The 49,795-nt window shown below is 70.0% G+C and carries 48 protein-coding genes and 1 pseudogene; 25 read left to right on the forward strand and 24 right to left on the reverse strand.

Features of this window, described 5'->3' with window-relative positions; all coding sequences use genetic code 11:
* Positions 1 to 1,074: pseudogene (locus LLS1_RS18915) on the forward strand (hypothetical protein); the annotation flags it as partial.
* A 54-nt stretch (positions 1,075 to 1,128) separates the two neighbouring features.
* Here the strand turns inward: LLS1_RS18915 and LLS1_RS18920 are convergent.
* The 3 genes from LLS1_RS18920 to eccD are packed head-to-tail and all read right to left on the reverse strand — an operon-like array spanning position 1,129 to position 5,120.
* Positions 1,129 to 2,442, reverse strand: coding sequence for a S8 family serine peptidase (locus tag LLS1_RS18920; RefSeq protein WP_226657994.1), 1,314 nt, complete (start codon positions 2,440 to 2,442; stop codon positions 1,129 to 1,131).
* A complete protein-coding gene (eccB, locus tag LLS1_RS18925; RefSeq protein WP_226657996.1) occupies positions 2,439 to 3,776 on the reverse strand; it encodes a type VII secretion protein EccB in 1,338 nt (445 codons plus the stop codon). Before eccB ends, LLS1_RS18920 begins: the two co-directional genes overlap by 4 nt.
* A 3-nt stretch (positions 3,777 to 3,779) precedes the next feature.
* Positions 3,780 to 5,120: a type VII secretion integral membrane protein EccD gene (eccD, locus tag LLS1_RS18930; RefSeq protein ID WP_226657998.1), complete on the reverse strand. Its 1,341-nt coding sequence runs from the start codon at positions 5,118 to 5,120 to the stop codon at positions 3,780 to 3,782.
* A 302-nt stretch (positions 5,121 to 5,422) separates the two neighbouring features.
* Here eccD and LLS1_RS18935 point away from each other — a divergent pair, with 302 nt between their 5' ends.
* The 3 genes from LLS1_RS18935 to LLS1_RS18945 all read left to right on the forward strand — a co-directional run bounded on the left by LLS1_RS18935 (position 5,423) and on the right by LLS1_RS18945 (position 6,614).
* Positions 5,423 to 5,737, forward strand: a complete 315-nt coding sequence (locus LLS1_RS18935) for a WXG100 family type VII secretion target (RefSeq protein ID WP_025159493.1) — start codon at positions 5,423 to 5,425, stop codon at positions 5,735 to 5,737.
* Positions 5,738 to 5,772: 35 nt separating this feature from the next.
* Positions 5,773 to 6,063 carry a WXG100 family type VII secretion target gene (locus LLS1_RS18940; RefSeq protein WP_021765178.1) on the forward strand — a complete coding sequence of 97 codons (291 nt, stop codon included), beginning with the start codon at positions 5,773 to 5,775 and terminating at the stop codon, positions 6,061 to 6,063.
* Between the two features lie 86 nt (positions 6,064 to 6,149).
* Positions 6,150 to 6,614, forward strand: coding sequence for a hypothetical protein (locus tag LLS1_RS18945; RefSeq protein ID WP_226658000.1), 465 nt, complete (start codon positions 6,150 to 6,152; stop codon positions 6,612 to 6,614).
* 78 nt (positions 6,615 to 6,692) lie between these two features.
* Here LLS1_RS18945 and LLS1_RS18950 read toward each other — a convergent pair whose 3' ends face one another.
* Positions 6,693 to 8,093 carry an MFS transporter gene (locus LLS1_RS18950; protein ID WP_226658001.1) on the reverse strand — a complete coding sequence of 467 codons (1,401 nt, stop codon included), beginning with the start codon at positions 8,091 to 8,093 and terminating at the stop codon, positions 6,693 to 6,695.
* A gap of 170 nt (positions 8,094 to 8,263) precedes the next feature.
* Between LLS1_RS18950 and LLS1_RS18955 the strand changes: the two genes are divergently transcribed.
* Positions 8,264 to 8,692: a DUF2269 family protein gene (locus LLS1_RS18955; RefSeq protein ID WP_223359965.1), complete on the forward strand. Its 429-nt coding sequence runs from the start codon at positions 8,264 to 8,266 to the stop codon at positions 8,690 to 8,692.
* Between the two features lie 23 nt (positions 8,693 to 8,715).
* Here LLS1_RS18955 and ribH read toward each other — a convergent pair whose 3' ends face one another.
* The 5 genes from ribH to LLS1_RS18980 all read right to left on the reverse strand — a co-directional run bounded on the left by ribH (position 8,716) and on the right by LLS1_RS18980 (position 13,422).
* A complete protein-coding gene (gene ribH / locus LLS1_RS18960) occupies positions 8,716 to 9,192 on the reverse strand; it encodes a 6,7-dimethyl-8-ribityllumazine synthase (protein ID WP_223359966.1) in 477 nt (158 codons plus the stop codon).
* Positions 9,189 to 10,484 carry a GTP cyclohydrolase II gene (gene ribA, locus LLS1_RS18965; RefSeq protein ID WP_223359967.1) on the reverse strand — a complete coding sequence of 432 codons (1,296 nt, stop codon included), beginning with the start codon at positions 10,482 to 10,484 and terminating at the stop codon, positions 9,189 to 9,191. Before ribA ends, ribH begins: the two co-directional genes overlap by 4 nt.
* Positions 10,481 to 11,107, reverse strand: a complete 627-nt coding sequence (locus LLS1_RS18970; protein ID WP_226658003.1) for a riboflavin synthase — start codon at positions 11,105 to 11,107, stop codon at positions 10,481 to 10,483. Before LLS1_RS18970 ends, ribA begins: the two co-directional genes overlap by 4 nt.
* Position 11,108: 1 nt before the next feature.
* Positions 11,109 to 12,152: a bifunctional diaminohydroxyphosphoribosylaminopyrimidine deaminase/5-amino-6-(5-phosphoribosylamino)uracil reductase RibD gene (gene ribD, locus LLS1_RS18975; protein ID WP_226658004.1), complete on the reverse strand. Its 1,044-nt coding sequence runs from the start codon at positions 12,150 to 12,152 to the stop codon at positions 11,109 to 11,111.
* Between the two features lie 271 nt (positions 12,153 to 12,423).
* On the reverse strand, positions 12,424 to 13,422 hold the full coding sequence (locus tag LLS1_RS18980; protein WP_223359970.1) for a sugar-binding transcriptional regulator: 999 nt from the start codon (positions 13,420 to 13,422) through the stop codon (positions 12,424 to 12,426).
* A 123-nt stretch (positions 13,423 to 13,545) separates the two neighbouring features.
* On the opposite strand from LLS1_RS18980, the gene LLS1_RS18985 reads away from it, so the two are divergent.
* From LLS1_RS18985 to LLS1_RS19000, 4 genes are all read left to right on the forward strand, one after another.
* Positions 13,546 to 15,285, forward strand: coding sequence for a glycerol-3-phosphate dehydrogenase/oxidase (locus tag LLS1_RS18985; protein WP_226658006.1), 1,740 nt, complete (start codon positions 13,546 to 13,548; stop codon positions 15,283 to 15,285).
* Between the two features lie 179 nt (positions 15,286 to 15,464).
* Positions 15,465 to 16,187, forward strand: coding sequence for an MIP/aquaporin family protein (locus LLS1_RS18990; RefSeq protein WP_374758291.1), 723 nt, complete (start codon positions 15,465 to 15,467; stop codon positions 16,185 to 16,187).
* Positions 16,188 to 16,268: 81 nt separating this feature from the next.
* On the forward strand, positions 16,269 to 17,789 hold the full coding sequence (gene glpK, locus LLS1_RS18995) for a glycerol kinase GlpK (RefSeq protein WP_223359973.1): 1,521 nt from the start codon (positions 16,269 to 16,271) through the stop codon (positions 17,787 to 17,789).
* A gap of 152 nt (positions 17,790 to 17,941) precedes the next feature.
* Positions 17,942 to 19,219, forward strand: coding sequence for an LCP family protein (locus tag LLS1_RS19000; RefSeq protein WP_226658008.1), 1,278 nt, complete (start codon positions 17,942 to 17,944; stop codon positions 19,217 to 19,219).
* A 6-nt stretch (positions 19,220 to 19,225) separates the two neighbouring features.
* On the opposite strand, the gene LLS1_RS19005 is transcribed toward LLS1_RS19000, so the two are convergent.
* Genes LLS1_RS19005 through LLS1_RS19025 form a run of 5 tightly spaced genes read right to left on the reverse strand, consistent with a single transcriptional unit; the run spans position 19,226 to position 23,665 of the window.
* A complete protein-coding gene (locus LLS1_RS19005; RefSeq protein ID WP_226658053.1) occupies positions 19,226 to 19,990 on the reverse strand; it encodes an HAD family hydrolase in 765 nt (254 codons plus the stop codon).
* Positions 19,944 to 20,537 carry a GNAT family N-acetyltransferase gene (locus LLS1_RS19010; RefSeq protein WP_226658010.1) on the reverse strand — a complete coding sequence of 198 codons (594 nt, stop codon included), beginning with the start codon at positions 20,535 to 20,537 and terminating at the stop codon, positions 19,944 to 19,946. The genes LLS1_RS19005 and LLS1_RS19010 overlap by 47 nt, the downstream gene beginning before the upstream one ends.
* Positions 20,537 to 21,547 (reverse strand): tryptophan--tRNA ligase, encoded by a 1,011-nt coding sequence (trpS, locus tag LLS1_RS19015; RefSeq protein ID WP_223359977.1) that lies wholly within the window; start codon positions 21,545 to 21,547, stop codon positions 20,537 to 20,539. Before trpS ends, LLS1_RS19010 begins: the two co-directional genes overlap by 1 nt.
* Positions 21,548 to 21,580: 33 nt before the next feature.
* The gene (locus LLS1_RS19020) at positions 21,581 to 22,417 is read right to left on the reverse strand and encodes an exodeoxyribonuclease III (RefSeq protein WP_223359978.1); all 837 of its coding nucleotides are present in this window, start codon (positions 22,415 to 22,417) and stop codon (positions 21,581 to 21,583) included.
* A 9-nt stretch (positions 22,418 to 22,426) separates the two neighbouring features.
* Entirely contained in the window at positions 22,427 to 23,665 is a 1,239-nt protein-coding gene (locus tag LLS1_RS19025; RefSeq protein WP_226658011.1) for a YihY/virulence factor BrkB family protein, read from the reverse strand.
* A 33-nt stretch (positions 23,666 to 23,698) separates the two neighbouring features.
* Here LLS1_RS19025 and LLS1_RS19030 point away from each other — a divergent pair, with 33 nt between their 5' ends.
* The gene (locus LLS1_RS19030; RefSeq protein ID WP_226658013.1) at positions 23,699 to 24,703 is read left to right on the forward strand and encodes an NAD-dependent epimerase/dehydratase family protein; all 1,005 of its coding nucleotides are present in this window, start codon (positions 23,699 to 23,701) and stop codon (positions 24,701 to 24,703) included.
* 78 nt (positions 24,704 to 24,781) lie between these two features.
* Here LLS1_RS19030 and LLS1_RS19035 read toward each other — a convergent pair whose 3' ends face one another.
* From LLS1_RS19035 to sdhC, 6 genes are all read right to left on the reverse strand, one after another.
* Positions 24,782 to 25,099 (reverse strand): DUF4190 domain-containing protein, encoded by a 318-nt coding sequence (locus tag LLS1_RS19035; protein WP_223359981.1) that lies wholly within the window; start codon positions 25,097 to 25,099, stop codon positions 24,782 to 24,784.
* Between the two features lie 68 nt (positions 25,100 to 25,167).
* Positions 25,168 to 25,551 carry a hypothetical protein gene (locus LLS1_RS19040; RefSeq protein ID WP_226658015.1) on the reverse strand — a complete coding sequence of 128 codons (384 nt, stop codon included), beginning with the start codon at positions 25,549 to 25,551 and terminating at the stop codon, positions 25,168 to 25,170.
* Positions 25,552 to 25,741: 190 nt separating this feature from the next.
* Positions 25,742 to 26,503, reverse strand: a complete 762-nt coding sequence (locus LLS1_RS19045) for a succinate dehydrogenase iron-sulfur subunit (RefSeq protein ID WP_223359983.1) — start codon at positions 26,501 to 26,503, stop codon at positions 25,742 to 25,744.
* Positions 26,503 to 28,305 carry a succinate dehydrogenase flavoprotein subunit gene (sdhA, locus tag LLS1_RS19050; RefSeq protein WP_226658017.1) on the reverse strand — a complete coding sequence of 601 codons (1,803 nt, stop codon included), beginning with the start codon at positions 28,303 to 28,305 and terminating at the stop codon, positions 26,503 to 26,505. Before sdhA ends, LLS1_RS19045 begins: the two co-directional genes overlap by 1 nt.
* Positions 28,306 to 28,320: 15 nt before the next feature.
* Positions 28,321 to 28,764, reverse strand: a complete 444-nt coding sequence (locus LLS1_RS19055) for a succinate dehydrogenase hydrophobic membrane anchor subunit (RefSeq protein WP_223359985.1) — start codon at positions 28,762 to 28,764, stop codon at positions 28,321 to 28,323.
* Position 28,765: 1 nt separating this feature from the next.
* Positions 28,766 to 29,104: a succinate dehydrogenase, cytochrome b556 subunit gene (sdhC, locus tag LLS1_RS19060; RefSeq protein ID WP_374758292.1), complete on the reverse strand. Its 339-nt coding sequence runs from the start codon at positions 29,102 to 29,104 to the stop codon at positions 28,766 to 28,768.
* Positions 29,105 to 29,380: 276 nt separating this feature from the next.
* Between sdhC and LLS1_RS19065 the strand changes: the two genes are divergently transcribed.
* On the forward strand, positions 29,381 to 29,605 hold the full coding sequence (locus LLS1_RS19065; RefSeq protein WP_226658019.1) for a hypothetical protein: 225 nt from the start codon (positions 29,381 to 29,383) through the stop codon (positions 29,603 to 29,605).
* 12 nt (positions 29,606 to 29,617) lie between these two features.
* Here LLS1_RS19065 and LLS1_RS19070 read toward each other — a convergent pair whose 3' ends face one another.
* Entirely contained in the window at positions 29,618 to 30,742 is a 1,125-nt protein-coding gene (locus tag LLS1_RS19070) for a mannose-1-phosphate guanylyltransferase (RefSeq protein WP_226658020.1), read from the reverse strand.
* 87 nt (positions 30,743 to 30,829) lie between these two features.
* On the opposite strand from LLS1_RS19070, the gene LLS1_RS19075 reads away from it, so the two are divergent.
* The 11 genes from LLS1_RS19075 (at position 30,830) to LLS1_RS19125 (ending at position 42,404) form a co-directional block, all read left to right on the forward strand.
* Complete coding sequence (locus tag LLS1_RS19075; protein ID WP_226658022.1) at positions 30,830 to 31,999, forward strand: glycosyltransferase family 1 protein; 1,170 nt, start codon at positions 30,830 to 30,832, stop codon at positions 31,997 to 31,999.
* Between the two features lie 53 nt (positions 32,000 to 32,052).
* The gene (locus LLS1_RS19080) at positions 32,053 to 33,189 is read left to right on the forward strand and encodes a magnesium and cobalt transport protein CorA (RefSeq protein WP_226658024.1); all 1,137 of its coding nucleotides are present in this window, start codon (positions 32,053 to 32,055) and stop codon (positions 33,187 to 33,189) included.
* A gap of 182 nt (positions 33,190 to 33,371) precedes the next feature.
* Positions 33,372 to 34,454, forward strand: a complete 1,083-nt coding sequence (locus LLS1_RS19085) for a BMP family protein (RefSeq protein WP_226658026.1) — start codon at positions 33,372 to 33,374, stop codon at positions 34,452 to 34,454.
* A gap of 209 nt (positions 34,455 to 34,663) precedes the next feature.
* The gene (locus LLS1_RS19090; RefSeq protein WP_226658028.1) at positions 34,664 to 36,184 is read left to right on the forward strand and encodes an ABC transporter ATP-binding protein; all 1,521 of its coding nucleotides are present in this window, start codon (positions 34,664 to 34,666) and stop codon (positions 36,182 to 36,184) included.
* On the forward strand, positions 36,181 to 37,464 hold the full coding sequence (locus LLS1_RS19095) for an ABC transporter permease (RefSeq protein ID WP_226658030.1): 1,284 nt from the start codon (positions 36,181 to 36,183) through the stop codon (positions 37,462 to 37,464). The genes LLS1_RS19090 and LLS1_RS19095 overlap by 4 nt, the downstream gene beginning before the upstream one ends.
* The gene (locus LLS1_RS19100) at positions 37,461 to 38,750 is read left to right on the forward strand and encodes an ABC transporter permease (protein ID WP_226658032.1); all 1,290 of its coding nucleotides are present in this window, start codon (positions 37,461 to 37,463) and stop codon (positions 38,748 to 38,750) included. Before LLS1_RS19095 ends, LLS1_RS19100 begins: the two co-directional genes overlap by 4 nt.
* Positions 38,747 to 39,169, forward strand: coding sequence for a cytidine deaminase (locus tag LLS1_RS19105; protein WP_226658034.1), 423 nt, complete (start codon positions 38,747 to 38,749; stop codon positions 39,167 to 39,169). Before LLS1_RS19100 ends, LLS1_RS19105 begins: the two co-directional genes overlap by 4 nt.
* Before the next feature lie 12 nt (positions 39,170 to 39,181).
* Complete coding sequence (locus LLS1_RS19110; RefSeq protein ID WP_226658035.1) at positions 39,182 to 40,489, forward strand: thymidine phosphorylase; 1,308 nt, start codon at positions 39,182 to 39,184, stop codon at positions 40,487 to 40,489.
* A gap of 44 nt (positions 40,490 to 40,533) precedes the next feature.
* Positions 40,534 to 41,652 (forward strand): adenosine deaminase, encoded by a 1,119-nt coding sequence (locus LLS1_RS19115; RefSeq protein ID WP_226658037.1) that lies wholly within the window; start codon positions 40,534 to 40,536, stop codon positions 41,650 to 41,652.
* A 24-nt stretch (positions 41,653 to 41,676) separates the two neighbouring features.
* Positions 41,677 to 42,135, forward strand: coding sequence for a PTS sugar transporter subunit IIA (locus tag LLS1_RS19120; RefSeq protein ID WP_226658042.1), 459 nt, complete (start codon positions 41,677 to 41,679; stop codon positions 42,133 to 42,135).
* On the forward strand, positions 42,132 to 42,404 hold the full coding sequence (locus tag LLS1_RS19125) for a PTS sugar transporter subunit IIB (RefSeq protein ID WP_226658044.1): 273 nt from the start codon (positions 42,132 to 42,134) through the stop codon (positions 42,402 to 42,404). Before LLS1_RS19120 ends, LLS1_RS19125 begins: the two co-directional genes overlap by 4 nt.
* Positions 42,405 to 42,416: 12 nt before the next feature.
* Here LLS1_RS19125 and LLS1_RS19130 read toward each other — a convergent pair whose 3' ends face one another.
* Positions 42,417 to 42,719 carry a helix-turn-helix transcriptional regulator gene (locus LLS1_RS19130; protein ID WP_223359999.1) on the reverse strand — a complete coding sequence of 101 codons (303 nt, stop codon included), beginning with the start codon at positions 42,717 to 42,719 and terminating at the stop codon, positions 42,417 to 42,419.
* A gap of 51 nt (positions 42,720 to 42,770) precedes the next feature.
* On the opposite strand from LLS1_RS19130, the gene LLS1_RS19135 reads away from it, so the two are divergent.
* Positions 42,771 to 43,964: an MFS transporter gene (locus LLS1_RS19135; RefSeq protein ID WP_226658046.1), complete on the forward strand. Its 1,194-nt coding sequence runs from the start codon at positions 42,771 to 42,773 to the stop codon at positions 43,962 to 43,964.
* On the opposite strand, the gene LLS1_RS19140 is transcribed toward LLS1_RS19135, so the two are convergent.
* Positions 43,954 to 45,660, reverse strand: coding sequence for a phospho-sugar mutase (locus tag LLS1_RS19140; RefSeq protein WP_226658048.1), 1,707 nt, complete (start codon positions 45,658 to 45,660; stop codon positions 43,954 to 43,956). The two genes, LLS1_RS19135 and LLS1_RS19140, sit on opposite strands and share 11 nt — an antisense overlap.
* On the reverse strand, positions 45,657 to 46,490 hold the full coding sequence (locus tag LLS1_RS19145) for a purine-nucleoside phosphorylase (RefSeq protein ID WP_226658050.1): 834 nt from the start codon (positions 46,488 to 46,490) through the stop codon (positions 45,657 to 45,659). The genes LLS1_RS19140 and LLS1_RS19145 overlap by 4 nt, the downstream gene beginning before the upstream one ends.
* Positions 46,491 to 46,587: 97 nt before the next feature.
* Here LLS1_RS19145 and LLS1_RS19150 point away from each other — a divergent pair, with 97 nt between their 5' ends.
* Positions 46,588 to 48,024 carry an NAD(P)H-quinone dehydrogenase gene (locus tag LLS1_RS19150; protein ID WP_223360003.1) on the forward strand — a complete coding sequence of 479 codons (1,437 nt, stop codon included), beginning with the start codon at positions 46,588 to 46,590 and terminating at the stop codon, positions 48,022 to 48,024.
* A 14-nt stretch (positions 48,025 to 48,038) separates the two neighbouring features.
* Positions 48,039 to 49,703, forward strand: a complete 1,665-nt coding sequence (locus LLS1_RS19155) for a sodium:proton antiporter (RefSeq protein ID WP_226658052.1) — start codon at positions 48,039 to 48,041, stop codon at positions 49,701 to 49,703.
* The last annotated feature ends 92 nt before the right edge of the window (positions 49,704 to 49,795 follow it).

Genomic DNA, 49,795 nt, shown 5'->3' on the forward strand with positions numbered 1-49,795 from the left:
GTGATCGTCCGTCGTACCGATGCGGAGCCGGAGGTCGCTGCGGAGGAGCTGGATGAGACGGTGATCGTCCGCCGCCCCGATGCGGAGCCCGTGGCGGCCACGGACGCGCTCGACGAGACGATCGTCGTGGATCGCCTGCCATCGGACGCGGTCGAACCGCCGCTGACCCCTCGACTCGCCGTGGCCGCGACAGTTTCCGTGGAGCCTCCCGCCGATGTGGAGCCGTCTTCGCTCGTGGAGTCCCCTCTCACGGCGGGATCGCCCCCGGCGCCCGCGGAACCCGCCTTGGATCCGGCGCCTCCGCGTGAGCCGGTGGTGCCCGTATCCGACGCGGAGCAGCCCGCCTCGAGCGACGAGTCCTCCAGCGGCGCCCTCGAGATCGACCTCGACGACACGGTCGTTCCTCCTCGCGCGGCCGCACCTCAGGAGCTTGAGACCGTCCCCATCCCGGGCGCCGATACCGACATCGATGACGACACCGTCGGCCGCGCCACGCTCGACGCCACCCGCGTCGTCCACCGTCACGACGGTCCGCTCGACGCCACCCGCGTCGTCCGACGCGACGACGAGGCTCACGATGATCCGTTCGATGCCACCCGCGTGGTGCGACGCGACGATGACGACGATGAAGACGAGCAGGAGTCCGACGACACCATCATCGCTCGGCGCCCCGTTGGGACCGTGTCCGGGGATATCGCCGGCTCGCCGGTACCGTCGGCCCCTGTGGCGTCCCCGACCGCGCGGGCGCAGCTCGCGCCCACCCGGCGTTCCCTGCGCGCCAAGCGCACGCCGATCGTCCTGCCGTCGGGCACCGCCGCGTCGGAGCGCGCTGCTGCAGCGCTCGGGGCGGACGCCGTGGTGCGCTATGAGCCGCGGCCCATCCCGGAGCCGCCCGCACCGGGGCCGGACCTCGGCAGCGGCCCGGAGGCGACCAGAGCCGCGACACCGTCCATGCGGTCGGTGCGGCGCGCGACCCGTTCCGCGGGCTGGATCGCCCTCGGAAGCATCGTGGGCGCCTGCGTCGTGTCGATCGTCGGGCTGATCGTCATCGTGACGACCGTCGTCGGCGGCTGAGCCGTCGGAGTCGCCCGCGCCGCGCAAGCCGGTACGCGCGTCCGGCCCGGTTACTCAGGCCGTCCCCTCCCTCCGTGCCCGCCTGCGGCGCGCCGCGAGGATGCCGACCGCAGCGATCGCCGCCAGAATGGTGAGCCCGATCACGGACACGACCACGGCGGCGGCGCTCTGCCTCGCCTGGCTGTCGTCGTTCGGCTGGACCGTCAGCGCAGGCGATTCGCTGGCCGCGGGCGCGTGGGTCGACGCGGTGAAGGGGTTCGTCGGCCCGGCCGTCTCCGCTCCGGGGACGAGGACGATCGCCTCGTAGGGCTGCACGACACCCCAGCCCGCGTCGTCGTCACGCGAGCCGGGATGCGCGCGGATGGCACTGGCCATCAGCCGGTAGGCCCACTCGGCGGGGGTCTCGTCGGGATGGGCGGAGGCGACGAGGGCGGCGGCGGCGGAGACGTAGGCCGTCGCGAAACTGGTCGCGGGGGCATCGGATGCATAGACGCAGTCGCCGCCGGTGCTCGCGGCGGTGAGCACGTCCTGGCCCGGGGCGCTGAGCGCCACGTGTGCGCCGTGGATGCTGTCGTCCGTCACCGCCCCACCCGTTCCGATCGCGGCGACGCCGAGGACGCCGGGGTAGCCGGCGGGGTACCGCACGCCGTCCTGCTGGTCCTTCTCCACGGCGAGCGAGGAGTCGCGGTTGCCGGAGGAGGCGACGATGAGGCTGCCGTGGGCGGTCGCGTAGGCGACCGCCTCCCGTAGCGCAGGGTCGTCGACGGCGGTCGAGAGCGAGACGTTGATGACCTGGGCATGGGCGTCGGCGGCGTAGCGGATGCCCGCGGCGAGCCGGGCGATGCTGGGGCCGCTGCCCGCAGCGACGGCCTGATCGTCGGTCCCCGCGAAGACCCGCACCGAGAGGATCCGAGCGTCCGGGGCGAGCCCCTCGACTCCGGAGCCGTCGACGGTCTGCGCGGCGATCTCCCCGGCGATCGCCGTCCCGTGGCCGTAGCCGTCTGCGTACCCGGCCGCACCGGCTCCGTCGCCGACCAGATCGGTCCCGCCGGCCAACACGGAGGCGAGGTGCGGGTTGGCTGCGTCGACCCCCGAGTCGACGACGGCGACCACGATTCCCGCGCCGCGGGACTGCTCCCAGGCCGTGGAGGCCTGCAACTGCGCGAGCGCGGGCGGACGCTGCGGGATGAGCGTGCCCGCGCCGGTGCAGCCAGTGGTGGCCTCGGCGAGCCGTGCCGTCGACGCGACGGCGCGAGGCGGTCCGGACGCGCCGGTCGTCGTGGCCGATGCCGGCGTCGCGACCAGTCCGAGCGCGGCGACGACGGCGGCGCCGGCGAGCAGCACCCGGGCGGCGGACCGGCCGTTCATCCGACGGATGCGCTCGACGTCGCGCCCGCCGCGGACGTGCTGAGCTCCGGTCCGCTGTGCAGGAGTGCGATCCAGGTCTGTTCGACGGTGCCCACCTCGTCCGGCGTGTAGCCCAGGCGCTTCACCGTCTCGTCGTCGGCGCCGGGGAGCGCGAACGCGGTTCCCGTGGCATCGACGAGGGTCAGCATCCCGGCACTGCCGGCTCCACGACCCGCGGCGTCGATCAGGGCGCCGTGCCCGGCCTGCACGGTGACGCCCGACGTCGCCTTCGCCGAGGCCGGCGCCGTCGCGAGCACGGTGGTGCCGCTCGCGCTGAGCAGGGCGCAGGCGCGATCGCTCGCGGTGAGGGAGGTGAAGCCCTCCGCCGGCCAGTCCGCCCCGCCCGCCGGTGCCTTCGCCGTGCGGAGACCGGCGACGGAGGCCGCCGACACCTCACGCACGGTCGACATCGTGCGCCCGGAGCCGAGCTGGTAGAGCTGCCAGGCCAGGGGGCTGAGGGTCGCGAGAGACCCGTCGCCCTGGACGACGAAACGCTGCTCGGCGGCACTGCCGGAGGTGTGGATGACCTCGCCCACCAGCAGGGGGCCGTCGCTCAGCGCCCCGCCCGGGACGGGCGAGCCGGCGTCGGTGATGACGAGCGGCTCCAGAGCGGCGCCGGGCGAGAAGAGGTTGAGCCAGTCGGAGGACACCCGCACAGGAGCCAAGGCGTCGATCCCGGCGGCGCGGAGCACGGCATCGGCGTTCTGCCCATCCACCCCGTAGCGCAGGCCGCCCGCGACGACCCAGCGCTCGCCGCCGTTCTCGACGACCACGGCACGGTCGGTCGCCGTCGCGGAGGGGCGGGTTCGGATCGATGTCGCGACACCGCCGTCGTCGGTCACACAGGCGGTCCAGCCGGTGTTCACGAGTGCGTCGGCGCTCGGGAGAGCGTCGGGTGCGCCGACGATCCCGACCGGGGAGCCGACCGCGATGCCCGAGAGCGCGTGCGAGTCGGTGGTGATGACGGCGAAGCTGGAGGACGGAATGAGGAGACGCGCGCTCGCGGTGTTGATCACCGGGTGGAGGACGCCTTTCACCGAGACGTACCGGGCGCCGGTGTCCTTCGCGATGAGCATGCGGCCGTTCTGCCAACCCTGGGGCAGCCCGGGCTGGATGAGCCCGTAGAACGCCCCGGCGAGCAGCACGGCGGCGGTGAGCACGATCGCGATCACGACGGCTCGCAGGGGCTTCGCGGGCTCGAGCTCCTTGCCGCCCGGCGCGCCGCTGACGAACGCGGTGAGGAGCCGTCGGCGCGAGAAGTTCTGGGCCTCGATGAGGTCGGTCTTGCTCGCCACGTGTCAGGCCAGCCCGGCGGCGATCACGCCGATCGGCAGGAGCAGGGCCAGCACCACGACCTCCGCGGTGTCGGCGAGGCGGCCGAGACGGACGCGCACGCGGGGGTCGAGGAGCGTGACGACGATCGTGATCACCGTCACGGCGCCGAGCACGACGAGAAGCGTGGGGATCAGTCCCGGTTGGGCGACAGCGACGGTCAGCCCGGTCGCGGCGACACCGGCGGTGCCGAGGGCCATCAGAGTGAGCACGTTGCTGCGCGAATAGCTCTGGCGCGCCGGGAACATGAGTCCGAGGAAGGCGAGCGCGCACAGCACGGCTCCGATCGGGGTGGATCCGGCGACGACCGGCGTCGCCGCGAGTACGGCGAGGCCGAGCGCGAGGCGCAGGGCGACGAGGGCGCGCTGTCCGGCGGCCGCCCGGCGGCGCACATCCTCCGCGTCGATCGGCGCGGGCGCGGCGAACACCTCGCTGTCGCTCTGCGGGCTGATGACCCGCAGGCGGGTCGAGCTGAGGGCGAGCCACGGGAGGGCGTTCGCGAGCGTCGCGACGATCGCGACCGTGAGCGAGTAGGCGGCCGTCTGCGCGCCGGGGAGCAGACCCGTGATGACGGCCGGGATACCGATCGCGGCCCCGGCGGCGACGGGGATGAGCTGCAGCTCCGGCCGGTAGGGGGTCAGAGCCAGGGCCGCCCCGCCGACCACGACCGCGCCGAGGCCCGCGGCCGCGAGCGGCCACCCCCAGAGGTCCCACGCGCCGGGGACGGCCAGGTAGCCGGCGACGGCGCCGAAGACCGCGGACGCGAGGCCCAGGCCGCATCCCGCCTCCGGCTGGCCGACACGCGAGAGCACGGCCGAGGTGGTGACCAGGAGGACCGCTCCGCAGATCGCGACGATGAGGCCGATCGCGAGCGCGTGCCCGGCGGCGACGAGCAGCACCGCGCACACGCCGAGCATCGTCAAGCTCACGGCGAGGGCGGTGCGGGTGTTGTCGGCAGGAGTCCAGGGACGGTGCTGCTCTGTCGTCGCGTCGAGCACGGCCTCGACGATGTCGTCGTACACGAGCGGCTCGGCGAGCAGCGCACCCCGGGCGAGCGTCAGCAGCTCGCCCTCCTGGAGGCCCTGGTCGAGGGCGCCGCGACTCGGGTCGACGGTGCTGCCGTCGGCGCGCTGCAGCGTGTAGCCGACATGGGTCATGGTCGGGTCGAGCACGCCCAGGCTGCGGGCGAAGCCCGGCATGAGCTCGATGAGCGGGAGGTGCGCCGGCACGCCGACGTCGAGGCGGCGTCCTTCGCTCTGGACCGAGATGCGCAGGAGCGCCCGTACTGTGCTGACGGATTGACTCACCCGGTCCGTGCCTCCCCCTGTGCGACTGGACGACCCTTGTGCTCGTGGACGCCGCTGCTGTGCTCGTGGACGCCGCTGCGTGCTCGGGCGGCGCGTCGTTCCACGCCCACCCATCTTACCCAAGCCGACACGCAGTGGCCCGCGCATGGGTGCTACCACTGATATCCGCACGGAGAGGTTGCGTCCACCCCCGAACGCCAATACCGTGGCGGGAGTCGACATGACCTCAATTGCGCTCTGCATGTCGGTGAGTTGGGGGGTCTTGCCGTGCGAACAAGCGATGGAATCAGGAATGGAGTGTCATGGCTGATGTGATCTCAGCAGAAGAGGGCGCGCTCAAGCGCGGAGCCCAGGCCGTCGGTACCGCGAAGTCGGGCATCGACCAGCAGGTCAAGTTCGTCCGCGGTGAGATCGAGCAGCTCCGCGGATTCTGGACCGGCGAGGCGGCGGGTGCGTTCACCCAGCTCATGTCCCGGTGGGACGAGGAGACGCGCAAGCTGAACGACGTGCTCATCACTCTCGAGGACGCCCTGAGCGGCACCGAGAAGGACCAGGTCCGCACGGAGGAGTCGCACCAGCAGACGATCTCCGGTCTCTCGTCGATGATGGGCTCCTGAGCCGAGAGGCCCAGGCAGCAGGAAAGGTTTTCAACATGCAGTCGATGTCGGTCGACCCCGGACAGCTCACCGCTCTCTCCGGCCAGATCCGTACCGGTGCCAATGGCATCAAGTCCCAGCTCGAGCAGCTCGAGTCCGAGGTCGGGAAGCTCCGCGCCTCCTGGGATGGTCAGGCGCAGACGGCGTACGACGACGCCCAGCGCAAGTGGACGCAGTCCCTCACCGCGCTGAACACGCTGCTCGAGCAGATCTCGAACAAGACGGACGAGATCTCGCAGCACTACGTGTCGTCGGACAAGTCGTCCGCCGGGCGCTTCTCGCTCTGAACGACGCCGCTCGCGGATCGTCCCCGGCCGTGTCCGGGGCCGGTCCGCGAGCGCATGCGCACCCGGTGCCGTAGAAGGGAGAACCCATGGCAGCATCCGGCAAGAAGGTCGGAGTCGACGGCGAGACCGTCCTCGACCACGCCAAGCGGATCGACGCGGCGACGGTGGCGGACGCCGCGAAACTGGTCCAGGAGTACCAGGTCGGCGGATCGAGTGGTGGTACCGCCGAGCCCGCCCTGTCGGGCTTCATCGCCCAGCTCGGCGACACGCTCGACACCATCGCGGCGAACGCCACGAAGCTCAACAAGACCGTCGCCTCGAACACGGACGCGCTGCGCGACGCGGTCAAGACGCTGAACGAGGCGGACGACCAGGCCAAGTCCGACGCGCAGACGTTGCAGGCGCTGATCGACGACCAGCCCCAGCCGAAGGGCAAGGTGCCGCCCGCGCCGGCTCCCGCGGCTCCTGCCGGCCCGGTCGCGCCGACGGGCTCGGGCACATCGTCGCCCGGCGACGTGTTCCAGAAGTCGGCGGGTAGCGACCGGCACTGAGGTCGCGCCACTCGTCGCAGACAGGCGGGAGGCCCCGCGGATCATGGATCCGCGGGGCCTTCCGCCTGTGACAGGAGATCAGCTCACGTTCTCGGTGAAGTCGATGTCCTTCGTCTCTTTGGAGAGCAGGAGGGCGCCGAGCGTGAGCAGACCGGCGAGCGACAGGTAGACGCCGACCCACACGGTGGAGCCGCCTCCGACGGTCCACAGCCACACGGCGATCGTGGGCGCGACGGCCGCACCGAGCACGCTCGACAGGTTGTAGGCGATCGCGGAGCCGGTGTAGCGCACGTTGGTCGGGAACAGCTCGGGCAGTTCGGCGCCCATCGGGCCGAACGTGAGCCCCATCAGGGTGAAGCCGACGATCAGGAGGGCCATCGTGCCGATCGTGCCGCCCGCGAAGAGGGGCACGAACAGCAGCCCGAACACGATGATCCCGATCGTCACCCAGATCAGCGTCCTGCGACGTCCGAACCGCTCGGCCAACGGTCCGGCGACGAGCGTGAACACGCCGAAGAACACGACCCCGATGATGAGCATGACGAGGAAGTCGTTGCGCGTGTATCCCAGGCCGGGGACGAACGTCGCCGGGTCGAACGTCTTGCCGGCCTTCTCGGCCGCGGCACGAGCGGCATCGGCGGAGCCGGCGGTGGTTCCGTACGTGAGCGTGAACGCGGTCATCAGGTAGAACAGCACGTAGGTCGCCAGCATGATGAAGGTGCCGAGGACGATCTGCCACCAGCTGGTCCTGAAGACGCGGGCGAGCGGGAGCTTCGCCACCTCACCCTCGTCGACGACCTTCTGGAAGGCCGGCGTCTCCACCAGCTTGAGGCGCACGTACAGGCCGACGATGACGAGCACGGCGCTGAGCAGGAACGGGACACGCCAGCCCCAGGCGGCGAAGGCGTCCGCGCTCATCGACAGGTTCAGGATGAGGAAGAGCACGTTGGCGACGATGAAGCCGATCGGTGCGCCCAGCTGCGGGAAGGTCCCATAGATCGCACGCTTGCCGGCCGGCGCGTTCTCGGTCGCCAGGAGGGCGGCGCCGCTCCATTCGCCGCCGAGGCCGAGGCCCTGGCAGAACCGCATCACGACCAGCAGGAACGGCGCCCAGAACTCCCAGCCCGGCGTCTGCGCGGTGGGGAGGCAGCCGATGAGCACGGTCGCGATTCCCATGGTGAGGAGCGAGCCGACCAGGGTGCCCTTGCGGCCGATCCGGTCGCCGAAATGGCCGAACAGGATGGACCCGACGGGGCGCGCGATGAAGGCGACGCCGAAGACGGCGAACGACGACAGCAGCGCGGCGGTCGGGTCCTCACTGGTGAAGAACAGCGACGGGAAGACCAGTACGGCCGCGGTCGCGTAGACGTAGAAGTCGTAGAACTCGATCGAGGTGCCGATGAGGCTGGCGAGGATGACGCGGCCGCGCGTGTTCGCGGGTGCGGGGGAGGGGGAGTTGACGGAGGCCGTCGTAGACATGCGTGGAGTACTTCCGAGACGGGAGGCGAGACCGCAAGGCGTGCCGGCGTCGATCGGGCGTCGGGAGCTGGTGAGGCGGGAGAGGGGACAGGGAAGCGCTTGTGGCGCATCCTCCAGCTTATGCGCGCCCCGCGGGACGCACGAATCCGGCGCATCGCTAGGCTGGGCGCATGGATACTCTGTTCAACGTCCTGCACGTGGTCTCGGCCGTCTTCATCGTCGGACCGATGGCCATCCTCCCGATGACGGCGATGCGCGCGGTGCGTGCGGGGAACGCCGGGCAGGTCCAGGTACTCGCCAAGTCGACCAACCTCACCGCGCTGCTGTCGCTGCTCGTGATCGTGTTCGGCTTCGGAGCGATGAGTCTGGCCGACAAGAAGTACGATCTCAGCATCGTCACCCCGTGGATCCTGTGGTCGATCATCCTCTATGTGGTGGCTCTCGGCCTCACGTTGTTCCTGGTCGTCCCGACGATGCGGCGCGCCGCCGAAGCCATCGAGGGCGGAACCGTCTCGAAGTACCCGGCCATCGCGGCCGGCTCCGGCGTGGCGACGCTGTTCCTGGTGGCGGTCGTGGTGCTGATGGTCTGGAAGCCGTAGCAGCCAGACCATCAGCGCGGAGCTCAGCCCCGCAATCCCCGAAGGACGAGCGCGGTGGCGAGTGCCGCGTGCGCCGCCTCCTCGCCCTTGTCCTCCTTGGAGCCGGGGAGGCCGGCGCGGTCGATGCCCTGGGCTTCGTCGTCGAGCGTCAGCACGCCGAACCCGACCGGCTTCCCGGTGTCGAGCGCGACGCGGGTGAGGCCGTCCGTCGCTGCCGCCGAGACGTACTCGAAGTGCGGGGTGCCGCCGCGGATGATGACGCCGAGCGCCACGACCGCGTCGGCGCCGGACTCGAGCGCCGCCTTGCTGACGACGGGGAGCTCGAAGCTTCCCGGCACACGGACGAGCGACCAGGTCGCCCCCGCGGCGTCGAGGGTGCGCTGGGCGCCCGCGATCAGGCCGTCCGTGATCTGCTCGTGCCAGGTGCCGGCGACGATCACGACGTTCAGGCCGCTTCCGTCGATCCGTCCAGTGGTCTCCGGGGCTCCCGCTCCGCTCATCGTGTGGTCCTCTCCGCTGCGATCGCAGCCGTGTCGTCCATCGGGGTCCGGTCGATGCTCCCGATCGCGTGACCCATGCGGTCCCGCTTGGTCTCCAGATAGCCCTCGTTGAAGGCGCCGACGCCGACGACGAGCGGCACACGCTCGGCGACGTCGATGCCGTGCTCCTCGAGCTGGCGCACCTTCTCCGGGTTGTTGGTCAGCAGGCGCACGGACTCGATGCCGAGGTCCTGCAGGATGGCCGTGGCCGCGCCGTAGTCGCGGGCGTCGATGGGCAGGCCGAGGGCGAGGTTGGCGTCGAGGGTGTCGAGGCCCTCCTCCTGCAGCTTGTAGGCACGCAGCTTGTTGATCAGGCCGATGCCGCGTCCCTCGTGGCCGCGCAGGTAGACGACGACCCCGCCGTCGCGCTGGATGGTGTCGAGCGCGGCGTCGAGCTGCGGCCCGCACTCGCATTTCAGTGAGCCGAAGGCCTCGCCGGTCAGGCACTCCGAGTGCACGCGCACCAGGGTGCCCGTGGCGGCGGGGTCGCCGGCGACGATGGCGACATGGTCGGCGCCGGTCATCCGGTCGCGGTACGCGCGCATCGTGAACGGGCCGTGGGTCGTCGGCACGGTGGTCTCGACCTCGAAGATGACGCGGGAGGTCTCGGGCACGGGGGTGACCGATTCCAGCTGCTGGTCGCAGTGGAACTCCTGCAGGTACGCGATCAGCGCCTCGATCGTGATGACGAGCACACCCTCGCGCTCGCCGAGCTCGATGAGGCCGGGCAGGCGCATCATCTCGCCGTCGTCCGCCACGATCTCGGCGATCGCGCCGACCGGCGTCATCCCCGCGAGCTTCAGCAGGTCGACCGCCGCCTCGGTGTGGCCGTCGCGCTCGCGTACGCCGCCCTCCACCGCACGGAGGGGGAGGATGTGGCCGGGCCGGTGCAGGCTGGTGGGCTGCGAGTCCCGATCGGCGAGCACGCGCAGGGTGTGCGCGCGGTCGGCGGCGCTGATGCCGGTGGAGAGGCGGTCCGCGGCGTCGACGCTCACCGTGTAGTTCGTCCCGCGGGCGTCCTCGTTCGTGGCGACCATCACCGGCAGTTCCAGGCGGTCGGCGATCTCGTTCGTCATCGGGGCGCAGATGAAACCGGACGAGTTCTTCACCGTCCACGCGATCCACTCCTGGCTCGCGAGCTCCGCGGCGAGGACGACGTCGCCCTCGTTCTCGCGGCTCTCGTTGTCCACGACGATGACCGGCCGGCCGGCGCGCAGCTCGGCGAGGGCCTCCGGGATCGATGCCAGACTCATGACGCACTCCGTTCGTCGCGCTCGCTCAGGGCGAGCATGCGTTCCACGTGACGGGCGAGGATGTCCGTCTCGATGTTGACGCGATCGCCCGGCACGCGGTCGCCGAGCGTGGTCGCCGACAGCGTCTCCGGGATCAGGGAAACCTCGAACCAGCCGTCCTCGCGTCCGCCGCCGACGGCGCTCACGGTCAGTGAGACGCCGTCAACGGCGATGGAGCCCTTGCGCACCACCAGGGGCGCGTGCTCCGGGTCGAGGCTGAGGCGCACGACGCGCCAGGCGCTCCCGTCGGTGACGGAGAGCACGGTCGCGGTGCCGTCGATGTGGCCCTGCACGATGTGTCCGCCGAGGCGATCGCCGACCTGCGCCGCGCGCTCGAGGTTGACCCGGCGGCCGGGCGCGACGTCGTCGAGAGTGCTCATCGCGAGTGTCTCGGCCATGACGTCGGCGGTGAACGTCTGCGCGTCCTGACCGATCACGGTGAGGCACACCCCGCTGACCGAGATGGAGTCTCCGTGCGCCGCGTCGCTCACGGCGAGCGGCCCGCGCACCGTGATCCGCGCCGCGTCGGCGACGCGGTCGACGGCGGTGATCTCGCCGAGCTCTTCGATGATTCCGGTGAACATGTCAGCCTTCCTGGGCGGGGTCGATGGAGCGGGCGGAGGACGGGATGGGCTCCGCCCGCACGTAGAGGTCGCCGCCGAGCTCTTCGACGCCGAGGATGCGCAGGCGGCGCTGCTCGCCGATGGTGTCGACGCCGATCTCGCCGAGCGCGAGGCGCGGACCGCCGAGGAGGGTCGGAGCGAGGTAGATCGCGTACTCGTCGACCAGGCCTGCGGCGACGAAGGCGCTCGCGAGCGTGGGGCCGCCTTCGACGTATACCCGGCGGAAGCCGCGCTGGTGCAGGTCGGCGATGACGGCGCGGAGGTCGTGGGTGCCCTCGAAGATCACCGGTCGCGGGTGGCGGAAGACGGCGGCGTCGTTCGGGACGGCGCGCGTGCCGACCACGACCGGCGTCGGCTGCTGCGGGAGAAGCTCGCCCGCATCGCCGCGCGCGGTCAGGCTCGGGTCGTCGGCGAGCACGGTGCCGGTGCCGACGACGATCGCGTCCGACGCCTCCCGCTGCTCGTGGACACGCTGGCGCGCGGCCGTGCCGGTGATCCACTTGCTGGTGCCGTCCACTGCGGCGGCGCGGCCGTCGAGACTGCTGGCCCACTTGACCGTGATGTGCGGGCGCCCGAGACGTGCGGCTGTCAGCCAGTCGCCGAGGAACGCCTCGATCTCGTCCGCGAGCACACCTCCGGTTACCACGACGCCGGCCTCGCGCAGGCGCTCGGCTCCGCCGCCGGAGCGGCGGCCCGGGTCGTCGACGCCGTAGATCACCTCGGCGACGCCGGCGGCGATGAGGGCCTCGGAGCAGGGCCCCGTGAGGCCCCAGTGGTTGCACGGCTCGAGCGTGACGACGGCCGTGGCTCCACGGGCGCCGCCCTCGGGCAGCTGGGAGAGGGCGTCCACCTCCGCGTGCGCCGTGCCGGCGCCGCGGTGCCAGCCCTGGGCGATCACGTCACCGTCGGGGCCGAGGATGACGCAGCCGACGCGCGGGTTGACGCCGGTCGCCGGGCCGTTGGCCGCCAGCTCGAGCGCGGTGCGCATCGCTGCTTCCCGGGTCATGGGATGGGTGTCCTGTCTTTCGAAGGCGGACGTATCCCGGGGTCGCGCGGGCGGCGGTCGTCGCCGACCACCGCTTCGTGCTGCCTCCCATCCGGACTGAGCGAGCGGGCTCACGCCTGCACGCATTACCGTCGGTACCGGAATTCCACCGGTTCAGCAGGAGGCGTTCGCACGCCGCCCGCTCGCGGACTCTGACCGCCGGTTCGGACTCTCACCGACCCCGGAGCACGTTGTTCTGTTGTCGAGTGTAGTCAACGTCCCCTGGGCCGGACTATTCCCCGCGCGACGTGGTGTCATCGTCGCGGGCCACGAGCGCCCGCGCGGTGCCCTCGTCGACGACGAGGTCGGTGATCAGCCCGGCCGCGAGAGCACCCCGCAGGCTGTGCACCTTCGACGGCCCCGACACGATGCAGACGCGACGCGGCACGCGCTTGATCAGGTCGATGTCCGGACCGCTGGCCCGCTGGTTCAGGGGGATGTCGTGGTGGCTGCCGTCTTCGCGGAAGAACACGGTGGCCACGTCGCCGACCACCCCGGACTCGTCGAGCGACGCGTAGTCGGCCTGGTCGAGGTAGCCGCCGGCGTAGACGTGCGAGCGCACCTCCGAGAACGGGGAGCCGAGTCCGAAGAGGGCGACGTCCATCCGCTCCTGGATGTCCAGGATGCGGCGCGTGCTGCGCTCGCGCCACATCGCGACCTTGGTCTGCGGGTCGTCGAAGAGAGCCGGCACCGGGAACTCCTGGATCGTGCCGGAGTAGGTGTCGCCGAAGCGGCGCAGGATCTCGGACGCGTACAGCACACCGGTCGTGTAGGTGTTGCCGGCCCCGTTGAGCTGCACGAACTCCACGTTGTGCAGCTCCTTGGGGATGAGGTGGCGGCTGAGCGCGCTCATGGTGGACCCCCACGCGACGCCGACCGTCTGATTCGAATCGATGAAGCGGTCGAGAATCCGTGCAGCGGAGATGGCGACGCGCTCGAGGCGGTCGACGTCACTGATGGCGCTCGGCATCGGGACGATGTGCGCGGCGATGCCGTACCGGTCGTGGATCTCCTGCTGGATGCGCGTGGCGCGCTCGTGCGGCTGCGCGATCTGGATGGTGACCAGACCGGACGTGCGCGCGTAGCTGAGAAGCCGGGAGACGCTGGAGCGCGACGTGTGCATCTCGTGCGCGATGGCCTCCATCGTGAGGTCCTGCATGTAGTAGAGGTGCCCGGCCTTGAGGGCGTCGCGCACCTTGTCGGGGAGGGTCTCGGTCTCGGGAGAGGTCATCGGGGTCGTCTTCTCGGCTCGGGAGGGGTCTGCACGTATGTGCAACCGGCTTGATCGAAGTTGTCGGGGCACCCAAGACTATAGCTGCCCCCTTCACCGATCGACAGAAGTACAGGAGTTCCCGTGACAGCGACGTCGAGCGTCCGCAGCGAGGTCAAGCGCCTCCAGGACCGTCCCACCGCCCAGGTCGTCATCATCGGCGGCGGCATCAACGGTCTCGGCACTTTCCGCGACCTCGCCCTCCAGGGCATCGACGTCGTCCTCGTCGAGCGCAACGACTTCGTCTCGGGAGCGTCGGCCGCCTCCAGCCACATGATCCACGGCGGGATCCGGTACCTGGAGAACGGCGAGTTCCGGCTCGTCAAGGAGTCGGTCACCGAGCGCAACGGCCTGCTCAAGATCGCGCCGCACTACGTCAAGCCGCTGCAGACGACCATCCCGATCTACTCGACGTTCTCGGGCATCCTCGCCGCTCCGCTCCGATTCCTCACCCACAAGCAGGGCAAGCCGAAGGAGCGCGGCGCGTTCCTCATCAAGACCGGCCTGACCATCTACGACGCCTTCTCGCGCGACGGCGGCAGCGTGCCGCGCCACAAGTTCCACGGTCGCACGAAGTCCCTCGAGACCCTCCCGGAGCTCAACCCGGGCCTCAAGTACACCGCCACCTACTTCGACGCCTCCGTGCACGACCCCGAGCGTCTGGCGCTCGACGTGCTCGCCGATGGCCTCGCCGCCGGGCCGCACGCCCGCGCGGTCAACTACGTCGAAGCGATCGGCACGAAGGACGGCGGCGTGCTCGTCCGCGACCGCGAGTCCGGCGAGGAGTTCGCCATCACCGCAGAGGTCGTCGTGAACGCCTCCGGCCCGTGGACCGACCTGACCAACGCGGCGCTCGGCCAGGGCACGACGTACATGGGCGGGACCAAAGGGTCGCACATCGTGCTGGACAACCCGCGTCTGCTCGAGGCCTGCCAGGGCCGTGAGATGTTCTTCGAGAACAACGACGGCCGCATCGTGCTCATCTACCCGCTCAAGGGCCGCGTGATGGTCGGCACGACGGACATCGACGCGGACATGAACGTGCCGGCCGTCTGCACCGAGGACGAGATCGACTACTTCATCGAGCTGGTCTCGCACGTTTTCCCAGCGATCCCCGTGACCCGCGACCAGATCGTCTACAGCTTCTCGGGCGTCCGTCCGCTCCCGCACCACGACGACACCGCCCCGGGGTTCGTCTCGCGCGACTACCGCATCGTTCCCGGCACGCTGGCCGGTCTCGGCGACACCACCGTGCTCAGCCTCGTCGGCGGAAAGTGGACCACCTTCCGCGCGCTCTCCGAGCACCTCGCGAACGAGACCCTGACGGTACTCGGCGCGACCCGACGGTTCTCCACGCTGGGCCTGCCGATCGGAGGCGGCGCCGGATTCCCGTCGACGCCGCAGGCCGAGCGCGACTGGATCGCCCGCTACGGGGCCGATGTCGGCGCGGATCGCGCCGCCCAGCTGCTGCACCGCTACGGCACCAAGGCGACCTTCGTGATCGACGCGATCGCGGGCGCGGACGGTGACGACGCAGCGCTCGCCGCGGCCCCCGACTACTCGCGCGCGGAGGTCGAATACCTGGTGCGCACCGAGCACGTCGCGCACCTGTCCGACGTCTTCCTGCGCCGCACCAGCCTCGCGTTCACCGGCTCCATCAGCGGCGCACTGGTCCGCGAGATCGGCGAAATCACCGCAAACGCGCTCGGATGGTCGCCAAACCGCCGCTCCGAGGAGGAAGATGCGTTCATAGCGGAACTGGCCGCCGCCCACCGGGTGCACCTCGAATCCGGGGACGGGAGCGAAGCCGCGGCGCTCCGATAATGCACGAACGTGCATAGCACGGTCCTTGTTACGGGTGGGTACGGCCAATAGCGTTCAAGTGCCCACCCTGACTTGGATCACACCTCATCGCACAACAGGGTGCGGGTCAACCGAACAACTGGAAGGTCAACGTGGACAATATCGGTGTAGATTTCCTGTCTGAGTTGGTGGGCACGGCAATGCTTGTCCTCCTCGGTACCGGTGTCGTGGCGAACGTCGCACTCATCAAGAACAAGGGCTTCAACGGCGGGTTCCTGATGGTGAACATCGGCTGGGGCATCGCGGTGTTCTCGGGCGTCGTCGTCGCCTACAACTCCGGCGCCCATCTGAACCCGGCTGTGACGCTCGGTCTGGTGGCCAACGGTGCGAAGACGTTCGGCGCAGGCAACGCCACCGTGGACGTGAACTTCGGGACGGTTGCGCTGTTCATCCTCGCCCAGCTGATCGGTGCGATCATCGGCGCGGTGTTCACGTGGCTCGCGTACAAGAAGCACTTCGACGAGGAGCCCGACCCGGCGAACAAGCTCGGCGTGTTCTCGACCGGCCCGGCCATCCGCAGCTACGGCTGGAACCTCGTCACCGAGATCATCGGCACGTTCGTGCTGGTGTTCGTGGTGATCGCGTTCGGCCACCAGCCCGGCCAGGCGGTCGGCCTCGCCGCCCTCGGCGCTCTGCCCGTCGCGCTCCTCGTGATCGGCATCGGCGCGAGCCTCGGTGGTCCGACCGGGTACGCCATCAACCCTGCCCGTGACCTCGGTCCGCGCATCGCCCACGCCATCCTCCCGATCAAGGGCAAGGGCAGCAGCGACTGGTCCTACTCGTGGGTCCCCGTCGTCGGGCCGGTCATCGGCGGTCTGCTCGCCGGCTGGCTCGCACTCGTCCTGCTCCCGATCATCAAGTAGCACTCCGGGGGCCGGCCCGGACTCCGGGTCGGCCCCCTTCTTCGCAGCACCACCCCTCCCCAAAGAACAAAGGAGTTACCTATGGCCGACTACGTCGTCGCTATCGACCAGGGCACGACCAGCACCCGCGCCATCATCTTCGACAAGTCCGGGTCGATCGTGTCGACCGGCCAGCTCGAGCACGAGCAGATCTTCCCGAAGGCGGGATGGGTCGAGCACAACCCGGTCGAGATCTGGAACAACACCCGCGAGGTCATCGGCCAGGCGCTCTCGAAAGCCGACCTGACCCGCCACGACATCGCCGCCGTGGGCATCACCAACCAGCGCGAGACCGCGGTGGTCTGGGACAAGAACACCGGCGAGCCGGTCTACAACGCCATCGTCTGGCAGGACACCCGCACCCAGCCCATCGTCGACCGCCTCGCGGCCGACGGCGGCGTCGAGCGCTTCAAGCCGATCGTCGGCCTCCCGCTGGCGACCTACTTCTCCGGCACCAAGATCGTCTGGATCCTCGAGAACGTGGAGGGCGCCCGCGAGCGCGCCGAGCGCGGCGACCTGCTCTTCGGCACCACCGACACCTGGGTCCTCTGGAACCTGACCGGCGGCGTCGACGGCGGCGTGCACGCGACGGACGTCACCAACGCCTCCCGCACCCTGTTCATGGACCTCGAGACCCTCAGCTGGCGCGACGACATCCTCGAGGCGTTCAACGTGCCCAAGTCGATGCTCCCGGAGATCAAGAGCTCCTCCGAGATCTACGGCACGGTGGAGCCGTCGAGCCTGCTCCGTGAGGTCCCCGTCGCGGGCATCCTTGGCGACCAGCAGGCCGCGACCTTCGGCCAGGCGGCGTTCGATCCGGGCGAGTCGAAGAACACGTACGGCACCGGCAACTTCCTCATCTTCAACACGGGTGAGGAGATCGTCCACTCGAAGAACGGCCTCCTGACGACGCTCGGCTACAAGCTGGGCGACGAGAAGCCGCACTACGCGCTGGAGGGCTCGATCGCGGTCACCGGTTCGCTCGTGCAGTGGCTGCGCGACAACCTGGGGATCATCTCGAGCGCCCCGGAGATCGAGGAGCTCGCAAAGACGGTCGAGGACAACGGCGGCGCGTACTTCGTGCCCGCCTTCTCGGGCCTCTTCGCGCCGTACTGGCGTGCGGACGCGCGGGGAGCCCTCGTCGGCCTGACCCGCTACGTGAACAAGGGCCACATCGCCCGTGCCGCGCTGGAGGCCACCGCCTTCCAGACCCGCGAGGTGCTGGACGCGGTCAACGCCGACTCCGGCGTCGACCTCACGGAGCTGAAGGTCGACGGCGGCATGATCGCCAACAACACCCTCATGCAGTTCCAGGCCGACATTCTGGGTGTCCCGGTCGTCCGCCCGGTGGTCGCCGAGACCACCGCGCTCGGTGCCGCGTACGCCGCGGGCCTCGCGGTCGGGTTCTGGTCCGACCTGGACGACCTGCGCAAGAACTGGCAGGAGGATTCCCGCTGGGAGCCGAAGATGGATGCCGCCGAGCGCGACCGCCAGCTCCGCCTCTGGAAGAAGGCCGTCACCAAGACCTTCGACTGGGTCGACGAGGACGTCCAGAACGCCTGATCGCCCGTGAGCACGAGAGGCGCCGCCCGGTCCGCCGGGCGGCGCTTCCGTCTTCCCGGCGGCACCCCGCCTCCGTGGTCACCCAGCCGCGCCTCTCGATTTCCTCATCGGGCCGCAAGCCCGTGCGCAGGTCAGGCGTCTAACGTCCTCGTGTGAGACATTCCTCGACCAACGTCGCCGTGCGGCACGGCCGCCTGCGTGTCCGGTCGGCTCGCGGGCCGATCGTCCGGCTCCTGTCGGCCGTGGTCGCCGTCGCCGTGGTGTCGGTCGGCGCGGTCACCGCCTACGCCGTCAACGACACCATCCACTCGCTGAAGCCGTCCATCCACCTCGTATCGGCGTCCGGCACGACGATCACACCGCCGACGGTCGGGGCGGAGTCCGGCGCGGTCAACATCCTCCTGGCGGGCACGGACACGCGCACCGGCCAGGGCGGGGCGTTCTCGACCGCCGACGAGCTGGCGGGCAGCTCGGGCGCCGGCAACAACGATGTGACGATGGTGCTCCACCTGTCGGCCGACCACCAGCACGCGACCGTCATCAGCATCCCGCGCGACCTCATGGCGCCGATCCCGTCCTGCCCGACGCCGAACGGGCCCAGCTCGGCGGAATCGAGTGCGCAGTTCAACACCACGCTGTCGATCGGCGGACTGTCGTGCACCGTGCTCACCGCCGAGGCGCTCACCGGTCTCACCATCCCCTACGCCGCGGAGATCTCCTTCGACGGGGTGATCGCGATGTCCAACGCCGTGGGCGGTGTGACGGTGTGCCTCGCGTCGGCCGTGACGGACCCGTACGTAGGCCTCGACCTGCCGGCGGGGGAGCAGACCTTGGTGGGCGCGCAGGCGCTGGCGTTCGTCCGCAGCAGGCACGGGGTCGGCGACGGCAGCGACCTCGGCCGCATCAGCGACCAGCAGCTGTTCCTGTCCGCCCTGCTGCGCAAGGCGACCAGCGCGGGTGTGCTGAGCAACCCCATCACGCTCTACGGGCTCGCGAAGGCCGCGACCTCGAACATCCAGCTCTCCGACTCGCTCGATTCTCCGACGACGCTCGTGTCGATCGCCCTGGCACTGAAGAACGTTCCCCTCTCCGACTTCGTGTTCCTGCAGTACCCGTCGATGACGGACCCGGACAACGACAACCGTGTCGTCCCGGAGCCGACCGGCGTCGCTGCGCTCCAGCAGGCCCTCGCGTCGGACACACCCGTCCAGCTGACGGGGACGACGGGATCCGCGACGGAGGCTGCGCCGGCGACGTCCGCCGCGAGTCCGTCTCCGACGTCCACTCCCGCGGCGACGACCGCTCCGGGAGGCTCCACGGCGGCTCCGACGGACCCGGGCACCCCCGCGCCGACCTCCACGGCCGTCGCACTGCCGTCGAACGTCACGGGTCAGACCGCGGCCGAGCAGACCTGTACGAAGGGCAACTGAGCCGGGTCAGCCGACGAGCACGCCCGCGAGCTCGTCGAGTCCGGTGATGCGACGCACACCGAGCGCGTTGGCATCCGCGGCGTCCTCGGGCGCAGGGGTCTGCCCGCGGCGATCCAGCCACACACCGGTCAGCCCGGCTGCCGCGGCACCGATCGCGTCGGTGCGGAGGCGGTCGCCGACGTAGACGGCGCGCTCGGGCGTGACGCCCGCACGCGCGCAGGCGTGGTGGAAGATCTGCGGGTCCGGCTTGGCCACGCCGACCTCGCCGGAGGCGACCAGCAGCGGGATGCGACGATCGAGTCCGACGGCCTCCACTTTGCGTCGCTGGAAGGAGAGGTCGCCGTTCGTGATGAGGCCGAAGCCCACGCCCGGCAGCTCGGCCTCCAGCACGTCCAGACAGGGCACGGCATCGTCGTGGAGGGTCCATGCCGCGACGTAGTGCTCGAAGTACGCGGCGAACCAGGCACGTGCCTCCCCGGGGCTCAGCGTCACCCCGTGATGGGCGGCGAAGTCGCGCGCCCGGGCCTGCCGCTGGCCCTCGAAGTCGAGGCGCCCGGCGAGATAGGAGTGGTAGTGCTCCTCCTCCAGGTCGTGCCAGCGGCCGCGTCCAACCGTCCGTACGGTTCGCCCAGCGAGGCGGTGTAGCGAAGGATGCCCGCCTCCACGGCCGCCCGGTGTGCGAAGAGGGTGTCGTCGAGGTCGAAGAGGACCAGCTCGGGAGGGTTCACCCCCACGTCTCCGCAGGCCAGCCGTCGGCCGGGGTCCGCGGATCGTCGGCGAGCAGGCCGGCCTGCCAGTCGTCGCGTCGGCGGCCGCGCTGGACGGCTCCCCGTCGGCTGACGCCCTCGAAGACGAAACCGGCTCGACGGGCGACGGCGGCGCTGGCATGGTTGCCGGCGTAGGCGTGCCAGACGACGCGCTCCAGCCCCACCCCGTCGGGCGCCGCGGCGAAGGCGAAGTCGAGGACGAGCCCCACGGCCTCGGTCATGATGCCGTGCCCGCGCGCCGCGGGAGCCAGCCAGAATCCGATCTCGGCGGCGGCGTCCGCGATCCCGTCGAGCCCGATCATCCCGACGAGCAGGCCGTCGACGCGGATGCCCCAGGTGCAGGAACGCCCGGTGATCCAGCCGTCCGCCACCGTCCCGGTCACGAACCCGACGGCGTGCTCACGCGTGTACGGTGACGGCACCGTCGTCCATTCGGCGACGGCCGGGTCGACGCACAGCTCGGCGATGCGGTCGACATCGGCCTCCACGGGGGCGGCGAGCACCACCCGCGCGCCCGTGAGAACCACGGGCGTGGCGGGCGGCGTGGTCATCAGCGGACCCGTCGCAGGAAGCCGACGCGGTCGTACACCTTGGCCAGCGTCGCCTCGGCGACCTCGTCGGCGCGTGCGGCGTTGTGGGCGAGGATGCGGTCGAGCTCCGCCGGATCGGACAGCAGCTCGAGCGCACGCTCCCGCACCGGGCCGAGCGTGCCGATCACGACCTCCGCGAGGCCCTTCTTGAAGTCGCCGTAACCCGCGCCCTCGTACTCCAGCTCGATCGACTCGATGGAGCGGCCGCTGAGGGCGCCGTAGATGCTGAGCAGGTTGGAGATGCCCGGCTTGCCCTCGCGGTCGAACGAGACGACGCCGTCGGTGTCGGTCACGGCCCGCATGATCTTCTTGCGGGTGACGTCCGGTTCGTCGAGCAGCCACACGATGCCCGCGCCGGAGTCGGCGGACTTGGACATCTTCGACGACGGGTTCTGCAGGTCGTAGATGCGCGCGCTCTCCGAGAGAGTGAGCGTCTGCGGAACGACGAACGTCTCGCCGAAGCGGCTGTTGAACCGTTCGGCGAGGTCGCGCGTCAGCTCGACGTGCTGACGCTGGTCGTCGCCGACCGGCACCACCTGGGCGTCGTAGAGGAGGATGTCGGCGGCCATCAGCACGGGATACGTGAAGAGGCCGACGGAGGTGGCCTCCGTGCCCTGCTTGGCCGACTTGTCCTTGAACTGCGTCATGCGCGCCGCCTCGCCGTAGCCGGTGAGGGTGGCGAGCACCCACTGCAGCTGCGCGTGGGCGGCGACGTGGGACTGCACGTAGAGGGTGGAGGCGGAGGGGTCGATGCCCGCGGCGATGTACTGCGCCGCGGTGCGGCGTGTCTTCTCGCGGAGCTCGGCCGGATCTTGCGCGACCGTGATCGCGTGCATGTCGACGACCGAGAAGAACGCGTCGTGCGTGCTCTGCAGGTCTTTCCACTGCAGGAGCGCGCCGATGTAGTTGCCGAGGTGCAGGGAGTCCGCTGAGGGCTGCATGCCCGAGTAGAGGCGGGGGAGAGAGGTCATGTCCGTGCTTTCGAATCGATGGATGCGGATGCTTCAGATGGCGTAGTCGACGACCACAGGCGTGTGGTCCGACCATCGCTCGTCGTAGGCGGCCGCACGGTCCACCGCGTAGTCCTTCACCCGCGCCGCGAGGGCAGGGGTGGCCAGCTGGTAGTCGATCCGCCAGCCGGTGTCATTGTCGAACGCCTGCCCGCGCCACGACCACCAGGTGTAGGGGCCGTCCACGTCGCCGGCGGCCTTGCGCCCGACGTCGACCCAGCCGAGGCCGGCGCCATCGTTGTATCCCGGCTCACCTTCGGCGCCGACGAAGCGGTCGAAGTACGCGCGCTCCTCGGGGAGGAAGCCGGCGCGCTTGACGTTGCCCTTCCAGTTCTTGATGTCGAGGGTGCGGTGGCCGACGTTGAGGTCGCCCACCACAACGGCGAGCTCGTTGTGCTTCTGCAGCTCGGGGAGACGCTTCTCCATCGCGTCGAGGAAGGTGTACTTGGCGACCTGCTTGTCGGTGCCGGCTTCGCCCGAGTGAACGTAGGCGCTGACCACGGTGACGACCGTGCCGTTCACCTCGTAGTCGGCCTCCAGCCAGCGGCCCGCGCTGTCGAAGTCGGCCGACCCGAGCTCCACGCGGTGGATGGCGGCGCGGTGCCGGCTCGCGATCGCCACGCCCGCGCGACCCTTCGCCGTGGCCGGGTCGTGGACGATGTCCCAGTCGGAGCCGAGCAGCTGTTCGAGGTCTTCCGTGGAGGCGCGGACCTCCTGGATGGCGAGGATGTCGACGTCGCGCGTGTCGAGCCAGCCGCCCATGCCCTTGCGGAACGCGGCGCGCACGCCGTTCGTGTTGATCGTCGCGATTCGCAGCGGTTTCGTGGGCATGGATCCAGCCTAGCGGGAGCGGCCGACGCTCCCGCTGTCGAGTAGATCGTTCAGCCGGTGCTCCGCCTTCTCCACGCTCCGCTGGGCCGTGAGGCGGCGGAAGAAGCGGGCTTCGGCCAGATCCCGGCGGGCGTTCGCGAGCTCCGCGCGGGCCACGAGCACGCGGGCCTCGTGTTCTGCGGCTGCGCGCTCGGCGGCCGCCTGCTCGGGCGTGACCATGCGGGGCGAGAGCCCTTGGTCGAACATCCCCACGGCGATCCAGGAGGCGGAGAGGAGGATGACCCGTGAGACGAGGTTGAACCAGAGCAGCAGACCGATGAAGACGGCGAACGTCGCCAGCAGCGGGTTCTTGGTCGCGCCGCCGAGGAGCACACCGCCGAGCACGCTGAGTCCGGCCAGGATCAAGGCGCCCAGGAGGACGCCGAAGAACAGGTTGCGCCAGGGGATCGCCACCCGGGCCATCACCCGGAACATCGCCCCCAGCGTGACGATGTTGAGGGCCACCGACACGATGAGGCTCGAGATGCGCGTGACGAGACCCGTCGCGACGGAGTCGGAGGGCAGGCCGATCAGGTCGAGGAAGAAGGTCAGCGCCTGCGTGCTGACGATCGTCAACGTCGCCGAGAAGACGAACACCAGGCCGAAGCCGAGGGCGAGGAACAGGTCGCGGATCTTCTGCAGGACGTAGTTCGTGGTGTCCCTGCTGAGTCCGAACACCGCGCGCACGGCCTGGCGCGTGTAGTAGAGCCAGCCGATCGCCGTCCACAGCAGACCCACCGCGGCGATCGCCCCGGCCCAGCCGAACGAGGTCGCCTGCTCCAGCTGCGAGGTGTCGACCACCCCCTGCGATGTCGGCGTCGCGATCAGGCCGGGGACGGCGCGATTGATGAGCGCGACGAGGGCCTCGTAGATGTCCGGGTTGCTCGTCAGCCACAGCCCCGCGACCGAGAAGCCGAGCCAGACTGCGGCGAAGATCGCGAACAGGGCTTGGAAGCCCATCCCCGCGGCCCGCAGGTTGCCGTCCGAGTGCGAATAGTTGATGTAGACGCGGTACGGCCGCAGAGCCTGTACCCACTTCGCGACCAGCGACACCCGCTCGACGGGCTTCTCGAGGCGTTCCTTGATCGGCTCCGTCGCACCCAGGAACCGCTCCTTCAGCGTCTCCTCGGGCTCGACCGTCCCTTCGGCGCGCTGCACCGACGGATCGGGGCGCGCCGCGGCACGCACGGGGCGGGTCTTCTTGGCCACCGGCTCAGGATATCGAGCCGGTAGGGTGTCGGGATGCCTTCCGCTTTGATCCTCGGCGGCACCGGCCTGCTCGGCCGTGCGACCGCGCTCCGTCTGGCGAACCACGGGTGGGAGGTGGCGGTCACCGGACGTGACCCGCGGCGGATGCCGGCCGAGCTCGCCGAGGCCGGTGTGGAGCACCGCGCCTCCGACCGCCGGGACCCGGACGCGCTGGCCGCGGCCGTGGGGGAGGGTGTCGACCTTCTCGTCGACGCCCTCTGCTTCACCGCGGAGGACGCCCGCTCCCTGCTTCCGCATCTCGGCGGGGTCGGGTCGACGGTGATGTTCTCCAGCAAGGCCGTCTACGTCGACGGGGAGGGGCGGCACATCAACTCGCCGGAGCGGCCGAACTTCGGCGGTCCGGTCGCCGAGGGCCAGGCGACCCTCGAGCCGGCCTGGGACGGGCGGTACCGGAGCCGCGAGGGCTACGGACGCAACAAGGTGGCGGCCGAGCGCGTGCTGCTCGACAGCGGGTATCCCGCGACCGTCCTGCGAGCGTCCAAGGTCCATGGCGTCGGGGCGGCGCTGCCGCGCGAATGGCACTTCGTCCGCCGTGTGCTCGACGGCCGCCCTGCCGTGCTCCTGGCCCACGGCGGACGCGGCTTCGACCATCCGACGGCAGCGGTGAATGCCGCGGCGCTCGTCGAGGCCGTCGCGGGGCTGCCGGGGAGCCGCATCCTCAACACCGCTGACCCTGACATCCCGACCGGACTCGACATCGCGCGGCTCGTCGCGAGGACGCTGGGGCACGCGTGGGAGGAGGTACCGGTCGAGGCGGCCGAGCCCGGCTGGCATCCCTGGGACGTCGTGCCCGGCATCCGGCTCGATCTGAGCGCGGCCACCGCGCTCGGCTACCGGCCGGAAGGCGACTATGCGGTGACCGTGCGTCCGGCGATCGAGTGGGCCGCATCCTTCGGCCCGACACCGCCGTGGGCCGCGGAGGTCGAGGAGTCGGACTTCGACTACGCCGCAGAGGACGCATACCTCGCGGGGCGCTGAGCCCGGTGCCCCCTGGCACGCGAAGAGCCCCGGACCCCGCAGGTGGAATGCGGTGCCCGGGGCTCTGACGCTTCCGGCTCAGTACGAGTAGCTGGAGTATCCCGCCGACGCCGCTGCGATGCCGGCCACGATCGCGAGGATCGTGAACAGCACGATCAGGGCGATGTAGACGTAGCCGATGATGAGGCCGGCGAGAGCCAGGCCGCGGCCGCTCTCGCCCGTGCGCTTGATCTGGCTGAGGGCGATGTGCCCGCAGATCACGCCGGCGAGCGGGATGATGAACGCGCCGACGAGGGCGATGATCGCCAACACGTTCGTGCCGCTCTTCTGCGCCGGGTAGGGCGTGTATCCGGCCGGCGCGGCGGGCGGGTAGGCGTTGGGGTTCTGGTCGGTCATGGTGAGGTGGCTCCGATCGGGATGCGGGGTCGGTGGTGAGGTGGTGCGGTGGTGCGGTGTTGCTTCTGTTACTTCTGCGAGACGCTGTCGGCCAGCACGCCGGCGGGGTGCAGGACGGCCGCGATCGCGTTGGCGGTCTCCTGGAACGCCGCGTCGGTCTTGGCGGCGCCGATCGCGCCGCCCTTCAGCGCGCCTCCGGCCATGTTGCGGTTGAGGCGCGCGACCAGGCGGCCCTGCTGGTCGACCATGAAGTCGACGAGGAAGGACACCTGGAAGTTCTTGCCGGCCCACGCGCCGAGCCAGAAGGTCGACGCGGCGCTGCCACGCTTGGCCAGCAGACCGCCGGTGGGTGTCGTGGTGACGACGAATCCCTCGGACTGGAGGGCGGAGACGACGAGCTGCCTGGCGGCCTCGTGGTCGCCGAGCAGGAAGAAATCGTGTGCGGAGGCCATGGGTTTCCTCGGGTACGTGGGCGGGTTCGAGTGCATCCGTGTGGACACGATTTGTCACTCTAGCGGGGGACACGCCCTCTTCGCATCCCGCTGGGCCAGCAATGTCGCCGTCCGCGGTCCGAACACGCCCCCCCACGAAGAGAGCGCCCCTCCGCCGTGCAGCGGAAGGGCGCTCTCGGTAGCCGGAATGCTACGGCTTGCCGCGCATGATGGCCTGCTTCACCTCGGCGATGGCCTGGGTGACCTGGATTCCGCGGGGGCACGCGTCGGTGCAGTTGAAGGTGGTGCGGCAGCGCCAGACGCCCTCCTTGTCGTTGAGGATGTCGAGACGCACCTGGGCGTTGTCGTCGCGCGAGTCGAAGATGAACCGGTGGGCGTTCACGATCGCGGCCGGTCCGAAGTACTGGCCGTCGGTCCAGAACACCGGGCAGGACGACGTGCACGCGGCGCAGAGGATGCACTTCGTGGTGTCGTCGAAGCGGGCGCGGTCGGCGACCGACTGGATGCGCTCCTTGCCCTTCTCCGGCTTGCTGTTCGCGACGAGGAACGGCTGTACCTCGCGGTAGCTCGCGAAGAACGGCTCCATGTCGACGATGAGGTCCTTCTCGAGCGGCAGGCCCTTGATCGCCTCGACGTAGATCGGCTTGGAGATGTCCAGGTCCTTGATCAGCGTCTTGCAGGCGAGCCGGTTACGGCCGTTGATGCGCATGGCGTCCGACCCGCAGATGCCGTGGGCGCAGGAGCGGCGGAAGGTCAGCGACCCGTCCTGCTCCCACTTGATCTTGTGCAGCGCGTCGAGGATGCGGTCCGTCGGGAACATCTCGACGTCGAAGTCTTGCCAGCGCGGCTCGCTGTCCACGTCCGGGTCGAAGCGACGGATGATCAGCGTCACGGTGAACGACTGGATCGGGGCTTCCGGAGCGGGCGGAGTCTCCAGTACGGCGTTCGACATCAGTACTTCCTCTCCATGGGCTCGTAGCGCGTCACGACGACCGGCTTCCAGTCGAGCGTGATGTGGTCCGCCGCGTCGGCGGAGTGCGGGTCGCCGGTCAGGTAGGCCATCGTGTGCTTCATGTAGTTCTCGTCGTCGCGCTTCGGGTAGTCGTCGCGCATGTGGCCGCCGCGCGACTCCTTGCGGTTGCGTGCGGAGTAGACGACCACCTCGGCAAGGTCGAGCAGGAAGCCGAGCTCGACGGCCTCCAGCAGGTCGGTGTTGAAGCGCTTGCCCTTGTCCTGCACGACCACGTTCTTGTACCGCTCGCGGAGCCGGTGGATGGTGCCGGTCACCTTCTCGAGCGACTCGTCGGTGCGGAACACCTGGGCGTTCTTGTCCATCTCGTCCTGCAGCTCCTTGCGGATCGCGGCGATCCGCTCGGTGCCGGTGCCGCCGCGCAGATCGTCGAGCATGCCGCGGACGAACGCCGCCGGGTCGGCGGGCAGCGGCACGGCGGTCGCGGTCTTGACGTACTCGACGGCGTTGGTGCCCGCGCGCTTGCCGAAGACGTTGATGTCGAGCAGCGAGTTGGTGCCCAGGCGGTTCGACCCGTGGACCGACACGCAGGCGCACTCGCCCGCGGCGTAGAGTCCGGGGACGACCGTGGTGTTGTCGCGCAGCACCTCGGCGTTGTTGTTCGTCGGGATCCCGCCCATCGCATAGTGCGCGGTCGGCATGACCGGCACGGGCTCCACGACGGGATCGACGCCGAGGTAGGTGCGGGCGAACTCGGTGATGTCGGGGAGCTTGGTCTCCAGCACCTCGGCGCCCAGGTGCGTGCAGTCGAGCAGCACATAGTCCTTGTGCGGTCCGGCGCCACGCCCCTCGGCGACCTCCTGGACCATGCAGCGGGCGACGATGTCGCGCGGAGCCAGGTCCTTGATGGTCGGGGCGTAGCGCTCCATGAACCGCTCGCCGGACGCGTTGCGGAGGATGGCGCCCTCGCCACGGGCTCCCTCGGTGAGGAGGATGCCCAGGCCGGCCAGACCGGTCGGGTGGAACTGGAAGAACTCCATGTCCTCCAGCGGCAGCTTCTTACGCCAGATGATGCCGACGCCGTCACCGGTGAGGGTGTGGGCGTTGGACGTCGTCTTGAAGATCTTGCCGAAGCCGCCGGTCGCGAAGATGATCGCCTTCGAGTGGAAGACGTGCAGCTCCCCGGTCGAGAGCTCGTAGGCCACGACGCCCGCGGGCTGGTCGACGCCGTCCACCTCGTTCATGATCACGTCGAGGACGTAGAACTCGTTGAAGAAGTTGATGCCGAGCTTGACACAGTTCTGGAACAGCGTCTGCAGGATCATGTGGCCCGTGCGGTCGGCCGCGTAGCAGGCCCGGCGGACCGGCGCCTTGCCGTGGTCACGGGTGTGCCCGCCGAAACGGCGCTGATCGATCTTGCCCTCGGGCGTGCGGTTGAACGGCAGGCCCATGTTCTCGAGGTCGATGACCGCGTCGATGGCCTCCTTGGCGAGGATCTCGGCCGCGTCCTGGTCGACGAGGTAGTCGCCGCCCTTGACGGTGTCGAACGTGTGCCACTCCCAGCTGTCCTCCTCGACGTTGGCGAGCGCCGCGGCCATGCCGCCCTGCGCCGCGCCGGTGTGGGAGCGGGTGGGGTAGAGCTTCGAGATCACGGCCGTCTTCGCGTGCGGGCCGGCCTCGATGGCAGCGCGCATCCCGGCACCGCCGGCGCCGACGATGACGATGTCGAACTCGTGGTAGTGGACGCCGTCGATGACGGTCGATTCAGAATCAGTCGTAGTCACTGGTGGGTTTTTCCGTTACTTGACCGGGCAGAAGGACGGCAGCTGGTCCGCTGCGGCGCCCACCGGGCAGGGGTCGAAGGTGAAGATCACGAGGGTGCCGAGCACGACCATCACGACCACCGCGGCGAGGATCGCCCAGCGGAGGATGCGGTTCACCGTCTTGTTGTGCGCGTAGTCGTTGACGAGGGTGCGCATGCCGTTGCCGCCGTGGATCATGGCGAGCCAGAGCATGAGCAGGTCCCAGACCTGCCAGAACGGGGTGGCGTACTTGCCGGCGACGAAGGCGAAGTCGATCTGCTTGACGCCGTCGCCGAGCACGATGTTCACCAGGAGGTGCCCGAAGATCAGGACGATCAGCACGAGACCCGAAAGCCGCATGTAGATCCAGCCCCATTTCTCCCAGTTGACGCCCTTGCGTGCCGGACGGGCGGGGGAGCGGGGTGCTTCGATGGTCGTCACGTCAGTTCACCTCCGCGAAGATGTGGATGAGCTGCACCGGGATGAAGCCGGCCATCAGCACGACCCAGAGGGCGATCACGATCCAGAACATCGCGCGTTGGTACTTGACGCCCTTGCTCCAGAAGTCGATCAGGATGACCCGGATGCCGTTGAAGGCGTGGAAGACGATGGCCGCCACGAGGGCGATCTCGCCGAGTCCCATGATGGGGTTCTTGTACGTCCCGATCACCGCGTTGTACGCCTCCGGGCTGACCCGGATGAGCGAGGTGTCGAGGATGTGCACGAGAAGGAAGAAGAAGATGGCGACGCCGGTGATGCGGTGAAGCACCCACGACCACATGCCCTCGCGGCCGCGGTACAGCGTGCCGCCCGGCCGGTTCTTCGTCGGCTGCAGAGTCCCTGCCGCTTGGTCTGGCACGAACAACCCTCCCTGGTTGCGTGGAGCTGAGTGAGGCGCGCTGAGCGCGCTGTCCAGTCTATGCCGCGGCCCTTCCCGCCGCTGCTTAGGGTGACCTCAGTTATCTCGACGTCGAGATAATCGTCGGTGGACGTTCCGAGTCCGTGAGAGCGCTGTGCATCCCTTGTGCGGGCCCCTCCTCGGCGTACGTTCCACCGCATGACTCAGGACGAACCCGTCATGGACGGGAGCAACGAAGCCGGTGCCGACGCCAAGGTCGCCGGGATCATCGACCAGGTACGTGCGGACATGCAGCTGCGGCCGCGGGAGGACAGCGAGAAGCTGCTGCGCCAGCGGCTGAGCGACGCCGGCATCCAGCTCGACGACGCGGAGATCTCGCGCATCGCAGGAGAGGTGCAGAGCGGCCCGTCCGTCGTCGACTAGCGGCCGACCGGCCTAGAGGACGTCCGTCGAGCCGGTGACCTTGAGGGCGTCGACGACCGACTTCACCCGCTGGGCGTGCTCGCTGGTCGTGACCAGGAGGGCATCGGGGGTGTCGACCACGACGATGTCCTTCACCCCGATCAGGCTGATGACCCGCTTGCTCTGGCTCACCACGATGCCGCTCGAGGAGTCGGCCAGAACGCGCGCGTTCTCGCCGAGGATGGCGAGGTCGGACTTGCGTCCGCCCGAGTTCAGCTTGGCGAGGGAGGCGAAATCGCCGACATCGTCCCAGTCGAAGTAGCCGGGAATGACGGCCAGACGGCCGGCGGCGGCGGCGGGTTCGGCGACGGTGTAGTCGATCGCGATCTTCTCGAGGCCGGGCCAGATGCGGTCGACCGCGGGGCCGCGGGTCGCCGGGTCGTCCCAGGCGGCGGCGAGTGCGAGCAAGCCGGCGAGGAGTTCCGGCTTGTTGCGGCCGATCTCCTCGAGCAAGAGGTCGGCGCGCGCGATGAACATGCCCGCGTTCCACAGGTAGGACCCGTCAGCCACGTAGATTTCCGCCGTAGGGAGGTCGGGTTTCTCGACGAAGGAGTCGACCAGCCGTGCCGATGGGGCGCCGGCTATCTCGGCGGACTCATCGGCGCAATGGATGTAGCCGAAGCCGACCGCCGGCTCGGTTGGCTGGATCCCGATCGTCGTGATGTACCCGGAGTCGGCGGAATGGACGGCTTCCCGCACGGCCTGACGGAAGCGGGTCTGATCGCGGATGACATGGTCGGCCGCGAACGACCCGACGATCACTCCGGGCTCACGGCGTTCCAGAATGGCGGCCGCGAGGCCGATGGCGGCGGTCGAATCCCTTCCCTCGCTCTCGAGCACGACGTTGGCGTCGATGAGGTCTGGAAGCTGCGCTTCGACGGCGGCGCGATGCGCGCGGCCGGTGACGACCATGATCCGCTGATCGCCGGAGAGAGGAGTGAGGCGATCCCAGGTGCTGCGGAGAAGCGTCTGGCCCGAGCCGGTCAGGTCATGGAGGAACTTGGGTGCGTCGGCGCGCGACAGCGGCCACAGCCGGGACCCCACGCCGCCGGCGGGGATCACGCTGTAGAAGCGGTCGAGTGGAGAGTTGCGGGTCATGCCGGACAGGATACCGATCGGCGCTGGACATCCTCCGTTCACTGGTGTGCAAGGGTGGGGCCACCCTCGCCGCCTACCGTGAAGGCCATGCGGGTAGCCGTCGTCAGCGAGAGCTTCCTCCCCACGGTCAACGGGGTCACCAACAGCGTGCTCCGCGTGCTGGACCATCTCGCGGAGTGGGGACACGAGGCGATCGTCATCTGCCCGGACGCGGGGGCGCCGGCCGAGTACGCCGGGTTCCGGATCCACCAGGTCCCGTCGATCGCGTACCGGCAGTTCCCGGTCGGGCTGCCGAGCCCGCAGCTGCAGCGCATCCTCGCCCGCTTCGCGCCCGACGTGCTGCACGCGGCCTCTCCCTTCTTCTTGGGCGCGCAGGCCATCGCTGCCGCCAACCGCCTAGGCGTCCCGTCGGTCGCGATCTACCAGACGGATGTCGCCGGCTTCGCACGCCGCAACGGGCTCGGCCTGACGTCGGCGATCGCCTGGAAGTACGTGCGCTGGGTGCACGAGGGAGCGGATCTGACGCTCGCGCCGTCCGCGGCCTCCGAGTACGACCTCCGGGAGGCCGGTGTTTCGCGCATCGGACGGTGGGGCCGCGGTGTCGACCTCGAGCGCTACCACCCCAACAAGCGCCGGACGAAGGCGGCGGCCGCTCTGCGCGAGCGTCTGTCGCCCGATGGCGAGGTGGTGGTCGGCTACGTCGGCCGCATCGCGCCGGAGAAGCAGGTCGAGCGTCTGCGCGCCCTGCGCGGCGTCCCCGGCCTGTCGGTCGCCATCGTCGGCGACGGGCCGGCCCGCGAGACCGTCGAACGCGAGCTGCGCGGCGTCCCCGTCACCTGGCTCGGCCGCCTCGGCGGGGAGGAGCTCGCCGCGGCGTACGCCGCGTTCGACCTATTCGTGCACACCGGCTCGGAGGAGACCTTCGGCCAGACCGTTCAGGAGGCGCACGCCTCCGGGTTGCCCGTCGTCGCCCCGCGCGCGGGCGGCCCGGTCGACCTCGTCGAGCACGGCGTCGACGGCCTCTTGTTCCGCCCGGGGGACGAGCGGGCGCTGCGGGCGGCGGTGTCGATGATCGTGCGCGACACCGGCCTCCGGCTCCGGATGGGGGAGGCCGGCCGCCGTGCCGTCCTCGGCCGCGGGTGGGACGTGCTGTGCGGGGAGCTGATCGGGCACTACGAGCGGCTCATCCTGAACGCCTGCGCAGAGCCGGAGGGGAGCGGCGTCCAGCCTGTCGGCAGGCAGCGCGCGTACAGTTAGGTGGCCGCTCGCGGCGGCCGTCCACCCTTCCGCACGCTCCCTGGAGGTGAACGATGGCGAACATCAACCGACGCGGCATTCCGATGCCGTTCGTGTCCCGGTCGCGGAGGACCGACCCTCCCAGTGCCGTCGTCTCCGCCGAGCCCGTGGAGGCGGGCGTCCGGTCGCGCAACAGCATGGTGGACAGCGCGGTGTACCGCGACGGCGTCCGCGTCGCCTCGCCGACCACGCTCGCCGAGACCTACCACGCGCTCGACAGCACCCCCGGGGGCGTCGCCTGGATCGGTCTCTACCGGCCGAGCGAGCGCGAGCTGATGTCGCTCGCGGAGGAGTTCAACCTCCACCCCCTGGCGATCGAGGATGCGATCGTCGCCCACCAGCGGCCCAAGCTGGAGCGCTACGACACCGTCTTGTTCGTCGTGCTCAAGGCGGCGAACTACCTCGACGTTCCCGAGGAGGTCGACTTCGGTGAGCTGCACCTCTTCGTCGGCCCGAACTTCGTGATCACCGTCCGCCACAGCGAGTCGCCCGACCTCTCCACCGTGCGCCACCGCATGGAGGCCGAGCCCGACCTCCTGGCCCTCGGGCCTCAGGCGGTGCTCTACGCGATCATCGACGCCGTCGTGGACGCGTACAGCCCGGTCGTCGCGGGTCTCGCCAACGACATCGACGAGATCGAGACCCAGGTGTTCGGCGGGGACGCCCTCGTCTCCCGACGCATCTACGAGCTGTCGCGGGAGGTCATCGACTTCCAGCGCGCCACCCATCCGCTCTCCGCGGTGATGGTCGCTCTCGAACGCGGCAGCGCCAAGTACGGCGTCACCCAGGAACTCGAACGCCGCCTCCGCGACGTGGCGGACCACCTCACCCAGGTGAACGAGCGCGTCGACGGCTTCCGCTACCTGCTGCGAGACATCCTCACGGTGAACTCCACCCTCGTCTCCGAACGCCAGAACGAGGAGATGACCCGCCTCGCCCTCTCCACCCACGAGCAGGGCGAGCAGGTCAAGAAGATCTCCTCCTGGGCGGCCATCCTCTTCGCCCCGTCCCTCATCGCCGGCGTCTACGGCATGAACTTCGAACACATGCCCGAACTGAGCTGGACCCTCGGCTACCCGCTCGCCCTCCTGGCGATGCTCGGGCTGAGCACGCTGCTGTACGTGCTGTTCAAGAAGCGCGGGTGGATGTAGGGCGTCCGTTCGACGCGCGGTTGGTGACTGCTCAAATGAGCAGTCGCCAACCGCGCGCGCGTTTGTAACGCTTGCATGAAGAAGCCGGATTTTCGGACGGAGCGGTCTGTCACATTCGGTAACGTCAATGCATACCCTGGCCGGCGGGCACCCACGCCGGTCACGCATCTTGGAGGACAACCTTGACAATCACAGCTCGTAAGGCCGGCCTCGTCGGTCTTGCGGCGACCGGCGTCATCGCGCTGCTCGCCGCGTGTTCCGCTGCACCGTCCGACAGCTCGTCGACCGGCGCCGCGAAGAGCGACTTCCTGCCCTGCATGGTCTCCGACTCGGGCGGGTTCGACGACCACTCGTTCAACCAGCTCGGCTACGAGGGTCTCACCGAGGCGGCCAAGTCGCTCAGCGTGGACTACAAGAAGGCCGAGTCGAAGAGCGAGAACGACTTCGCTCCGAACATCCAGAGCATGGTCGACGCGAACTGCAACCTCGTCGTGACCGTCGGCTTCCTGCTCGCCGACGCCACCAAGAAGGCCGCCGCGTCGAACCCCGACGTCGACTTCGCCATCATCGACGACAACTCGATCCAGGCCAAGAACGTCAAGCCGATCATCTTCGACACCGCCCAGGCGGCGTTCCTCGCCGGCTACGCGGCCGCGAGCTACTCGAAGACGGGCATCGTAGGCACCTTCGGCGGCATGCAGATCCCGACCGTCACCATCTTCATGGACGGTTTCGCGGACGGCGTGAAGTACTTCAACGACCAGAAGGGCAAGTCGGTCAAGGTCGTCGGTTGGGACGTCGACGCGCAGAACGGCTCGTTCACCGGTGGCTTCGACGCCAACGAGACCGCGAAGAACACGGCGCAGGGCATCATCGACCAGAACGCCGACGTGATCATGCCGGTCGGCGGCCCGATCTACCAGTCGGCCGCGCAGGCGATCAAGGACTCCGGCAAGTCGATCGCCATGGTCGGCGTCGACGCCGACGTCTACGAGTCGGACCCGAGCGTGAAGGACCTCCTCCTCACCTCGGTCATGAAGGGCATGAAGCCCGCCACCAACGACGTCGTCAAGCAGGCGGCGGACGGCAAGTTCGACAGCACGCCGTACGTGGGCACGCTGAAGAACGACGGCGTCGGCATCGCGCCATTCCACGACTTCGCCTCGAAGGTGGACTCGGGCCTGCAGGGCGAGCTCGACAAGATCAAGGCCGGCATCATCGACGGCTCGATCAAGGTCACCTCGCCTTCGTCCCCCAAGCAGTAACGACGGACAACACTCGACGGGGAGGTCAGCACGGCTGGCCTCCCCGTCGGCCGTTGTCACGCACGTGTCGGGATGCTCATCTGAGCAGAGACTGACATATGCGCAGAAGGTAGATTGATCTGGCGCGACGAGGCCACCAGCGTCGTCGCGCGCCACCTTTCACGTGTCTCTGTGCTCACCACGGGCGAGGAGAGAAGGAACCCACCCGAATGAAGCTCGAACTCCGCGGCATCACCAAACGGTTCGGTGCCCTGGTCGCGAACGACCACATCGACCTCACGGTCGAACCCGGCGAGATCCACTGCCTGCTCGGCGAGAACGGCGCAGGCAAGTCCACCCTGATGAACGTGCTCTACGGCCTCTACCAGGCCGAGGAGGGCGAGATCCTGCTGGACGATGTGGTCCAGCACTTCGCCGGCCCGGGCGACGCCATGAAGGCCGGCATCGGCATGGTGCACCAGCACTTCATGCTCATCCCCGTCTTCACCGTCGCCGAGAACGTCATGCTCGGCCACGAGCAGACGAAGTTCGGCGGTCGCCTCGACCTCGCCGCGGCCCGCGCGAAGGTGCGCGAGATCTCGGCCCGGTTCGGCTTCGACGTCGACCCTGACGCCCTGGTGGAGGACCTCCCCGTCGGCGTCCAGCAGCGCGTCGAGATCATCAAGGCTTTGTCGCAGAACGCGAAGGTGCTCGTCTTCGACGAGCCCACCGCCGTGCTGACGCCACAGGAGACCGACGAGCTGATGGGCATCATGCGCCAGCTCAAGGAGCAGGGCACCGCGATCATCTTCATCACCCACAAGCTGCGGGAGGTGCGCGAGGTCGCCGACCGCATCACGGTCATCCGCCTCGGCAAGGTCGTCGGCGAGGCGGAGCCGACCGCGACGAACGCCGAGATGGCGTCGATGATGGTCGGCCGCGCCGTCTCCCTCACCGTCCACAAGGACCCGGCCACCCCCGGTGACGCGGCGCTCGTCGTCCGCGACCTCTCGGTGATCGACCCGATCGGCCAGCTCGTCGTCAATCGCGTGAGCTTCGAGGTCCGCGCCGGGGAGATCCTCGCGATCGCGGGGGTGCAGGGCAACGGCCAGACCGAGCTCACCGAGGCGATCCTGGGTCTGCAGCCGCGCGTGGAGGGCACGATCGTGCTCGACGGCGCCGAGATCCAGCACTACAGCCCCCGCAAGGTGCTCGACGCCGGCGTCGGGTTCGTCCCGGAGGACCGCAACGAGGACGGCCTCGTCGGCGAGTTCACCATCCAGGAGAACCTGATGCTGGACCGCTCGACGGGGGAGCCGTTCGTCAAGGCCGGCAACATCCAGTTCTCGTACCTCAAGCAGTTCGCCGAGGACAAGGTGCGCGAGTTCGACGTGCGCACCCAGTCCATCGACACCGCCGTCGGACGCCTCTCCGGCGGCAACGCGCAGAAGGTCGTCCTCGCCCGCGAGCTGAGCCGTGAGCTGCGGCTCTTCGTCGCGGCGCAGCCGACCCGTGGTCTCGACGTGGGCTCGATCGAGTTCGTCCACAAGCGCATCGTCGAGACCCGCGACTCGGGAGTCCCGGTCATCGTGGTCTCGACCGAGCTGGACGAGGTCGCGGCGCTGGCCGACCGCATCGCGGTGATGTACCGCGGCGGGATCGTTGGAATCGTGCCGGGGGACACGTCACGTGACGTCCTCGGCCTCATGATGGCCGGCGAGTCGCCGGAGCAGGCAGGAGCAGCAGCATGACGGGGACCCCCACCCCCAGCCGGCCCGTGGCGCCCGCACAGCCGGGTCAGCCCGCCGGCAAGGCGGAGAACGACGACCGCTGGAACAAGGCGATCCGCGACATCATGGGCGGGCCCGTGGTCATCTCGATCCTGGCCGTCGTGCTGGCGCTCGTCGTCGGCGCGATCCTGATCGCCGCGACGGACCCCGAGGTGCAGAAGGCCGCCGGGTACTTCTTCGCGCGCCCGGGCGACACGTTCAAGGCCATCTGGGATTCGGTTTCGAGCGCCTATGTGTCGATGTTCCAGGGCGCGATCTACAACTTCCGCCGTCCGACGTTCGCGGCGGGCATCCGCCCGCTCACCGAGACCTTGACGTTCGCCACGCCGCTCATCGTCAGCGGTCTCGGCGTCGCCCTCGCCTTCCGCGTCGGCCTGTTCAACATCGGCGGCCAGGGACAGATCCTCATCGCCGCCGCCGCGTCTGCGTGGGTGGGCTTCTCCTGGAACCTGCCGCCGGTCATCCACCTGGTGCTCGCGGTCGTCGCGGGTATCGCGGGCGGCGCGATCTGGGCCGGCATCGTCGGCGTCCTGAAGGCGAGGACCGGTGCGCACGAGGTGATCGTGACCATCATGCTCAACTACATCGCCTTCTACCTCGTCGCCTACATGCTGCGCACGCAGGGCCTCCTGCAGGCGCCCGGCTCCAACAACCCGAAGGCCCCGCCGATCCACGCCAACGCGGTGTTCCCGCCGCTGTTCGGGGAGCAGTACAACCTGACCTGGGCCTTCGTCGTCGTCATCGCCGCGACGGTCTTCGTCTGGTGGCTGATCAACCGCTCGAGCCTCGGCTTCCGTTTCCGCGCAGTGGGCGAGAACCCGAACGCGGCGCGCGTCGCCGGCATCAACGTCAAGAACGTCTACGTCTACGCGATGCTCATCGCCGGTGGACTTATCGGCATCGCCGGCGCCAGCCAGGCTCTCGGCGTCTTCCCGCAGGGCATCAGCTCGGGCGTCGACGCGGGCATCGGCTTCGACGCGATCACCGTCGCGCTGCTCGGCCGGTCGCGTCCGTGGGGCGTCTTCGTCGCGGGCCTCCTCTTCGGCGCGCTCAAGGCCGGCGGGTTCACCATCCAGGCCGCCAACGACATCCCGATCGACATCGTCCTCGTGATGCAGTCCCTCATCGTCCTCTTCGTCGCGGCACCGCCGCTGGTGCGCGCGATCTTCCGCCTCCCGACGCCGGGCAGCACGCCCCGGAGACAGCGTCCGATCGTCACGAAGGAGGTGGCGGCCAAGTGAGCACCACGGCCCCCGTCGTCCCCGACTCCTCGCCCATCGTGCTGGAGAAGGCCGAGATCCGCTCCTGGAAGGCGCCCATCGCCTTCGCGGTGTTCGTGGTCATCAGCCTGGTCCTGTTCCTCGGCTTCTCCCGCCATGGCACGAGCACCTTCCGGTTCTCCGAGTCGTCCGACGCGATCAAGCTGCCGAATCTGGTGGTCGACACCTTCTCGACCACCATCGTCGTGATCGTGCTGCTGGCGATCGTCACCGCGTACAGCGCGTGGCTCTCCAGGAACGCGCGCAAGACGCCGATCTGGTTGGTCGTCGTGTTCGCGCTCGTGTTCATGTTCGGCTTCCTCGCCTGGGCCGGGTCGGGCGAACTACCCGTGCCCGTGACCGGCCTGCTGCTGGGCACGATCAGCCTCTCCGTCCCTCTCGTCTTCGGCGCCCTCGGCGGCGTGATCTCCGAGCGCGGCGGCGTCGTCAACGTCGCCATCGAGGGCCAGCTGCTCGCCGGCGCCTTCGTCTCGGCCATGACCGCGACGCTCACCGGCAGCTGGGTGGTCGGCCTGCTCGCCGCGATGGTCGCAGGCGTCCTCGTGTCCTTCGTGCTCGCCGCGTTCGCGATCAAGTACCTGGTCGATCAGGTGATCGTCGGCGTCGTGCTCAATGTGCTGGTCACCGGCCTGACGAGCTTCCTCTACTCCCAGGTGCTCGCGGCGGATCCGACGGTGCTCAACCACCCGCCCCGTCTGCCGGACTGGCCGATTCCGATCCTGAGCGACATCCCCATCATCGGCAACGTGCTCTTCAACCAGACGATCATCGAGTACCTGATGTACATCGCGATCTTCGTGGTCTGGTTCGGGCTGTTCAAGACCCGCTGGGGACTGCGCCTCCGCTCGGTCGGCGAGCACCCGGAGGCCGCGGACACCGTGGGCATCAAGGTCAACAGCACCCGCTTCTGGAACGTCTCCCTGGCGGGCGCCATCGCAGGCCTCGGCGGCGCGTACTTCACGCTCGGCTCGGTCGGCGCGTTCTCCAAGGAGATGACGGCGGGTCAGGGCTTCATCGCCCTCGCCGCCGTGATCTTCGGACGCTGGGATCCGATCCGGGCCACCCTCGCCGCACTGCTGTTCGGCTTCGCCTCGAACCTGCAGAACGTGCTCGGCATCATCGGCTCCCCGGTTCCGAGCGAGTTCATGCTCATGCTCCCGTACGTCGTCACGATCTTCGCCGTCGCCGGCCTGGTGGGGATGTCGCGCGCGCCGGCCGCCGACGGCAAGCCCTACATCAAGTCATGACCGACGTCACGACGCCCGGGATCGACTGGGCCGCCCTCCGCACGGCGGCGAACGCGGCCAAGGAGCACGCGTACGTCCCGTACTCGAAGTTCCCGGTCGGCGCCGCCGCCCTGGTGGACGACGGCCGCATCGTCAGCGGCTGCAACGTGGAGAACGCCAGCTACGGCGTCACACTGTGCGCCGAGTGCGGGCTCGTGTCGTCGCTGGCGATGACCGGCGGCGGCAAGCTCGTCGCCTTCACCTGCGTGAACGGCGACGGCGACACCCTCATGCCGTGCGGCCGCTGCCGCCAGCTGCTCTACGAGCACTCGGCCGAGGGGATGCTGCTGGAGACCGTGTCGGGCATCCGCACCATCGACGAGGTGCTGCCCGACGCGTTCGGCCCGCGCCAGCTCGACGAATACCGCAACAACGACTAGGACAGACACCCCGTGACCCAAACCGCAGGAACGGTCGAGGCGTTCGACGCCGTCGACCTGATCAGGACCAAGCGCGACAGCGGAGAGCTCAGCACTGCCGAGATCGACTGGCTGGTGGACGCGTACACGCGCGGCTACGTCGGCGACGAGCAGATGTCGGCGATGACGATGGCCATCTTCCTCAACGGGATGACGCGCCGCGAGATCAAGGACCTCACCCTCGCCATGATCGCCTCGGGCGAGCGGATGGACTTCTCGGGCCTCGGCAAGCCGACGACCGACAAGCACTCCACCGGCGGCGTCGGCGACAAGATCACGCTGCCGCTGATGCCGCTCGTGGCGACGTTCGGCGTGGCCGTCCCCCAGCTCTCGGGTCGCGGTCTCGGTCACACGGGCGGCACGCTCGACAAGCTGGAGAGCATCCCCGGGTGGCGCGCCAACCTCAGCAACGAGGAGATGTTCGCCCAGCTGCGCGACCAGGGAGGCGTGATCTGCGCCGCCGGTTCCGGCCTGGCTCCCGCGGACGGCAAGCTCTACGCGCTGCGCGACATCACCGGGACGGTGGAGGCCATCCCGCTGATCGCCTCCTCGATCATGTCCAAGAAGATCGCGGAGGGCACCGGCGCGCTGGTGCTCGACGTGAAGTTCGGCTCCGGCGCGTTCCTCAAAGACATCGAGAAGTCGCGCGAGCTGGCCCGCACGATGGTCGAGCTCGGGAAGGATGCGGGCGTCGCGACCTCCGCGCTCCTCACGGACATGAACGTGCCGCTCGGCCTCGCCATCGGCAACGCCAACGAGGTCCGCGAGTCCGTCGAGGTGCTCGCCGGAGGCGGCCCAGCCGACATCGTCGAGTTGACGGTCGCCCTCGCGCGCGAGATGCTCGCGCTGGCGGGCCGTCCGGACGAGGACGTGGAGGCAGCCTTGAAGGACGGCCGTGCGATGGACAAGTGGCGCGAGGTCATCCGCGCCCAGGGCGGCGACCCCGACGCCTCGCTGCCGGTCGCGAAGGAGACGCACACGGTGGTGGCGGAGTCCGACGGCATCCTCGTCGAGCAGGAGGCCCTGCCCTTCGGCATCGCCGCCTGGCGGCTCGGCGCCGGCCGGGCCCGCAAGCAGGACCCGGTGCAGCACGCCGCGGGCATCGACCTGCACGCCAAGCCGGGGGACACCGTCCGTGCCGGCGACCCGCTCTTCACGCTGTCCGCCGACGAGCCGGCCCGGTTCGAGCGTGCCCTGGAGGCCGTCGAGGGGGCGTACCGCATCGCCCCGATCGGAACGCCGTTCACCCGCGGTCCGCTGATCGCCGACCGCATCTCCTGAGCGGCCCCTCCTCCGCACCCGTTGCGACCGATAGATTGAAGGACATGAGCGAACAGAACGCCGGGTACACGCTGGCCGACGGCACCGACATCCGCGCCCTGCCGAAGGTGTCGCTGCACGACCACCTCGACGGCGGCCTGCGCCCCGCCACGGTGATCGAGCTGGGCGACGCGATCGGCCTGGAGCTGCCGACCACCGATCCCGTCGAGCTCGCGCGCTGGTTCGGCGAGAAGTCGAACTCCGGTTCGCTCGTCGAGTACCTCAAGACCTTCGACCTGACGACCGCGGTCATGCAGACCCGCGAGGGCCTGGTGCGCGTCGCACGCGAGTTCGTCCAGGATCTCGGCGCCGACGGCGTCGTCTACGGCGAGATCCGCTGGGCGCCGGAACAGCACCTGACCCGCGGGCTCAGCCTGGACGAGACCGTCGAGGCCGTCCAGGAGGGCATCGAGGCCGGTATCCAGGATGTGCGCGACAGCGGCAAGCGCATCCGCGTCGGGCAGCTCGTCTCGGCGATGCGTCACCTCGATCGCGGTCTGGAGATCGCCGAGCTGGCCGTCCGTCACCGCGACAACGGGGTGGTCGGCTTCGACATCGCCGGCCCGGAGGCGGGTTTCCCGCCCGCGAACCACCGTGCGGCGTTCGACTACCTGGCCGAGCAGTTCTTCCCCGCCACCGTCCACGCGGGAGAGGCCGACGGCCTCGACAGCATCCGCAGCGCCCTCCTCGACGGCCGCGCGCTGCGCCTCGGCCACGGCGTGCGCCTCGCGGAGGACATCGCGATCGAGCGTCAGGACGACGAGAACACCTACGTCACGCTCGGCACTCTGTCGCAGTGGGTCAAGGACCGCGAGATCGCGCTCGAGACCAGCCCCACCTCCAACCTCCAGACGGGCGCCATCGCCGCCTGGGGCAAGGACCTCCTCGACCACCCGTTCGACCTGCTGTACCAGCTGGGCTTCCGGGTGACCGTGAACACCGACAACCGCCTGATGAGCGGGACCACGCTGACCCGCGAGCTGAGCATCCTCGCCGACGCCTTCGCCTACGACCGCACCGACCTGGAGATCTTCCAGCTCAATGCGGCCGCGGGCGCGTTCCTCCCGCTGGAGGAACGTGAGGAGCTGGCCGACATCATCACAGCGGGTTTCGAGGGTTCCTGAGCCGGCGGCGGCTACGCTGAGATCATGCCGCTGCCACCGTTGCCCGAGTCCGCCGTCACCGTCGGGGCTCACGCCTCCGACTGGCGTGAGGCGGTGCGGCTCGCGGGAGCGGCGCTGACGCGGTCGGGAGCGACCGAACAGGGCTATGCCGACCGGATGATCCAGGTGATCGAGGAGTTCGGCGCGTACATCGTGATCGCGCCCGGTCTGGCTCTCGCGCACGCGCGCCCCGGCCCCGACGTGAACTTCGACGGGCTCTCGGTCGTGACGCTCGACGAGCCCGTCGTGTTCGGTCACCCGCACAACGACCCGGTCTCCGTCGTGCTCGGCCTCGCCGTGTCGACACCGGAGGCGCACGTGACGAGCGTCGCCGAGCTCGCGAACGTGTTCAACGACCCCGAGGCCATCCCGGCCCTCGCGGTGGCCCGCGACGTCGACGATGTGCGGCGCGTCATCGCCCGGTCGGAGGAGGGCGCCCGATGAAGATCGTCGCCATCTGCGGCGTCGGGCTCGGCACGTCCGGCATCCTCAAGGTGAACGCGGAGCGGGTGCTCGAGCGCCTGGGCATCGACGCCGACGTGACGGCCACGGACGTCGGCAGCCTGTCCACTGCCGCCGCCGATGCGCAGGTCATCTTGTCGTCGCCGGAGCTCGTGGAACGGATCGGCACGACCAACGCCGATGTCATCGTCATCGAGAACTATTTCGACCTCGACGAGCTGGAGCGCAAGCTCGACGAAGCCCTCGGCTGACCGCCGGCGTCGCTAGTCGCTCAGCAGGGCGGCGATCAGCCCCGGGAAGCGGGCGTCGAGCTCGGCGCGGCGCAGCTGGATGTCATGAGTGCGGCCGTTGACGATCGTGTTCGTGAGACCTGCCTCGCGCAGGGTCTTGAAGTGGTGCGCCATGGTGGATTTCTGCACGTCGCAGCCCCACTCGGTCAGGGCTTTGGGGTGCGGTTCGCCGTCGGCGAGGACGCGCACCATCTGCAGGCGGACCGGGTCGGCGACGGCACGGAGGAGGTCCACCAGCTCGACCTCGTCCATCGGCGGCGAGGGGTATTCGGTCATGCGGCGTCCAATTGTTTGACAATCATCGAACAATCGCCGTACGCTAACCGTATGACGATCATCGAACAATCATACCGCAGGACCACGCCGGCGCTCGTGGTCCTCGCGCTCGGCCTCTTCGTCGTCGGGACGAACGCCTTCGTCATCGCGGGCCTCCTGCCCCAGATCGCGACGACGCTGGGAACGAGCCCGGCGGCGGTCAGCGTGTCGATCACCACCTACTCGCTCGTCGTCGCGGTCGCCGCTCCGGCGGTCTCGATCCTCCTCCCGCGGGTGCCGCGGTCGGCCCTCATGGGCGTCGGTCTCGGTGTCTTCGCCATCGGCACGGCCGTCGCGGCCGTCGCGCCCGACCTCGGCTGGTTCATCGCCGGACGCACGTTCTCCGGCATCGGCGGCGCAGCCCTCGTCCCGACAGCCACGGCGGCCGCCGCCTCCCTGTCCGCGCCCGAGAAGCGAGGTCGCGCCCTCGCGCTCGTCGGCGCCGGGTTCACCCTCGCAACCGCCGTCGGCTCGCCGCTCGGGACGGCGCTCGGCGGCGTCGCCGGCTGGCGGTTCGCGCTCTGGTGCGTGGTGGGCCTCGGCGTCGTCCTCGCGGCGGCGATCCCGCTGCTCGTCCGCCGGGTGCCACTCGCCCCTCCGGCGACGCTGCGACGCCGCCTCGCCACCCTCGCCGATCTGCGGGTGCTCGCACTGCTCGCGACGACCGTGTTCATGATCGCGGGCTTCAACATCGTCTACATCTTCTCGGCGGCCGTCACCCATGCCTCCACCGGCGGGTCCGGTCCCCTGCTGGCGGCGCTGCTGCTCGCCTACGGGGCAGCGGGCGTGATCGGCAACAGCGTCGCCGGTCCGCTCACCGACCGCTTCGGGAGCCGCACGGTCGCGGCCGTCGCGCTGCTCGGGCAGGTCGTCGCGCTCATCGTGCTGCCGTTCGTCGAGGCATCGTTCGCGGCTTCGCTGGTGGTCTTCGCGCTCTGGGGTGTGACGGCGTTCGCCATCGCGATCCCCGTCCAGCACCGGCTCGTGCACGTGGATCCCGAGTCCTCCGCCCTCGCGCTCTCCTGGTACTCGACGGCGATGTACGTCGGAATCGCGATCGCCCCGCCCATCGGGTCTGTCGCGCTGGGTGCGGGCGGTGCGGAGGCCGTCCCGGTCGCGGGAGCGGCGGTGACCGTGGCGGCGCTGGCGGCGTTCCTGCTCAGCTACGCGGCCCGCGCCGCCACCCGGCCGGTCCCTATGCCGTGAGTGCCCGCATCGCCTCGCCGAGCGCGGCGACGCGCGCGGTGGCGGTGGCACGTCGCTCGGCGAGCGTGCCCTCGTCGCTCGAGGCGTCGATGTAGATCTTCAGCTTGGGCTCGGTGCCGCTCGGGCGCACCATGACGCGTGAGCCGTCCTCGAGCAGGATACGCAGAACGTCGCTCGGGGGGAGGCCTCCGAAGCCGTCGCGGAGGTCGTCGATGCGGTCGACCTTGACGTCGCCGAGAGTGCTCGGCGGGGTCGCGCGCAGGGCTGCCATGATCGCGTCGATCCGCGAGAGGTCCGTCACCCGCAGGGAGATCTGGTCGCTGGCGAAGTAGCCGAACCGCTCGGCGAACGCATCCAGTCGATCCGCGATGGTCAGGCCCTCCGCGGCGAGCGTCGAGGCCAGGTCGAGCAAGGCCGTCGCGGCGGAGATGCCGTCCTTGTCGCGCACCGTCCCGGGATTGACGAGGTAGCCGAGGGCCTCCTCGAAACCGAAGATCAGACCGGGTGCGCGGGAGACCCACTTGAATCCGGTGAGGGTGTCGGCGAAGTCGAGGTGGTATGCCTCCGCCACCGCCGCCAGCGCGGGCGAGGAGACGATCGAGCAGGCGAGCACGCCGTCGGCCGCTCCGTCGCCGGCGGCGGCCTCGGCCAGCTCGGCGGCGCGCCAGCCCAGGAGGGCTCCCACCTCGTTGCCACTCAGCCGGCGATAGCCGTCCGCGGACGACGGGTCCGGGATGGCGACGGCCAAGCGGTCGGCGTCGGGGTCGTTCGCGATCACCAGGTCGACACCGGTGGCCCGCGCGGTCTCGAACGCGAGATCCATCGCTCCCGGCTCCTCGGGGTTCGGGAACGACACCGTCGGGAAGGCCGGGTCGGGGTCGATCTGCGCGGCGACCACCTGAGGCTCGGCGAAGCCGGCGGCGGCGAACACCTCGCGCGCCGTGCGCCAGCCGACACCGTGCATCGCCGTGTACGCGAACGACACCGCGTCGCGAGGGGCACCGGTCGCCGCGACGCGCGCGGTCGCGTCGATGTAGGCCCGCTCCACGTCGTCGGATGCGATCTCGTACTGCTCGGAGCGGGGGAGGTCGCTGACGCTCCCCGAGGCGACCTCGATGATGTGGGCCGCGATCTCCGCGTCCGTCGGCGACACGATCTGCGAGCCGTGGTCCTCGCCGCCCAGATAGACCTTGTACCCGTTGTCATTCGGCGGGTTGTGGCTCGCGGTGACCATGACACCGGCACTCGCGTCGAGGTGGCGGACCGCGAACGCGAGGACGGGGGTCGGCAGCAGGCGGGGGAGGAGCACGGCGCGCACGCCGGCGCCGGCCATCAGCTCCGCCGTGTCCCGCGCGAAGACGTCGGAGTTCTTCCGGCCGTCGTAGCCGATCACGACCGACGGCGTGACGCCGCCGGCGTGTTCGAGCAGCCAGCGCGCGAATCCGGCGGCGGCCTGCGAGACCAGCACGCGGTTCATCCGGTTGGGGCCGGCCGCGATCTCCCCGCGCAGCCCGGCGGTGCCGAAGGCGAGGCGGGTGTCGAAGCGCGAGTGGAGGTCGGCGAGGGCATCCGCGGAGCCGTCGGCCGCAGCGGCGACCAGCGTCTCCAGCTCGGCGCGGGTCTCCGGGTCGGGGTCCTGGTCCTGCCAGGCGCGAGCGGCGGCCAGCAGGTCGGCGGTGGCGAGCGCGGGGCTCACAGGGCCGCCACGATCCGGGCGAGCAGCGCGCTGATCACCGGCTCGGCCGCCTGGCCCGCCTCGATGACCTCGGCGTGGCTCAGCGGGGTCTTCTGGATGCCCGCCGCCAGGTTGGTGATCAGGGACATGCCCAGGATCTCCATGCCGGCCTGGCGGGCGGCGATCGCCTCGAGGGCGGTCGACATGCCGACGATGTGGCCGCCGATGGCCTTCGCCATCTGCACCTCCGCCGGGGTCTCATAGTGCGGGCCGCGGAACTGCGTGTAGACGCCCTCGTCCAGCGACGGTTCGATCGTCTTCGCGAGCGCCCGCAGGCGGCCCGAGTAGAGGTCGGTCAGGTCGATGAAGGTGGCGCCCTCGAGCGGGGAGTCCGCCGTCAGGTTGATGTGGTCGCTGATCAGCACCGGGGTGCCGGGCTTCCAGTGCTCCTTGATACCGCCGGCGCCGTTGGTGAGGATCATGGTCGTCGCACCGGCCGCGGCCGCCGTGCGCACGCTGTGCACGACCCGGCGCACGCCGTGGCCTTCGTAGTAGTGCGTGCGCGCGCCGATCACGAGCGCGCGCTTGCCGCTCGGCAGCAGTACCGAGCGCAGGGTGCCGACGTGGCCCTCCAGCGCCGGCTTGCCGAAGCCCAGGATCTCGGTGGCCGGGATGGTCGCGGTGGTCTCGCCGATGAGGTCCGCCGCCTTGCCCCATCCGCTGCCCAGGGTGAGGGCGATGTCGTGCTTCTCGACGCCGGTCTTCTCGGCCAGCTGCTCCGCCGCCTGGCGGGCCACCTCGAACGGGTCGGCCTGCGGGTCGTCGAGCGGGTTCGTGTTCGTTTCGAGCATGAGCCAACTCTACTGAGCGCTCCCGGCGCGTCCAGGCGGCGCGGGATGCGCATCGGAGCGTGCGCGCCGGCGCGCACGCATGCGGAAGAATGGGGGCATGGCCTTTGAATTCGAGCGCAAGCAGCGCATCGCCGTGCTGGGCGGCGGACCGGGCGGCTACGAGGCGGCGATCGCGGGCGCGCAGCTGGGCGCCGACGTGACCCTGGTCGAGCGTTCCGGAGTCGGCGGTTCGGCCGTCATCACCGATGTCGTCCCGTCGAAGAGCCTCATCGCGACCGCCGAGGCCACCAACTCCATCGCCGAGGCGGCCGACCTCGGCGTGCAGTTCTTCACCCGCGGGAGCCACGGGAAGCCGGTGCGCCCCGAGCTCGCCGTCAACCTCGCCGCCGTCAACAAGCGGCTCATGGGCCTCGCGCGCCAGCAGTCCGAGGACATGCGCGCCGAGCTGGTGCGCTCGGGTGTGCGCATCGTGAACGGCGAGGGGCGCCTCGACGGCGACGACGCCGTGATCGTGTCGACGTCGCGCGGCGACCGCGGCACCGACTTCGACCGGGTGGAGGCCGACACGATCGTCATCGCCGTCGGCGCCAGCCCGCGCGTCCTCCCTACCGCCGTCCCGGACGGCGAGCGCATCCTGACCTGGACACAGCTCTACGATCTGGGGGCCGTGCCCGAGCACCTCATCGTGGTCGGCTCCGGCGTCACGGGCGCCGAGTTCGCCTCCGCCTACACGGCGCTCGGCTCCAAGGTGACCCTGATCTCCTCCCGCGACCAGGTGCTCCCGGGCGAGGACGCCGACGCCGCCCGCGTGATCGAGAACGTCTTCAAGCGCAACGGCATGCAGGTGCTCTCGAAGTCCCGTGCCGAGTCGGTCGTGCGCACCGAGAACGGCGTCGTCGCGACACTCGCCGACGGCCGCACCGTCGAGGGCAGCCACTGCCTCATGGCGGTCGGATCCATCCCGAACACCGCGGGCATCGGGCTCGAGGAGGCCGGGGTGCAGCTCACACCGTCCGGCCACATCCGCGTCAACCGCGTCGCCCGCACCTCCATCCCGAACATCTACGCCGCGGGCGACTGCTCGGACCTGCTGCCGCTCGCCTCCGTCGCCTCCATGCAGGGGCGCACCGCCGTGTTCCACGCGATGGGGGACGCGGTCAACCCGATCGAGCTGCGCAACGTGACGTCCAACATCTTCACGCAGCCCGAGATCGCGACGGTCGGCTGGAACCAGAAGCAGATCGAGGACGGCATCGCCCAGGGTGACATCTACAAGCTGCCGCTCAAGTCGAACCCGCGCGCGAAGATGCTCGGGCTGCGCGACGGCTTCGTCAAGCTCTTCGCCCGCACCGGGTCCGGCACCGTCATCGGCGGCGTCATCGTCGCCCCGCGGGCATCCGAACTCATCTTCCCGCTCGCGCTCGCCGTGGAGCACCGTCTCACGGTCGACCAGGTCGCCCGCGCGTTCACCGTCTACCCGTCGCTCTCCGGATCGATCTCCGACGCCGCACGCGCCATGCATATCGTCCTCTGAGGTAGGGTCCCGGCATGGAGATGGGAGTCCTCATCGGTGTGCTCGCCGTGCTGGCGATCGCCGCGGCAGCCACGATCGGCCCCCGGTTCGGCGTCGCCTCGCCGCTGATCCTGGTCGCCGTCGGCATCCTGGTGAGCCTCCTGCCGTTCGTCCCCGCCCTGCACATCGAGCCGGAGTGGATCCTGGCGGGCATCCTCCCGCCGTTGCTCTATTCGGCGTCCGTGTCGATGCCGTCGATGAACTTCCGGCGCGAGTTCGCCGCCATCGGCGGGCTCTCCGTCCTGCTCGTCGTGGTCAGCTCCGTCGTCCTCGGGCTGTTCTTCTCGTGGGCCATCCCCGGTCTGGACCTCGCCTGGGGCATCGCGCTCGGCGCGATCGTGAGCCCCACGGACGCCGTGGCCACCTCCATCGTGAAGCGCAGCGGCGTCTCGCCCCGCGTCGTCGCGATCCTGGAGGGCGAGAGCCTGCTCAACGACGCCACCGCCCTGGTGCTGCTGCGCGCCGCGATCGCCGCCGCCGCGGCCTCCTTCGCGGTCGGCACGGTGATCTGGACCTTCACCTACTCCGTCGTGGTCGCCGTCGCGCTCGGCTGGGCGGTCGGCCGCCTCAACCTCATCGTGCGCGCACGGGTGAAGGACGCCACCGTCAACACGGTGCTCTCGTTCACCGTGCCCTTCGTCGCCTCCCTCCCGGCGGAAGCGCTCGGCGCCTCCGGACTGGTCGCCGCCGTCGTCGCCGGCCTGGTCACGGGGAGCCGCGCGCCGCGCGTCCTCTCCCCGCAGCATCGGCTCTCCGACGCGCAGAACTGGAAGACGGTCGAGCTGGTGCTCGAAGGCCTCGTCTTCCTGACGATGGGTCTGCAGCTGTTCGGCATCCTGCAAGAGGTCGAGGAGGTGCACGAGGGCGTCGGGCCGGCGGCCCTCGTCGCCGCAGGGGCCCTGGTCCTGACCATCGTGGTCCGTGCCGGCTATGTCGCGCCGCTGCTGCGTTCGCTGGGCAGGCGGCACCGGCGCACCGCGGCGATGAAGCCGCGCCTCGAGACGATGCAGAAGCGGATCGCGGACGCCGACAACGATCCCACCGCTCTGGTGCGGCAAGGCGGCCCCGGCAAGGGTCGCGTGCCGTCGCAGCGCGACGTGGGCCGCTTCACGACGCGCATCCGCCGGACGCTGGCGGACATCGACTACTTCACAGGTGCCCCGCTCGGCTGGCGCGAGGGCGCGGTCGTCGTGTGGGCCGGGATGCGCGGCGCGGTCACGGTCGCGGCGGCGCAGACCCTGCCGACTGACACGCCGGGCCGCCCGGTGCTCGTGCTCATCGCGTTCCTCGTCGCCGCCGGTTCGCTGCTCATCCAGGGTGGGACGATCAGCTGGGTGCTGACGTGGCTCAAGCCCGCGCAGGTCGATCCGGAGACGGAGAACGCCGAGCGCAAGCGTGTGGCGTCGATGCTCCACGAGGCCGCCCGCCACATCCCGCTGCCCGAGTCCCGCGAGCGCACCCCCGAGAACATGGAAGTGATGAAGAAGTTCGCTCTCGACCGCCTCCACGCCCAGCGCGCCGCCCTCCTCGACGCGCGCGACGACGGCACCTTCGACGCTGACGTGCTCGACCGCGCGCTCACCAACCTCGACGCCGACGAGATCAGCATCTCTCTCAAGGGCTCGCCCCCCGAGAACTGACCCTGCTGCCACGCGCCCCTCCGCCCAGCCCCACCCCACCCCACCCGACCCCACCCCACCCCACCCCACCCGACTAAATCCGGAGATGAGCC

Origin of the sequence: Leifsonia sp. LS1 (assembly GCF_020521355.1) — a bacterium.
Taxonomy (GTDB): Bacteria; Actinomycetota; Actinomycetes; order Actinomycetales; family Microbacteriaceae; genus Leifsonia.

What these genes read in the sequence shown, in the direction of transcription:
- LLS1_RS18920 (WP_226657994.1), bottom strand. Translation starts at nt 2,442, where the DNA reads ATGAACGGCCGGTCCGCCGCCCGGGTGCTGCTCGCCGGCGCCGCCGTC.
- LLS1_RS18935 (WP_025159493.1), top strand. Translation starts at nt 5,423, where the DNA reads ATGGCTGATGTGATCTCAGCAGAAGAGGGCGCGCTCAAGCGCGGAGCC.
- LLS1_RS18940 (WP_021765178.1), top strand. Translation starts at nt 5,773, where the DNA reads ATGCAGTCGATGTCGGTCGACCCCGGACAGCTCACCGCTCTCTCCGGC.
- LLS1_RS18945 (WP_226658000.1), top strand. Translation starts at nt 6,150, where the DNA reads ATGGCAGCATCCGGCAAGAAGGTCGGAGTCGACGGCGAGACCGTCCTC.
- LLS1_RS18950 (WP_226658001.1), bottom strand. Translation starts at nt 8,093, where the DNA reads ATGTCTACGACGGCCTCCGTCAACTCCCCCTCCCCCGCACCCGCGAAC.
- LLS1_RS18955 (WP_223359965.1), top strand. Translation starts at nt 8,264, where the DNA reads ATGGATACTCTGTTCAACGTCCTGCACGTGGTCTCGGCCGTCTTCATC.
- ribH (WP_223359966.1), bottom strand. Translation starts at nt 9,192, where the DNA reads ATGAGCGGAGCGGGAGCCCCGGAGACCACTGGACGGATCGACGGAAGC.
- ribA (WP_223359967.1), bottom strand. Translation starts at nt 10,484, where the DNA reads ATGAGTCTGGCATCGATCCCGGAGGCCCTCGCCGAGCTGCGCGCCGGC.
- LLS1_RS18970 (WP_226658003.1), bottom strand. Translation starts at nt 11,107, where the DNA reads ATGTTCACCGGAATCATCGAAGAGCTCGGCGAGATCACCGCCGTCGAC.
- ribD (WP_226658004.1), bottom strand. Translation starts at nt 12,152, where the DNA reads ATGACCCGGGAAGCAGCGATGCGCACCGCGCTCGAGCTGGCGGCCAAC.
- LLS1_RS18980 (WP_223359970.1), bottom strand. Translation starts at nt 13,422, where the DNA reads ATGACCTCTCCCGAGACCGAGACCCTCCCCGACAAGGTGCGCGACGCC.
- LLS1_RS18990 (WP_374758291.1), top strand. Translation starts at nt 15,465, where the DNA reads ATGCTTGTCCTCCTCGGTACCGGTGTCGTGGCGAACGTCGCACTCATC.
- glpK (WP_223359973.1), top strand. Translation starts at nt 16,269, where the DNA reads ATGGCCGACTACGTCGTCGCTATCGACCAGGGCACGACCAGCACCCGC.
- LLS1_RS19010 (WP_226658010.1), bottom strand. Translation starts at nt 20,537, where the DNA reads ATGACCACGCCGCCCGCCACGCCCGTGGTTCTCACGGGCGCGCGGGTG.
- trpS (WP_223359977.1), bottom strand. Translation starts at nt 21,547, where the DNA reads ATGACCTCTCTCCCCCGCCTCTACTCGGGCATGCAGCCCTCAGCGGAC.
- LLS1_RS19020 (WP_223359978.1), bottom strand. Translation starts at nt 22,417, where the DNA reads ATGCCCACGAAACCGCTGCGAATCGCGACGATCAACACGAACGGCGTG.
- LLS1_RS19030 (WP_226658013.1), top strand. Translation starts at nt 23,699, where the DNA reads ATGCCTTCCGCTTTGATCCTCGGCGGCACCGGCCTGCTCGGCCGTGCG.
- LLS1_RS19035 (WP_223359981.1), bottom strand. Translation starts at nt 25,099, where the DNA reads ATGACCGACCAGAACCCCAACGCCTACCCGCCCGCCGCGCCGGCCGGA.
- LLS1_RS19040 (WP_226658015.1), bottom strand. Translation starts at nt 25,551, where the DNA reads ATGGCCTCCGCACACGATTTCTTCCTGCTCGGCGACCACGAGGCCGCC.
- LLS1_RS19045 (WP_223359983.1), bottom strand. Translation starts at nt 26,503, where the DNA reads ATGTCGAACGCCGTACTGGAGACTCCGCCCGCTCCGGAAGCCCCGATC.
- sdhC (WP_374758292.1), bottom strand. Translation starts at nt 29,104, where the DNA reads ATGTGGTCGTGGGTGCTTCACCGCATCACCGGCGTCGCCATCTTCTTC.
- LLS1_RS19065 (WP_226658019.1), top strand. Translation starts at nt 29,381, where the DNA reads ATGACTCAGGACGAACCCGTCATGGACGGGAGCAACGAAGCCGGTGCC.
- LLS1_RS19070 (WP_226658020.1), bottom strand. Translation starts at nt 30,742, where the DNA reads ATGACCCGCAACTCTCCACTCGACCGCTTCTACAGCGTGATCCCCGCC.
- LLS1_RS19075 (WP_226658022.1), top strand. Translation starts at nt 30,830, where the DNA reads ATGCGGGTAGCCGTCGTCAGCGAGAGCTTCCTCCCCACGGTCAACGGG.
- LLS1_RS19080 (WP_226658024.1), top strand. Translation starts at nt 32,053, where the DNA reads ATGGCGAACATCAACCGACGCGGCATTCCGATGCCGTTCGTGTCCCGG.
- LLS1_RS19090 (WP_226658028.1), top strand. Translation starts at nt 34,664, where the DNA reads ATGAAGCTCGAACTCCGCGGCATCACCAAACGGTTCGGTGCCCTGGTC.
- LLS1_RS19095 (WP_226658030.1), top strand. Translation starts at nt 36,181, where the DNA reads ATGACGGGGACCCCCACCCCCAGCCGGCCCGTGGCGCCCGCACAGCCG.
- LLS1_RS19105 (WP_226658034.1), top strand. Translation starts at nt 38,747, where the DNA reads ATGACCGACGTCACGACGCCCGGGATCGACTGGGCCGCCCTCCGCACG.
- LLS1_RS19115 (WP_226658037.1), top strand. Translation starts at nt 40,534, where the DNA reads ATGAGCGAACAGAACGCCGGGTACACGCTGGCCGACGGCACCGACATC.
- LLS1_RS19120 (WP_226658042.1), top strand. Translation starts at nt 41,677, where the DNA reads ATGCCGCTGCCACCGTTGCCCGAGTCCGCCGTCACCGTCGGGGCTCAC.
- LLS1_RS19125 (WP_226658044.1), top strand. Translation starts at nt 42,132, where the DNA reads ATGAAGATCGTCGCCATCTGCGGCGTCGGGCTCGGCACGTCCGGCATC.
- LLS1_RS19130 (WP_223359999.1), bottom strand. Translation starts at nt 42,719, where the DNA reads ATGACCGAATACCCCTCGCCGCCGATGGACGAGGTCGAGCTGGTGGAC.
- LLS1_RS19135 (WP_226658046.1), top strand. Translation starts at nt 42,771, where the DNA reads ATGACGATCATCGAACAATCATACCGCAGGACCACGCCGGCGCTCGTG.
- LLS1_RS19145 (WP_226658050.1), bottom strand. Translation starts at nt 46,490, where the DNA reads ATGCTCGAAACGAACACGAACCCGCTCGACGACCCGCAGGCCGACCCG.
- LLS1_RS19150 (WP_223360003.1), top strand. Translation starts at nt 46,588, where the DNA reads ATGGCCTTTGAATTCGAGCGCAAGCAGCGCATCGCCGTGCTGGGCGGC.
- LLS1_RS19155 (WP_226658052.1), top strand. Translation starts at nt 48,039, where the DNA reads ATGGAGATGGGAGTCCTCATCGGTGTGCTCGCCGTGCTGGCGATCGCC.